48 protein-coding genes, 1 pseudogene and 1 other annotated feature (1 of these 50 running past the window's edge) are annotated in these 57,671 nt (G+C 50.1%); of the genes and pseudogenes, 13 read left to right on the plus strand and 36 right to left on the minus strand.

The window, feature by feature from the left end:
- Positions 1–468 precede the first annotated feature (468 nt).
- Positions 469–4,587, plus strand: a complete 4,119-nt coding sequence (locus A3842_RS14785; RefSeq protein ID WP_074101910.1) for a S8 family serine peptidase — start codon at positions 469–471, stop codon at positions 4,585–4,587.
- A gap of 198 nt (positions 4,588–4,785) precedes the next feature.
- On the opposite strand, the gene dnaJ is transcribed toward A3842_RS14785, so the two are convergent.
- The 6 genes from dnaJ to A3842_RS14815 all read right to left on the minus strand — a co-directional run bounded on the left by dnaJ (position 4,786) and on the right by A3842_RS14815 (position 11,302).
- Positions 4,786–5,910 carry a molecular chaperone DnaJ gene (dnaJ, locus tag A3842_RS14790; RefSeq protein ID WP_074086315.1) on the minus strand — a complete coding sequence of 375 codons (1,125 nt, stop codon included), beginning with the start codon at positions 5,908–5,910 and terminating at the stop codon, positions 4,786–4,788.
- 119 nt (positions 5,911–6,029) lie between these two features.
- A complete protein-coding gene (dnaK, locus tag A3842_RS14795; RefSeq protein ID WP_074086314.1) occupies positions 6,030–7,874 on the minus strand; it encodes a molecular chaperone DnaK in 1,845 nt (614 codons plus the stop codon).
- A gap of 102 nt (positions 7,875–7,976) precedes the next feature.
- Complete coding sequence (gene grpE, locus A3842_RS14800; RefSeq protein WP_256701702.1) at positions 7,977–8,567, minus strand: nucleotide exchange factor GrpE; 591 nt, start codon at positions 8,565–8,567, stop codon at positions 7,977–7,979.
- Positions 8,568–8,615: 48 nt separating this feature from the next.
- A complete protein-coding gene (gene hrcA, locus A3842_RS14805) occupies positions 8,616–9,647 on the minus strand; it encodes a heat-inducible transcriptional repressor HrcA (protein WP_074101911.1) in 1,032 nt (343 codons plus the stop codon).
- Between the two features lie 133 nt (positions 9,648–9,780).
- Entirely contained in the window at positions 9,781–10,599 is an 819-nt protein-coding gene (locus A3842_RS14810; protein ID WP_074101912.1) for an SDR family NAD(P)-dependent oxidoreductase, read from the minus strand.
- 103 nt (positions 10,600–10,702) lie between these two features.
- On the minus strand, positions 10,703–11,302 hold the full coding sequence (locus A3842_RS14815; protein ID WP_074101913.1) for a TetR family transcriptional regulator C-terminal domain-containing protein: 600 nt from the start codon (positions 11,300–11,302) through the stop codon (positions 10,703–10,705).
- A 147-nt stretch (positions 11,303–11,449) separates the two neighbouring features.
- On the opposite strand from A3842_RS14815, the gene A3842_RS14820 reads away from it, so the two are divergent.
- A complete protein-coding gene (locus tag A3842_RS14820) occupies positions 11,450–12,181 on the plus strand; it encodes a hypothetical protein (RefSeq protein ID WP_074101914.1) in 732 nt (243 codons plus the stop codon).
- A gap of 177 nt (positions 12,182–12,358) precedes the next feature.
- Here the strand turns inward: A3842_RS14820 and A3842_RS14825 are convergent, their stop codons facing one another.
- The 7 genes from A3842_RS14825 to gpr all read right to left on the minus strand — a co-directional run bounded on the left by A3842_RS14825 (position 12,359) and on the right by gpr (position 19,555).
- Positions 12,359–12,868 (minus strand): N-acetyltransferase, encoded by a 510-nt coding sequence (locus tag A3842_RS14825; RefSeq protein ID WP_143186285.1) that lies wholly within the window; start codon positions 12,866–12,868, stop codon positions 12,359–12,361.
- Between the two features lie 74 nt (positions 12,869–12,942).
- Positions 12,943–14,115, minus strand: coding sequence for a radical SAM family heme chaperone HemW (hemW, locus tag A3842_RS14830; RefSeq protein ID WP_074086309.1), 1,173 nt, complete (start codon positions 14,113–14,115; stop codon positions 12,943–12,945).
- An 84-nt stretch (positions 14,116–14,199) separates the two neighbouring features.
- Complete coding sequence (locus A3842_RS32550) at positions 14,200–14,361, minus strand: hypothetical protein (protein ID WP_178382358.1); 162 nt, start codon at positions 14,359–14,361, stop codon at positions 14,200–14,202.
- 90 nt (positions 14,362–14,451) lie between these two features.
- A complete protein-coding gene (lepA, locus tag A3842_RS14840; RefSeq protein ID WP_074086308.1) occupies positions 14,452–16,266 on the minus strand; it encodes a translation elongation factor 4 in 1,815 nt (604 codons plus the stop codon).
- 204 nt (positions 16,267–16,470) lie between these two features.
- Positions 16,471–16,962 carry a hypothetical protein gene (locus A3842_RS14845; RefSeq protein WP_074086307.1) on the minus strand — a complete coding sequence of 164 codons (492 nt, stop codon included), beginning with the start codon at positions 16,960–16,962 and terminating at the stop codon, positions 16,471–16,473.
- 27 nt (positions 16,963–16,989) lie between these two features.
- The gene (locus tag A3842_RS14850; protein WP_074101915.1) at positions 16,990–18,339 is read right to left on the minus strand and encodes a stage II sporulation protein P; all 1,350 of its coding nucleotides are present in this window, start codon (positions 18,337–18,339) and stop codon (positions 16,990–16,992) included.
- A gap of 205 nt (positions 18,340–18,544) precedes the next feature.
- Positions 18,545–19,555: a GPR endopeptidase gene (gene gpr, locus A3842_RS14855; protein ID WP_074086305.1), complete on the minus strand. Its 1,011-nt coding sequence runs from the start codon at positions 19,553–19,555 to the stop codon at positions 18,545–18,547.
- 179 nt (positions 19,556–19,734) lie between these two features.
- On the opposite strand from gpr, the gene rpsT reads away from it, so the two are divergent.
- Entirely contained in the window at positions 19,735–20,007 is a 273-nt protein-coding gene (gene rpsT / locus A3842_RS14860) for a 30S ribosomal protein S20 (RefSeq protein ID WP_074086304.1), read from the plus strand.
- A 174-nt stretch (positions 20,008–20,181) separates the two neighbouring features.
- Here rpsT and holA read toward each other — a convergent pair whose 3' ends face one another.
- The 5 genes from holA to A3842_RS14880 form a co-directional block, all read right to left on the minus strand.
- Entirely contained in the window at positions 20,182–21,201 is a 1,020-nt protein-coding gene (holA, locus tag A3842_RS14865) for a DNA polymerase III subunit delta (RefSeq protein WP_074101916.1), read from the minus strand.
- A 54-nt stretch (positions 21,202–21,255) separates the two neighbouring features.
- A complete protein-coding gene (locus tag A3842_RS32555) occupies positions 21,256–21,417 on the minus strand; it encodes a hypothetical protein (protein WP_167374627.1) in 162 nt (53 codons plus the stop codon).
- Positions 21,418–21,484: 67 nt separating this feature from the next.
- Positions 21,485–22,726: an anti-sigma factor gene (locus A3842_RS14870; RefSeq protein WP_074101917.1), complete on the minus strand. Its 1,242-nt coding sequence runs from the start codon at positions 22,724–22,726 to the stop codon at positions 21,485–21,487.
- Complete coding sequence (locus A3842_RS14875) at positions 22,723–23,271, minus strand: RNA polymerase sigma factor (RefSeq protein ID WP_074086301.1); 549 nt, start codon at positions 23,269–23,271, stop codon at positions 22,723–22,725. Before A3842_RS14875 ends, A3842_RS14870 begins: the two co-directional genes overlap by 4 nt.
- A 258-nt stretch (positions 23,272–23,529) precedes the next feature.
- On the minus strand, positions 23,530–24,171 hold the full coding sequence (locus A3842_RS14880) for a bifunctional 2-keto-4-hydroxyglutarate aldolase/2-keto-3-deoxy-6-phosphogluconate aldolase (protein ID WP_074101918.1): 642 nt from the start codon (positions 24,169–24,171) through the stop codon (positions 23,530–23,532).
- Positions 24,172–24,511: 340 nt separating this feature from the next.
- On the opposite strand from A3842_RS14880, the gene A3842_RS14885 reads away from it, so the two are divergent.
- Complete coding sequence (locus A3842_RS14885; RefSeq protein ID WP_074101919.1) at positions 24,512–25,465, plus strand: sugar kinase; 954 nt, start codon at positions 24,512–24,514, stop codon at positions 25,463–25,465.
- 144 nt (positions 25,466–25,609) lie between these two features.
- Here A3842_RS14885 and A3842_RS14890 read toward each other — a convergent pair whose 3' ends face one another.
- The 6 genes from A3842_RS14890 to A3842_RS14915 all read right to left on the minus strand — a co-directional run bounded on the left by A3842_RS14890 (position 25,610) and on the right by A3842_RS14915 (position 32,807).
- On the minus strand, positions 25,610–26,635 hold the full coding sequence (locus A3842_RS14890) for a LacI family DNA-binding transcriptional regulator (protein WP_074101920.1): 1,026 nt from the start codon (positions 26,633–26,635) through the stop codon (positions 25,610–25,612).
- Between the two features lie 157 nt (positions 26,636–26,792).
- On the minus strand, positions 26,793–27,959 hold the full coding sequence (locus tag A3842_RS14895) for a hypothetical protein (protein ID WP_074101921.1): 1,167 nt from the start codon (positions 27,957–27,959) through the stop codon (positions 26,793–26,795).
- On the minus strand, positions 27,956–28,492 hold the full coding sequence (locus A3842_RS14900) for an RNA polymerase sigma factor (protein WP_074101922.1): 537 nt from the start codon (positions 28,490–28,492) through the stop codon (positions 27,956–27,958). Before A3842_RS14900 ends, A3842_RS14895 begins: the two co-directional genes overlap by 4 nt.
- 114 nt (positions 28,493–28,606) lie before the next feature.
- Positions 28,607–31,288 carry a ComEC/Rec2 family competence protein gene (locus tag A3842_RS14905; protein ID WP_074101923.1) on the minus strand — a complete coding sequence of 894 codons (2,682 nt, stop codon included), beginning with the start codon at positions 31,286–31,288 and terminating at the stop codon, positions 28,607–28,609.
- 167 nt (positions 31,289–31,455) lie between these two features.
- A complete protein-coding gene (locus tag A3842_RS14910; protein ID WP_074086294.1) occupies positions 31,456–31,974 on the minus strand; it encodes a deoxycytidylate deaminase in 519 nt (172 codons plus the stop codon).
- A 158-nt stretch (positions 31,975–32,132) separates the two neighbouring features.
- Complete coding sequence (locus A3842_RS14915; RefSeq protein ID WP_074101924.1) at positions 32,133–32,807, minus strand: ComEA family DNA-binding protein; 675 nt, start codon at positions 32,805–32,807, stop codon at positions 32,133–32,135.
- A 163-nt stretch (positions 32,808–32,970) separates the two neighbouring features.
- On the opposite strand from A3842_RS14915, the gene comER reads away from it, so the two are divergent.
- Positions 32,971–33,819, plus strand: a complete 849-nt coding sequence (gene comER, locus A3842_RS14920; RefSeq protein ID WP_074101925.1) for a late competence protein ComER — start codon at positions 32,971–32,973, stop codon at positions 33,817–33,819.
- Positions 33,820–33,918: 99 nt separating this feature from the next.
- Here the strand turns inward: comER and leuS are convergent, their stop codons facing one another.
- From leuS to A3842_RS14945, 5 genes are all read right to left on the minus strand, one after another.
- The gene (gene leuS / locus A3842_RS14925; protein WP_074101926.1) at positions 33,919–36,372 is read right to left on the minus strand and encodes a leucine--tRNA ligase; all 2,454 of its coding nucleotides are present in this window, start codon (positions 36,370–36,372) and stop codon (positions 33,919–33,921) included.
- Between the two features lie 379 nt (positions 36,373–36,751).
- Positions 36,752–37,017 (minus strand) — a binding site (T-box leader).
- Between the two features lie 128 nt (positions 37,018–37,145).
- A complete protein-coding gene (locus tag A3842_RS14930; protein WP_074101927.1) occupies positions 37,146–38,213 on the minus strand; it encodes an AI-2E family transporter in 1,068 nt (355 codons plus the stop codon).
- A gap of 221 nt (positions 38,214–38,434) precedes the next feature.
- Positions 38,435–38,644, minus strand: a complete 210-nt coding sequence (locus tag A3842_RS14935; RefSeq protein ID WP_042179559.1) for a hypothetical protein — start codon at positions 38,642–38,644, stop codon at positions 38,435–38,437.
- Positions 38,645–38,658: 14 nt separating this feature from the next.
- Positions 38,659–39,180 carry a PRC-barrel domain-containing protein gene (locus A3842_RS14940; RefSeq protein ID WP_074086289.1) on the minus strand — a complete coding sequence of 174 codons (522 nt, stop codon included), beginning with the start codon at positions 39,178–39,180 and terminating at the stop codon, positions 38,659–38,661.
- 96 nt (positions 39,181–39,276) lie between these two features.
- Positions 39,277–40,428, minus strand: a complete 1,152-nt coding sequence (locus A3842_RS14945; RefSeq protein WP_074101928.1) for a cysteine desulfurase family protein — start codon at positions 40,426–40,428, stop codon at positions 39,277–39,279.
- Positions 40,429–40,656: 228 nt separating this feature from the next.
- Here A3842_RS14945 and A3842_RS14950 point away from each other — a divergent pair, with 228 nt between their 5' ends.
- Entirely contained in the window at positions 40,657–41,520 is an 864-nt protein-coding gene (locus A3842_RS14950; RefSeq protein WP_074101929.1) for a hypothetical protein, read from the plus strand.
- 154 nt (positions 41,521–41,674) lie between these two features.
- Here A3842_RS14950 and A3842_RS14955 read toward each other — a convergent pair whose 3' ends face one another.
- Positions 41,675–42,148: a 2-thiouracil desulfurase family protein gene (locus tag A3842_RS14955; RefSeq protein WP_074101930.1), complete on the minus strand. Its 474-nt coding sequence runs from the start codon at positions 42,146–42,148 to the stop codon at positions 41,675–41,677.
- 137 nt (positions 42,149–42,285) lie between these two features.
- On the opposite strand from A3842_RS14955, the gene A3842_RS14960 reads away from it, so the two are divergent.
- From A3842_RS14960 to A3842_RS14970, 3 genes and pseudogenes are all read left to right on the plus strand, one after another.
- The gene (locus A3842_RS14960; RefSeq protein ID WP_256701704.1) at positions 42,286–42,603 is read left to right on the plus strand and encodes an SOS response-associated peptidase; all 318 of its coding nucleotides are present in this window, start codon (positions 42,286–42,288) and stop codon (positions 42,601–42,603) included.
- Between the two features lie 120 nt (positions 42,604–42,723).
- Positions 42,724–43,392, plus strand: a complete 669-nt coding sequence (locus A3842_RS14965) for an SOS response-associated peptidase (protein WP_074101931.1) — start codon at positions 42,724–42,726, stop codon at positions 43,390–43,392.
- Positions 43,393–43,641: 249 nt separating this feature from the next.
- A pseudogene (locus A3842_RS14970) lies at positions 43,642–44,617 on the plus strand (IS1595 family transposase).
- 41 nt (positions 44,618–44,658) lie between these two features.
- On the opposite strand, the gene A3842_RS14975 reads toward A3842_RS14970, so the two are convergent.
- A complete protein-coding gene (locus A3842_RS14975) occupies positions 44,659–45,216 on the minus strand; it encodes a class I SAM-dependent methyltransferase (RefSeq protein WP_074101932.1) in 558 nt (185 codons plus the stop codon).
- A gap of 325 nt (positions 45,217–45,541) precedes the next feature.
- Between A3842_RS14975 and A3842_RS32045 the strand changes: the two genes are divergently transcribed.
- The gene (locus A3842_RS32045) at positions 45,542–45,841 is read left to right on the plus strand and encodes a hypothetical protein (protein WP_143186287.1); all 300 of its coding nucleotides are present in this window, start codon (positions 45,542–45,544) and stop codon (positions 45,839–45,841) included.
- A 4-nt stretch (positions 45,842–45,845) separates the two neighbouring features.
- On the plus strand, positions 45,846–46,277 hold the full coding sequence (locus A3842_RS14985; protein ID WP_143186288.1) for a hypothetical protein: 432 nt from the start codon (positions 45,846–45,848) through the stop codon (positions 46,275–46,277).
- Positions 46,278–46,555: 278 nt separating this feature from the next.
- Here A3842_RS14985 and cymR read toward each other — a convergent pair whose 3' ends face one another.
- The gene (gene cymR / locus A3842_RS14990; protein ID WP_074086280.1) at positions 46,556–46,975 is read right to left on the minus strand and encodes a cysteine metabolism transcriptional regulator CymR; all 420 of its coding nucleotides are present in this window, start codon (positions 46,973–46,975) and stop codon (positions 46,556–46,558) included.
- 313 nt (positions 46,976–47,288) lie between these two features.
- On the opposite strand from cymR, the gene mnmA reads away from it, so the two are divergent.
- Positions 47,289–48,410: a tRNA 2-thiouridine(34) synthase MnmA gene (gene mnmA / locus A3842_RS14995; protein WP_074086279.1), complete on the plus strand. Its 1,122-nt coding sequence runs from the start codon at positions 47,289–47,291 to the stop codon at positions 48,408–48,410.
- A 134-nt stretch (positions 48,411–48,544) separates the two neighbouring features.
- Here the strand turns inward: mnmA and A3842_RS15000 are convergent, their stop codons facing one another.
- The 4 genes from A3842_RS15000 to A3842_RS15015 form a co-directional block, all read right to left on the minus strand.
- Positions 48,545–51,526: a glycoside hydrolase family 48 protein gene (locus A3842_RS15000; protein WP_074101935.1), complete on the minus strand. Its 2,982-nt coding sequence runs from the start codon at positions 51,524–51,526 to the stop codon at positions 48,545–48,547.
- A gap of 27 nt (positions 51,527–51,553) precedes the next feature.
- Complete coding sequence (locus tag A3842_RS15005) at positions 51,554–54,241, minus strand: glycoside hydrolase family 9 protein (protein ID WP_256701705.1); 2,688 nt, start codon at positions 54,239–54,241, stop codon at positions 51,554–51,556.
- Between the two features lie 428 nt (positions 54,242–54,669).
- A complete protein-coding gene (locus tag A3842_RS15010; RefSeq protein WP_074101936.1) occupies positions 54,670–55,974 on the minus strand; it encodes a replication-associated recombination protein A in 1,305 nt (434 codons plus the stop codon).
- A 240-nt stretch (positions 55,975–56,214) separates the two neighbouring features.
- Positions 56,215–56,496: a CD3324 family protein gene (locus tag A3842_RS15015; RefSeq protein WP_074101937.1), complete on the minus strand. Its 282-nt coding sequence runs from the start codon at positions 56,494–56,496 to the stop codon at positions 56,215–56,217.
- Positions 56,497–56,931: 435 nt separating this feature from the next.
- Here A3842_RS15015 and A3842_RS15020 point away from each other — a divergent pair, with 435 nt between their 5' ends.
- Positions 56,932–57,671, plus strand: the 5' end (the start) of a protein-coding gene (locus A3842_RS15020; RefSeq protein WP_074101938.1) for a helix-turn-helix domain-containing protein. The gene runs 841 nt beyond the window's last position; 740 of the gene's 1,581 nt are visible here — the first part of the coding sequence; it begins with the start codon at positions 56,932–56,934; its stop codon lies off the right edge, out of view.

A 57,671-nucleotide genomic window follows, 5' to 3' on the forward strand; every position in this document is an offset into this window, starting at 1 on the left:
GTATATAACAACCCCCTGCTTAACTGTAAAATAAACTTAATTTTATACATTCTGATGCCTTACTTTACCGAAAAGAAACAAACTGCCAAAGGGAGATGATAAATCACTAGAATTTAGGTTTACACATTGATGGAATTACCTTCTTACAGTAATTTACATGTTATGTTCTCTAACGCAATCAAGGCTTGTATATTTTCCCTGGAGATATATCCAAGTTTTTCTGATTAAATATTTCCATTATAAGGATACCCACGTCACATTTCACATCATCAAAAACGGTTTCATCTCAAGACTTCATAAATTTTATGTGGATTTTACATTTTACCGGTGGTAAAATCTTCTTAATATTTTTCCTACTAATCTAGACGGAAATAAAAGGGATCAATAGAAAAGGAGAATCCGCACTGACTGTCTGAAGCAGGAGAGATGTGAGCCAGAATTAACAACATAACTTGGAGGGGATTACATTTGGAGTGGACAAAACTACCTCGTAAGCTGTCTGTACTAGCCTTATCACTGGGCGTGACAGCCGGTATGATTCCGGGTGCGGCTTTCGCCGCCAGCAGCTTGCAGACGTCATCACTTAGCAATCATCTAACATCTTTGATTCAACCAAATCCGACTATTATTTCTCCACAGATCAACACCAAATCCTCAAATAATGTCCGGGTCATTGTTCAATTAAGCGGCCAGCCTGCTGCTGTCGGCAAATACGCGGCGAAGCAGGGAATCTCAGCTCTAGCCAAAACCGCTACGGAAGCTGCGGTAAAGAGCCAGCAGACCAGTGTGCTTGACCAGGCTAAAGCCAAAGGCATTGGCCTTACCGTCAACTACAAGTATGACACCATATTGAACGGCTTTGAAGTTAGCGTTCCGGCGAACAAGATTCCGGAGCTGGCAAAGATTTCTGGCGTTACTTCCATTTATCCGAACAGCACCTGGTACACTCTTCCTGATCAGACAGTAACCGATACTACTTACAGAAACGACAATGCTCCTCTCGAGCAGATTCGTGCCACATGGGCTGCGGATCACGGAATTAATGGTGCAGGCTTGAAAGTCGGCGTCATCGATACTGGTGTAGACTATAAGCACCCGGACATCGCAGCAGCCTACAAAGGCGGCTATGACTCCTTCTATCAGGACAATGATCCTTATGAAGAAGTTCCGCTGACCCCCGATAAAGATCCCTATGGCGTAGGCTATGAAGGTACTTCTCACGGTACGCATGTATCAGGCACCATCATCGGGCAATACACCGCAAAAAGTGATGTTGCTCAAAAAGGGGTAGCTCCCGGAGCGGATTTGTATGTCTACAAAGTACTGGGACGGAATCTTGAAGATCCGAGCAGAGCTTCCGGTTCATCCGCTCAAGTTATTGACGGTATTGAGCACGCGGTAAAGGATGGCATGGATGTTATCAACTTGTCCCTGGGTTCAGATTCCGAAAAAGATGTGAACTCCCCGGATTCGATTGCGATTAATAACGCCGTTTTGTCAGGCGTTGTGGCAGTTATCGCGAACGGCAACAATGGGAAAGCCGGATATTTTTCACTCGGTTCCCCTGCTACATCCCAGCTGGCGATCTCTGTTGGGGCCGTAAACAGTCCTATTAAAGCTTTCTCAGGCAAGTTCAAGACAGAAGCTGCTGACTCTGTTACTTCGGTTACTTATGACACCTATTATCCATTCAACGTTATGGCATACGAGCTGGGAAAATCTGATTTCTCTACAGTCATTGGCACTAAGCCTGTCAAGGTCGAATATGCTAATCTGGGAGCAAACGAAGATTATCCGGCGGGAGATCTCAGTGATACAATTGTTTTGGTATCTCGTGGTGATCTGACCTTTGACGTCAAGATTGCTAATGCCAAAGCCCATAAGGTTAAAGCGCTCATCATCTTTAATGGTAATTTTAAAACCGAAAATGGTAAGAAGGTAGCCATTCTGGATGAGAGCTATACAGATCGATCCGATTTCATAGGCCTTAACTTCGGTGATGGATACCAAAATGTACCAACATTTGACCTTGAAGGAGATAAGGGGCGTCAATTAGCAAGAACTATTCTTGCAAATAAGAACAAACCTACTTACTTCACTTTTAGCGCTGACTACGAGATGGAAATGACCCCAGGTGATGAAATGACAGATTTCTCCTCCTGGGGTCCAAATGTCGATGGCAATCTGAGCATCAAACCGGACATTGTTGCTCCAGGTGACGGAGTGCTGTCCACTTACCCTGCTTATGGTGGCGATTATTCCAAAGCGTATAAACGCAATAGCGGTACCAGCATGGCTACTCCGCATGTCGCAGGCCTGTCACTGCTGATCAAGCAGGCGCATCCGGAATATACACCATTTGATATTCGTGCCGCTCTGGCGAACACTGCAGATCCGATCCTCCACAATGGAGATCCGGAAGACCTGTACCTTCAAGGTCCTGGACGGGCCAATGTTGAAAATGCGATTTTGACTCCGGCACTGCTCGAAGCCGTAGAACCTATCTCTATTCTTGACAAGAACTATCTATCTCAAAGAATCACCAACTACAATCCTTCAACAAGTTTTGGAGTGCTGGTGCCAGGCTCTACGGCCAGCAAAGCACTGCAGTTGAAGAACATCAGCAAGAGCAGCGTTGCATACACTGCTTCTGTTGAATGGAACTATGGTGATCCGAATAAGGTTTCTGCCACATTGGACACAACCACTGTAACAGCATCCGCATACGGTACAACCGGATTTAATTTGAATGTTGCCGTTTCAGCTGATGCTGATCCGAAACTGGATTACCAAGGTAAAGTTGTTCTGACAGCTCCAGGACAACCGACCCTGCATCTTCCATTTACTGTCCATGTCAATGATAAGGCTGAACAGCCTGATTGGGGCACAGGCGTACAGGAAGCGGTGATCAGCTCGCCAATCGTGTACACCAGTTCACCCGCTGTTCTTTCGTACAAACTGAAAGCTAAAGACATCAACTATTATGAAGTCAATCTGGTGGGTATGGACGATGCCAAGAAAGGCTCTTTCCAGGTATCCACTACGGGCGCACCGGATAAATTCTTTGCACCTGGCAGCTACAGCACAGTTATCGGGGCCACTTACCAGCCCTATGACAGCAACGGTGACCCTATAGTTGATGCCAAAGGCAACCCTGCCGTAGCAACGATTACTGATGGGATCTATAAGCTTGAGATTCTGGCTATCACTGCAGAAGACAATACTAAAGGACCTATCAAGATTGATTTGAACCAAGAAGGCACATATTACAGCACTTATACCTCATTCCGGTTTGTTACTGGTTCTGCTCCGTCAACTGGCGGCGGTGGTGGTGGTGGTGGTGGTGGTGTAGTTGCACCGACAACACCAGTGATCCCTGGTACAGCTAAATCCCTTGTGGAAGAAGGGGCAACACAGGTAACTGTAACCCCAGTAACCGCATCGAAGGATGGTGTCACTACGGTAACCGTTAACGACAGTGATCTGAAGACAGCTTTGGCCAAAGCCGCTGCCTCCAAGTCAGCCGTTGTGATCTCTGTAGGCACCATCTCTGACAAATCTGCAGTACTAAGCTTGACTGCTGATCAAGTGAAGCTACTGGCTGGCATCCATTCGGATAGCTCAATCATTGTTAGTATTGGCGGTTCCGCTGTATCCTTGCCGGTATCCCTGCTCTCAGCTTCTCCTGCTGGCCAAAGCTTAAAGCTTGACATTAAGCAACAGCCTGATGCTGCAAGCAAGCTATCTGCAAGTACCCCTGGTTCGACGGTAATCGGAACCCCGATTTCCTATGAAGCTTCCTGGACTACAGCTACAAGCAGCACTTACTTGAACGTTCCAAATAATGTTTTCATCAAGAGATCCTTTACAGTACCTGGTGCAATCCAGCCAAAAACTGCAGGCGTGCTCTTTGAAGAGAACGGACTGGTAACCCCGGTTGCTTCTGTATTCGCGCCTCAGACGGATGGAACGACAATCGTTACGGTTAGCCGCCCTGGCTTCTCGGTGTATGCCGCAGTAAGCAAACCGGCTGCTGCCTTCAAGGATATCGCTTCTTCCAAATCGGCTGCTGCGATTCAGACCTTGGCCGACAAGCTGATTATCCAAGGCACTACGGCAACAACTTTCTCGCCGCTGAGCAATCTGACACGCGCTGAGTTCACCGCACTGTTGACCCGTGCACTTGGTTTGCGCACCGATGCCAGCGTTACCTTCTCCGATGTGAAATCATCGGACTGGTATGCTAAAGATGTTGCCGCTGCTTCCAAAGCAGGCCTGATTCTGGGCATTGGCAAAGGCAAATTTGCTCCAACTCAAAAGGTAACCCGTCAAGAGCTTGCTGTTATTCTCGACAGAGCACTTAAGCTGACAGGAACCGAATTGAAGTCCGCTAATCCTTCGTTCACTGCGTATACCGACAGTGCCAAAGTAGCACCTTATGCGAAGGACAGCCTGCAATCCCTGTCCAAAGCCGGCATCATCGGCAGTGAAACTGGAACGACCTTCAATCCTACTGCTCCAGCAACCCGTGAGACAGCTGCTGCTGCTCTCTACGAGCTCCTTAGCAAGATTGGTTTGATCGAGTAGTTCAGATGGAGAATACCAAGCTACTGTAACAAAAAGATCGTGTATGGCTCAGCCATACACGATCTTTTTTTGTGTTCATCCAGAAATAAATAGATCAACTTTACCCGGCAAAAGACGTCTGCCCGTCCTCTAAGAGAACGGGCAGACGTCTTTGTGTAAATCGGTATTTTATCGCTGTAACTTCAGAACCTTCAACAATCAGTCGCCGCGAAATGCACGCTTCACACGGTCAAAGAAGGATTGCTCCTGCTCATGTGTGTTTTCTCCATTGTAAGAAGCAAACTGGCGGAGCAGGTCTTTCTGCTCATCACTGAGCTTGCTAGGAGTCACGACGATTACACGTACATGCTGATCCCCTGTTCCTGAGCCGCGCAGATGTGGAACCCCTTTGCCTTTCAGCCGGAAGAAGGTTCCGGTCTGTGTACCTGCCGGAATCTTGAGCTTCACTTTTTCCGTCAGGGTTGGAATTTCAATCTCGTCGCCAAGCGCTGCCTGTGCAAATGTTAATGGAACCTCACACATAATATCATCGTTCTCGCGTACGAAGAAATCATGCGTCTTCACACGGATAACAATGTACAAATCGCCTGCCGGACCGCCGCGTGTACCGCCTTCGCCTTCGCCGGTCATGCGCAGCTGTGCACCGTCATCAACGCCGCCCGGAATACGGACATGAATCTTACGCTGCTTCTTGACTTTGCCTTGGCCAGCGCATGTTGTACATTTTTCCTTAATGATTTTACCAGTGCCTGAGCAATTAGAGCAAGGACGGCGGTTTCGCATTTGTCCAAGCGGTGTGTTCTGAACGAACTCCTGTTGGCCGCTGCCATGGCATACGGAGCAGGTTTCCGGTTTGGTTCCGGGTTTGGCACCGGAGCCGAAGCAGGTATCGCAGGTTTCCGTGCGTGGAATGGTGATGTCGGTTTCTTTGCCGAATACCGCTTCCTTGAACTCAATGGTCATGGTGTACTGCAAGTCTCCGCCGCGCTGCGGAGCGTTCGGATCACGACGGCCACCGCCGCCGAAGAACATATCGAAAATATCGCCAAGCCCTCCGAAATCACCGCCACCGCCGCCAAAGCCGCCGCCCATTCCCTGATTGGGATCCATATGACCATACTGGTCATACCGTGCACGCTGCTGGCCGTCACTAAGCACATCGTAGGCTTCCTTCACTTCTTTGAATTTAGCCTCTGCATCGCTGGCTTTATTGACGTCCGGGTGGTACTGGCGCGCCAGCTTGCGGTACGCCTTCTTCACTTCATCGTCTGATGCATCTCTTCCGAGGCCCAGAATCTCATAATAATCGCGTTTATCTGCCACTGCTTTCACCTCCGTACATCAATACTCAAACTCCCTGTAACATGTTAAAAGGAAAGTCAAAACACGGGATGCCCCGGTCTTGACCTTCCCTTCGTTCAAAATAAACTTATCGTCTAAGGTTACCCTTGATTCTTCTCGTCGTCAACAACCTCGTAGTCAGCATCTACAACATTGTCTTTCTTCGCGCCTTCAGAAGCTCCCTGGCCGCCTTCTGCGCCTTGTTCAGCCTGTGCCGCCTGTTCATACAGCTTCACGGACAATTGCTGTACAATCTCGGTCAACGCTTCTGTAGCCGCGTTGATTTCTTCCAGGTTGTCAGTTTCCAGAGCAGCTTTCAGCTTATCCTTAGCAGCGTTCGCTTTATCTACTTCAGAAGCGTCCACTTTATCGCCCAGGTCTTTGATTACCTTATCTGTAGAATACACGAGTTGGTCAGCGGAGTTCTTCGCTTCTACCAATTCTTTGCGCTTGCGGTCTTCCTCAGCGTGCAGCTCGGCATCCTTCATCATTTGTTCTACTTCTGCGTCGCTCAGGCCGCTGGAAGAAGTGATGGTGATCTTCTGGCTCTTGTTAGTGCCCTTATCCGTTGCCGATACGTTTACGATACCGTTGGCGTCAATATCGAAGGTAACTTCGATTTGCGGTACGCCGCGTGGTGCCGGTGGAATCTCGTTCAGCATGAAGCGTCCCAGGGTCTTGTTGCCGTTCGCCATCTGCCGTTCACCCTGCAGTACGTGAATTTCCACGCTTGGCTGGTTGTCGGCAAAGGTCGAGAAGACCTGCGATTTGCTTGTAGGGATCGTAGTATTGCGTTCGATCATCTTCGTGAACACGCCACCCGCAGTTTCAATACCCAGGGACAGTGGAGTTACGTCAAGCAATACCACGTCTTTTACGTCACCAGTCAATACACCCGCTTGAACGGCTGCACCAAGGGCTACCACTTCATCCGGATTAACGCCTTTGTGAGGCTCTTTACCGGTAAGCTTCTTGATCGCATCTTGTACGGCAGGAATACGTGTGGAACCGCCCACGAGTACGATTCTGTTCAGATCAGCAGGAGTCATGCCTGCATCGCTCAAAGCTTGGCGGGTAGGTCCCAGTGTACGTTCAACCAGACCTGCAGTCAGCTCGTCGAATTTCGCACGGGTCAGGTTGATTTCAAGGTGCTGAGGCACGCCGTCAACAACCGTGATGAACGGAAGGGATACCGTAGTAGTCAGTACGCCGGACAGTTCTTTTTTCGCTTTTTCCGCGGCATCCTTCAGACGTTGTACTGCTGCTTTATCTTTGCTCAGGTCAATGCCCTGCTCTTTTTTGAATTCAGCTACGAGGAAGTCCATAACCACTTGGTCAAAGTCGTCGCCGCCAAGACGGTTGTCACCGCTTGTAGCTTTTACTTCGAAGAAGCCGTCGCCCAGTTCAAGAATGGATACGTCGAATGTACCACCACCAAGGTCATAGACGAGGATGGTTTGGTCTTCAGATTTCTCCAGACCGTATGCAAGAGCCGCTGCTGTTGGTTCGTTCACGATACGCAGAACTTCCAGACCGGCAATTTTGCCTGCATCCTTGGTTGCCTGACGCTGGCTATCATTGAAGTAGGCTGGAACGGTGATAACCGCTTGAGTAACAGTTTGGCCCAGATAAGCTTCAGCATCGGATTTCAGCTTTTGCAGAATCATGGCCGAGATCTCTTGTGGAGAGTAGTCTTTGCCGTCAATGCTTTCTTTGTGGTTCGTGCCCATGTGACGTTTGATGGAAGCGATGGTGCGGTCCGGATTCGTAATGGCCTGGCGTTTAGCTGTTTCGCCGACGATACGCTCGCCGTCTTTCTTGAAGCCTACAACCGATGGGGTTGTACGCGCACCTTCCGGATTTGGAATAACGACGGCTTCGCCGCCTTCCATAACCGCCACGCAAGAGTTGGTGGTTCCTAAGTCAATACCGATAACTTTACTCACAGTAATGTGCCTCCTCAAAATGATATGGAGCCTTGGCTCCAGTTAGATTTTCTATTAAGTAATGGATTGGAACTCATTTACAACCGGCATATATAGACAGGACTACATGCTGACTTTGACCATGGCTGGACGAAGAACCTTATCCTTCAGGAGATAGCCCTTTTGGACCTCTTCCGTCACGATGCCCTCCTCGTGCTCCTCGCTCTCCACCTGCATGATGGCCTGATGGTATTCAGGGTTGAAAGGCTGTCCTACCGATTCCATGGCTGTAAGGCCTTCAGACTTCAGAATCCCTTCCAGCTGCTGGAAAATCATATTCACACCTTTGTTAAAGGCCTCAAATTCCGGACTGGCCGGAACTGTGGCAATTGCGCGTTCGAAGTTATCGAGTACCGGAATCAGTTCACCTACAAGCTTGGCTGTGGCATACTGTGCCAGTTCCTCTTTTTCCTTCTGGGTACGGCGGCGGAAGTTGTCAAAATCGGCCTGCACACGCAGCGCACGTCCTTGATATTCTTCGGCCAGCTCCTGCAGGCGTCTTGCTGCTTCTCCAGTTCCCGAAGCCTCCTCGAAGGCCTCTTCCGAAGCTGCTGCACCATTCTCAGGGGCTGTTTCAGCCTCATCGGCAGCCTGATTCTCATGTATTGCCTGATCCTTAATTTCATTAGTATCCTGAATCTTTTCCTCTTTCAAGTTGTCTTCACCTCCTTAAAATCATTCACGAAATCAATTACGCTCTGTTCACTTATACCAGTGTGCCAGCATCGCTGTCAAATCCCGGGACAGAATCCCCAGTATGCCCATTACGCGCGCATATTCCATCCGGGTCGGACCTAGGATACCAATGCTCCCAAGCGCTTTCCCGTCCAGCGAGTACGTGGCAGTAATCAGACTACAGTTGGCAAAAGCCTCATGCTTGTTCTCCATGCCGATACGCACCTGCATTCCGGTCCCCCCGGATGCGGGAGTAAGCATTTTGAGGAGTGTAGGCGTTTCTTCCAGCAGGTCGAGAATATTCTTCACCTTATCGACGTCCTTGAACTCCGGCTGGGTAAGCATATTAGTCGCTCCACTGAGATAGATACGCTGTTCATGGTCACTTTCGAGTGCCGTGTCCAGTACCTTCATTAATTCCTCATAGTGGGAGATGTGACGCTGCATTTCCTCCCCAAGCTCGGAATACAGCTGGCTCTTCAGCTTATAGAGCGGAACATTCACCAGCTTGCTGTTGAGTAGGTTAACCACTTTCTCCATCTCGGACAGAGAAATTCCCGGTGGAATACTTACGGTCTTATTCTCTACCTGGCCGGTGCTTGTAACAATGATCGCCACAGCGGTATTGTCATCCAGCGGCAGCAGCTGAAAATGGCGCAATGAAGTATGAAAAACCTCCGGCCCCAAAAGGATGGAAGTGTAATTCGTCATATTAGATAGAATCATTGCCGCATGCTGGATAACCTGCTCCGTGGCATTAAGCTTCTCGGCAAAAAATTCACGGATCGTGCCCATTTCCGCCGATTCAGCCGAATTCCATGGAACCAGATGGTCCACATAATAGCGGTAGCCCTTATGGGAAGGAATCCGGCCTGCAGAAGTATGAGGCTGTTCCAGATAGCCCAGATCCTCCAAGTCGGCCATTTCGTTACGGATGGTTGCAGGACTATAGCCTACATCTCCCCGTTTGGAAATGCTTCGCGAACCAACCGGCTCGGCAGAAGTAATGTAATCATCTACGATGGCATTCAATATCATTCTCTGGCGTTCGGTTAACATGCAAATCCCCTCCTGTCGGCTGCGGCTCCCGATTCGTTAGCACTCTAGTCAGATGAGTGCTAACCACTAATACAAAAATACCAAACTGACCTTGGCATTGTCAAGTCAGTTCAATATCTTCGCTCCGCCCATTTCAGCCGAGCCGGGCTTCCCGCGCTGTACGGCAGACCAGTTGCATTACCTTGCGGTGCAGAAAAGGAAAAAGCGTAAACATAATATCCATCGTCCGGCGCAGCGGCATCGGGTTCACCAGCGCTTCATTTCTCTCCAAGCCTTTACACGCAAGAGCGGCAAAATACTCGGGTGTCATAAGCTTTTGCTTTTTCACCTGGGTCAATACTTTCTTCTTATCCATATGTACTGCCTCACCGCTTTCAAAAATCAGCGTGTCGACAAATGCCGGACACAAGCAGCTTACCTTGACACCGTATGCCTCTGCCTCATAATGCAGAGAAGTCGTCAGCCCCACCACCGCATGCTTGGTCGCGGAATAAGCACCACTTCCAGGAGCAGGTCCGAGACCGGCTGCAGAAGCCGTATTGGCTATGTACCCGAAACCTTGCTTCATCATTAAAGGATAGGCTGCCTGCACCCCATGAATGACTCCCCACAGATTTACATCCACGATCCTTTGCCAGTTCTGCTGTGTCATATCCCCAATCTCCCCGTACATCGCAATTCCCGCATTGTTGAACATATAATTCAAACGCCCAAAATCCCGGTAAATGCCATCTACCATTGCTTTTACCGCAGTTCCATCAGTGACATCCACCTGAATGAAGCGGCACTCCCCGCCCATCTGCTCAAGTTCAGCCGCCGTCCTAAGCCCTTCCTCCGCGTTCAGATCAGCGATAACAATGTACACCCCTCTTGTTAAAAGCTCTTTGCACAAGGCCTTGCCAATACCTGAAGCACCTCCGGTAACGATCCCTACCCGTGTAATCTTTACCATTTCTCATCTCTCCTTACCTATGTATGAGTGTATCAATTCACCACATCGGAACAAAATAGTACGTTCGTTCTAATCTAACTAAGCAGAAGGCACTTACTGCCTTTTACCCTTTACTTCGAATCCCATCCACAAAAACAGTCACACTGCGCTGGAAAAGTCCCTCTAACGCTATAGACTCCATCGTAAACAAATATTGACACAGCCCGCCGAGCAATGTTCCGAACAAGAAACCCGTAGACGTAAGCTCCGCTTCAGTGAGATCGAATTCTCCGTTCTCCAATCCCAGCTTGAATATTTCATAATAAGCATGCATAGGCGTTGAAGCGAGCCCTCTCAGTTGTGCTACTGTCTCCGGTGAAGTCGCGGGGTTGCTGCCTAATTCCTGTCCAGCCTGCAAAAGCGGCGTTTTAAAGTTGTTCTGGACGAAATGAGCCATCGCGTAGAGCTTCTCTACAGCCGTACCATAATTTACGGAAACCTCCTCCCACCGTTCTTTCCAGGAACGCATCGTTTCCAGAGCGAGATAGACAAAGAGCTTCTCTTTATTTTCAAAATGATAATAAATATGCCCCTTGCTGCAGCCGGACTCTCTGGAAATATCAGCGATTGAAGTTCCGGAAAAACCTTTTTGCGCAAAGAGCCGCGCCGCCTTGTCTGCAATAAGTGACCGGGTCTCCTCACTGTCATAATGCCTTTTATTCATAATACTACCTTCCTTGATGAAATTGAACGAACGTCCTAATTAAAAGGATAAACCAGAGTTACATTTTATTCAAGATAAATCCATATTTCAGGATGTATTCCGCAACCAATTTCCCACTCCTTAGTCTATTATTTATGGGGGTGTGAAATGAAGTCACTAAAACGATGGTTATTCGCTGCATTCAGCATGATGATGGCCACTCTTATACTGTCAGGCTGCATGCCGGGTGGGATGGTGGAGAAATTCGGGCCATACAAATGTTATTATGGTGAGCTGGAGTATGCTTCAGTCTTCCAGTGGAATAACATTACCTATATGAATAATAGTGACACGGATATCAGCGGGTTGAAAACAGGAGACCGTGTCGGTAAAATCAACTACCGCAAAGCCGATCATCAGTGTCCGCGCAATCCCATGCAGAATGGAGACGCCACAGTGCTGGAAGTGGGAACACCACTCTACGCAGTAAAAGGGTATAAAACCTCGGCCCGGTTAATGGCAGGTGAAAGGCTGTATGAGGCTACCGATAATCCGTCTGCCCAAACGATGAACGACCTGCTTGATATTGAAGGCAAAATCAAGACCGTCCGTTTTACCAGCGGCATGGACGGGAGTCCTCTGAAAGATTTCACACCTGAGGCTAACGCCGTATTTATCCGGGAGTATCCGAAGCTCAAATACATCCCGTTTGACCAGTTGTCGAAAGAGACCAAGCAATGGGTAGGAGATAAATACTGGCTTGAAATTGAAATGACCGACGGCTCCAGCAGAAGAATTACATATAACACGATGTTCGAAGCCTTCCATCCTTCCTGTTATGCTACACCTGAACTCGCCAGGCTGGTGGAAGAGCAGCGTAAGCTGATCTATGTGAAATAACCCGTCTGCTATACGCATAGCTTCACATTCGTTGCCGCCAAATTCTTCTTTGGCCTCATGCACTCCATGGTTATCAGATGTAATCAAAAAAAACACTCTTCCGCAAACGGCTTCGGCCTGCAGAAAAGTGGTTTTGTATTATATAAGGTAAACCCGAAGGCTAATGCCTCTCGGTTATTAATCCAGCTTCTTCAGCACGGCGATTTCATCGCAGGCATGCTGCTTCTTGCAGTTCACGCAATCGGTCCAGACCTTCTCCGGGAAAATCTCTTTCTCCACGACGGTAAAGCCGTTTCTGAGAAAAAAATCCACTGCATAGGTCAGCGCCATAATCTTGGGAATCTTCTGGCGTTTGGCTTCTTCCGTCAGCTTCTCCAGGATCATCGAACCCACGCCTTTGCCTTTACCCTCATCACGCAATCCGATCGAACGGACCTCTACGAGATCAGCGCCCAGTCTGAACAGCGATCCGCAGCCGATGAATTTGCCGTCTAATTCGGCAATCACGAACTGGTCAATCTGGCGGGTCAGTGCTTGCCTGGAACGGGGAAGCATAATTCCGCTCTGAGCGTATTCTTCTATCATTAAATACAGCGGCTCTACATCCTCCACCGTAGCATTTCTGCATATCACCTTGTGGTCTCCCGCAGGAGCCGACTGGCGGACCTTCTCCGTTTTGACAAGCACTTTGACTCACCCCTTGTTGTTAATATGAATAAATATACAACAGAGTGAATTACAATTCAAGAGGTATTTTAAAATTAAACCTCTGTCAAAGCCCCGACAAATTCACCGAAAACATCGTTCCCGAACAGAATACCCTGCTTGCTTAGACGATAGATGTCTCCATCCTGCTCGAGCAAGCCGGCGGCAAGCATTTTATTCAGCGATCCTCCAAAAATATCCTGCAGCGACTTCCCGAACTGTGCCTGGAACGCTTGATCCGACACACCCTCACGCATGCGTAGGCCAACCATCATGAAGTCCTCCATCGCCTCCTGCTCGGAGACCCTGAAGCTGTCCAGACGCGGCAGTCCCTTAAGTGAAGCTTCAATGTACGGATTGACACCCTTGATATTCATATGCCGCTGCCGTTTCACATATCCATGCGCCCCGGCCCCTAGGCCATAGTAATCCTCATTACGCCAATACGTAATATTGTGGCGGCTCTCCATTCCCGGCTTGGCAAAGTTGCTGATCTCATATTGCCCGTAACCTGCAGCTTCCATAGTAGACATCAGCAGGAGGTACATCTCCAGTTCATCCTCTTCGCTGGGCAGCGGAAGCTTGTTCTTGTTGAAGAGGGTATGGAACAGTGTATTCTCCTCGACCTTGAGGCTATAAATTGAATAATGCGGCAAATTCAGCTCCAGTGCCTTGGTTATACTCTCCCTCAGCATATCGACGGTCTGGTTCGGCAGTCCGAACATGAGATCTACCGACAGATTATGCAGACCCACACTGCGCGCGTTCTCCAGACTGCGGTAGACATCATCCACGTTATGAATGCGCCCAATGCCGCTTAGCAGCTCATTCTGAAAAGCCTGTACGCCAAAGCTGACCCGGTTGACGCCGCCTTCCTTCATGACTGCAAGCTTATCTTGATCTGTGGTACCAGGGTTAGCTTCCATAGAGAACTCTATATTCTCATCCCACTGGGGGAAGTGTGTGCGGACCGATTTTAGAAAATAGGCCATTTCATCCGGCTTCAGCACCGTAGGTGTTCCCCCGCCGACAAAAATCGTCTTGATCACACCAGGCGGAGTATTCTTCACCGTAAGTTCCATTTCCCGGTCCAGCGCTTGCAGGTAATCCATGACCGGCTGATCCTTCAGGACGTAGGAATTGAAATCGCAGTAAAAACATTTATTGGTGCAGAAAGGGATATGAATGTATACGGCCTCCGGGGGACGGCCATTATTCAGGTTTGTCATAGCTGTCTCCTTTGTTCAAAATTATTAAAATATATATCTATATAGATTGAACTTGTGATTGTTCTACTTCGGGAATGGTCGTGACTACTGAGAATGTTTGGACTTCCGGCCGCTGTTGTCTGCAGATTTCTTGATTTGTACCGCTGTTCGCGGTGGAAATCCGCAGACAAAGGCGGACGCATTCGCTCCTACAGTTCCAAACTTCTCTTCCGCCACTTTTCCCTGGTTGTATATTTCAAAGTTCAAGCTATTTAGCCAGAAAAGGGAAGCCATCAGGCTTCCCGTCAGAACACACTAGCGATTGTTACTCAGTACGAGCCGGAGCTCGCCTTACAGCTACTCGTCAATCTTAAGCACCGCCATGAACGCTTCCTGCGGCACTTCAACGCTGCCGACCTGCTTCATGCGCTTCTTGCCTTCCTTCTGCTTCTCCAGCAGCTTCCGCTTACGCGAAATGTCACCGCCGTAGCATTTGGCCAGCACGTTCTTGCGCATCGCCTTAACGGTCTCGCGGGCCACGACTTTTGTTCCGACAGAAGCCTGAATCGGCACCTCGAACATTTGCCGCGGAATGATCCCGCGCAGCTTCTCACAAATGATGCGGCCGCGGTTATAAGCGCGGTCACGGTGGACGATGAATGACAAGGCATCCACCTGCTCATTATTTAGCAGAATGTCCATCTTAACCAGGTTCGACTGGCGGTAGCCCGATACTTCATAATCGTAGGAAGCATAGCCTTTCGTTCCTGATTTCAGCTGGTCAAAGAAGTCATAGACAATCTCGGACAATGGAATCTCATATGTGATGGTGACGCGGCTTGTGTCCAGATACTCCATATTGACGAATTCACCGCGTTTGTTCTGGCACAGCTCCATGACCGTACCTACGTAATCATTCGGCACAATGATTCCGGCTTTGACATACGGCTCTTCAATATAGTCGATCGTGCCAATCTCCGGATAATGCGACGGGTTGTCGATCTGAATGATCTCACCGTTGGTCAGCTTAATGCGGTAAATTACGCTTGGTGCCGTGGTGATCAGCGGCAGATTGAATTCACGCTCAATCCGCTCCTGAATAATCTCCATGTGCAAGAGTCCAAGGAAGCCGCAGCGGAAGCCAAAGCCCAGCGCGCTTGAGCTTTCCGGCTCAAAGCTGAGTGAAGCATCGTTGAGCTGCAATTTCTCCAGTGCTTCGCGCAAGTCATTGTAATCCGAGGTTTCGATCGGATAGAGACCACAATAGACCATCGGGTTGATCTTGCGGTAACCCGGCAGCGGCTCCGGTGTCGGATTCTTGGCATCTGTTACGGTATCACCCACGCGGGTATCGCCGACATGCTTGATTCCGGCTACGATGAAACCAACATCACCGATGTTAAGTTCGGATACGATGCTCATACGCGGCATGAACGCACCGACCTCAATAACCTCAAAGGTCTTGTCCGTTGCCATCATCTTAATCTTCGAACCGGCGCGGATACTGCCATCAATAACACGCACATAGACGATAACACCTTTGTACGGATCATAGTGAGAGTCAAAAATCAGCGCCTTCAGCGGTTCTTCGGAATTTCCGGTGGGTGCAGGAACCTGCTTCACTACCTGTTCCAGGATTTCCTTGATGCCGATACCGGCTTTGGCGGAAGCAAGTACTGCTTCGCTGGTATCCAGTCCGATGACATCCTCAATTTCCTGCTTCACCCGGTCAGGATCAGCATTCGGCAGGTCAATCTTGTTGATAACCGGCAGAATTTCCAGGTTGTTGTCCAGCGCCAGATATACGTTGGCCAGGGTCTGGGCTTCAATTCCCTGTGCAGCGTCTACCACCAGAAGTGCGCCTTCACAGGCCGCAAGACTGCGGGAAACTTCATACGTGAAATCGACATGCCCCGGTGTGTCAATCAGGTTGAGATAATAATCCTGTCCATCATCGGCACGATAGGTCAAGCGCACAGCCTGCAGCTTGATGGTGATGCCGCGTTCGCGCTCCAGATCCATCTGGTCCAGCACCTGCTCCTGCATTTCGCGCGAAGTAAGCGCGCCTGTGTATTCCAAAATGCGGTCGGCCAGTGTCGATTTACCATGGTCTATATGTGCAATAATCGAGAAATTGCGGATTTGTTGTTGTCTTTTCTGAACGTCAGTCATTCCTTACCCCCACAGACAGCCTAATGTTAATCCACTTATTATAACAGTACGCGCTTCACCCATCAATCCCGCCTGCCCCGAACGCTCCAAGAAAAGGTCTGCGGCAGAGAAAAAAGCGGATTCACCATCCCCTGAGGGAGGTGAATCCGCTTTTTTGAACGAATCAAGAATTCACATGAGCCGCATTGCGGGGTCCGAGTCAGTCTATTTCTCCGCGGAATCGAACAGCGAGACCACCCAGCGGATGCTCTTTTGTGACGCTTCTTGCAGCAGCCCCGCTGTTTTGTCGGCAAGCTTGTCCACTGTGGGCTTCTGCTCTTCAGGGATAAGAATCTGTTCCGGACTCATACTGCTGTAGTCCTGAACCTCCTGCTGCGGCAGATTGCCGGCTGCGCTCTGGCCCGCAGGGGTTTGCGGCTGCACCGGGACAACCGAGTACGCGCCAGTAACCGGGTCTACAACCACAGGAACATACATATAGGCTTGCCCGCCTTGCGTCAAACCTGCCACTGGGACAGAATGCGCCTTAGTCTTCTGGCCAGCAGGGGCAGTTTGAGCTGTCCCGGTTGCACCATTCCAGCCAGGCAGTACTGTAGAAGCATTTGTACCCAAGCTGCTGCTGAACTGCATGCCTGCCAATATGCCGATCCCCAACGATATGCCGACTACGACCAGTTTTTTACCAAACCGCGACATCTCATGCACTCCTTTCTACTTGACGAATCAGTCACTCTGCTTCCCGGTGTCTGCTCCGGCATCAGGTGCCGCCGCTTTCTCCGCATCATGGCTGCTCCAGTACACATCGGCGATAGCATCCGCCAAAATATCCGCCGTCCGCTTCAGTTCATCTGCAGAATTGTCGATACCGCCCACCTCAATTAATACACTGTTAGGAGAAAGAGTCTGATTATACTCACCATTATTGCCATTCCCGGAGGACTTGCCCCAGATGCCACGGGAAACACCCGGATAGTTTTTTTCGAGCAGCTGATGAATTTTGTTGGCGAACGCCTCATTCCTCTTCCAATCTTTATTCGCATGACCGAGGATAAAATACACCTGAGCGTAACTTTTTCCCTCTATGACGGCTGTGGTTTTGCCATGCCGCTGCGAATCACGATGGATATCAATCATTTCGTTCATTTCCTGGTTGGCACTTAGCACAGCCTTGACAGTCATTCTTGAATATTTATAGGAAAAGTTCCAATTATAATCCGGTACCTTTGTGGCGTAATCTTCTTGTTTATGAACAGTACCAATTCCGCGCTGCTCCAGTCTTTTGGTAATATATGAGCCTACCAGCATTACATTTTTGGAAGGTATAGCGGAGCTTGGATTGTCACTCTCTACCCCCAGCAGCGGATTATAGGCCTCGCGGGGATGGGAATGATAGATTAAGATCCGTTTGATCGAAGTATCCTGGCTGTTGCCGGGTGAGACCTGACTGTCGTTGCCGCCTGATGAATCCGGTGCGATGGAAGGCTCAGGCTGCGGCGCGGCCGTTTCACCGCCATCCGGCGCGGCCGATCCGTCACTCGCAGGTTCTGTTCCGCCTGCCCCCGCTTCTGTTCCTGTCTCATCCCCTTTACCATTCCCACCGGTATCTCCAGCTGCCAGCTCATCCGTTCCCGGATGGTAGTCCGCGGGAGCATCCTTAGCCCCGCCAGAGCCCAGACGCAGCAGAAACGGATCATCCGCAGCCAGGCCCGGAACCTCACGGGAGAGCAGGCTTTTCGGGTCGCCGGGGTCCACACTGGTCAGCATCCGAAAGACGAAGGAGGTTACGTTTTTACCTGAAAATGCAGACGGCTCTTCACCTTTCGGCAGGTGGGGAACCTCCATACCGAGCAGTTCCATAAAAAACCCGCTGGATAAGGAAGCCGCCAACCCTTTCATTGAGGGAATGGGTGAAGAGTTCAGCTTTTGACCGGCCAATCCACCGGCTCCAAGCAGCATAAAAAACACAAGCGAACCTCCGGCCAGCAGCAGCATTGTTCTCCCCAGCGATAGAATATCCAACAGCTTCCCCCGCAGCCGGCCGATATTCCATAGCTGAAACCATTTTCTGTTCATTATTGTTATGTCCTCCTCCAGCCCTCTGTAATCTCTTATACTCCCAATCTATGAGCGGAAGAGGAATGGTAGAACCTGAAATGAGAGAAAAGGAAGACCTGTTTAACCAGTCCCTCTTAATAAAGTATTGTTCATCCATCAAAAAAAAAGCCCAACCGCAGCCGGCAGGCAGACTGGTCAGGCATAGTATACCGAAGGACAGTTCTCAGTGGGTATACGCCCCCACGTTGCCCGGATCCACAGCTTCATGCAACGCAGCATTCAGTCCGCTGGCTACGATGTTGGCGATTTCTTCGATAAATTCATCAATTTCCTTCGGCGTAACAATCAGATCATGTCCGAGCGGTTCCAGCACTTCTTTGACGAGCGACAGCCGTTCCTGTTCAGAGATGTCGTCCAGCATGCCCATAATTTCTTTGGTGTGGGCGGCTCCGGCTCCAACCTGCCCGAAATGCCTGCTCATCATCTCCAGCACATTATTCACGATGGTTGAAGCATAGCAGACGGTAGGAACGCCGATCGCAATACAGGGAATCCCGAGAATTTCCTTGGTTAGCCCCCGGCGTTTATTGCCAATTCCGGAACCGGGATGGATGCCGATATCGGCGATTTGAATGGTCGTATTAATTCGTTCCAGTGAACGGGATGCCAGTGCATCTATCGCGATAATCACGTCGGGCTTCGTACGGTCCACGATTCCCTGGACCACTTCACTGGATTCAATACCGGTCAGCCCCAGCACACCTGGTGCAATTGCGCTCACCTTGCGGTAACCCGGAGAGACTTGATCTGGAACCAGCTCGTAGAACTGGCGTGTAACCAGCGAATTCTCCACAACGAGCGGTCCCAGTGAATCCGGAGTCACATTCCAGTTGCCAAGGCCGACAATCAGCACCGACGAGTCGCGGTCAATACCGATTCTGTCCATGAACTGTTCAAATTCTCTGGCAAAAACCACGGATACCTTCTGCGAAAGACCAGTGTCGCCGCCGCGAAGTGCCGGAACCTCCAGCGTCACGTAGTTTCCTATGGCGCGTCCAATGGCCTGTGAGCCTGCATTATTCGCTACAGCAAGACGGGTGACCTTAATGCCATCCGCTTCCTCTACCTCTTCGTTTACACCGGGAATAGGCGTTTTTTGCGGTCCCTGAGCCATCTCTTTGGCTTCAAGCGCCAAATCTGTGCGTACCGAATATAGCTGAAGATCCAGTTCCATTATTAGTTCAGCCTCCTTATCCATATTGATGATAGTGTGCGAGTGAAAGCCTTGCTTTATTCAAGCCGAAAGGGGTTAAATTAAAAGCATTAGTCTTGCATTTTGTGTGCGGTCATGCTAAACTATTTTAAGTTGTGAATCATTTGATGATTTCGAATGTCTTTCAGGAGGTGAATGCAATGCCAAATATCAAATCCGCGGTAAAACGCGTCAAGACGGCCGAAAAACGCCGTGCACTGAACGCTTCCCAGAAATCCGCGCTTCGTACAGCTGTGAAAACTGCTGATGTAGCTCTGACTGGTACTGAAGTGGAAACTGCTCAAGCTGCTTTCCAAGCTGCTTCCAAAAAGCTGGACAAGGCTGTAACTAAAGGCCTGGTTCATAAAAATGCGGCTGCCCGCAAAAAATCCCGCTTGGCGAAGAAATTGAACGCTCTTAAGGCTCAAGCCTAAGCCAAGGGCGACATTAATAATGAGCACTATAAGAACCTGACCGCTATGCTGCATACGGTTAGGTTTTTTTGTTTTTCAGCAGAAATAGCCAACAAAAGCCTGCCCGTTAGCGTCCATACGCTGCGGAGCAGGCTTTTGTTGGTATTACAATCTTGAGAAATCACCGGTTCACCTTTAGGCTCCCAGCCGTAACATGAACATCTCCAAACCTAGCACCTTGTCGATAGCCCCTGTCTTCATCTGGTAGTCCAGGTCAGCCAGAAAGCTGAGAATCTGCCGCAGCCGCTGGCTCTCGAACTTATGCGCCTGTTCACCGGCAAGCTTGACGGCATACGGATGCAGCCCCAGTTGGGAAGCGATCTGGCCTTGCGAGTAGCTCTGGGCAGACAAATCCTTCACCTGCAAAATCATCCGAAACTGCCTCGCAATCAGCGCCGCAATCTTAATAGGCTCTTCACGCTGCTTCAGTAGCTCATAGAGTGTATTCAGCGCCTTGTCCAGGCGCAGATTGGCGATATCCTCTACCAGCGTGAACACGTTCTGTTCGGTCCCGCGGTGTACAAGGCTCTCAATTGCTGCGGCATCCACGGTCCCGCCCTTGCCAGCGAACAGGCTCAGCTTGTCCATTTCCGCCGACAATCCCTGCAGTCCTGTTCCGGCATTGGCCACAAGAGCCGCAGCGGCACCCGGTGCCGACACGCAGCCCCGGTCCCGCAATCCCTTCTCGACCCAGCGCAGCAGTTCCTCTGCGCCTAACGGGTTGAAGGCAAGCACAATCCCTGCAGTCTTGGCCGTCTTAACGATTTTTTTTCGTTCATCCAGCTTGTCATTATTGACCATGAAGACGATCACACTGAACTCTGCCGGATGCTGCATATATTCACTGAGAACTTCTATGCGATGTTCGATTTTGGCATTATCTTTTCCTGCAGTGAACAGGGAGGCGTCACGCACCAGCAACAGCTTCCGCTCCACCATAAACGGCACAGTCTCCGCTTCTTCCACAACCGCCTGCACCGGCGTCTCGGAAAGATCAAAGGGAATGACAGCAAAATCCCGGTCCTCTTTGGCAATCAGATGATCCTCCAGAAAAGCCGCAAATTCATTCATCCGGAACTTCTCGCTGCCGTACAGTACGTAGAGTGGCGAAACATTTCCTTGTTTGATGTCTTTGGCCGCCGTTTTGGCATCCATTCCGCCACTTCCTTTTCCATTTCAGTCTTTGAATATTGTAACAAAAAAGCATCTTTAAACATAGACATCTAGTGGAGACGGCAGATATCTGCGCAAAAACGGAGCAACTCCGGCAGCATTGCCAAAGTTGCTCCGTTTCCGCGGCGCATCTATATAAACGACGGTAGGAAAAGCTCTAGAAACTTTCCAGCCGACGGTCATACCGATGGTTCTCACGACCCTGTAGCTCCTGTCCTCTTACTATAGTATATTCCTATACCGAGTAAAAAGTTCCACTCTGCGATTATTTTGTAGACGTTGCCGCGTCCGGAGTAGCCGCAGGTGCTGTAGAAGAAGCTGATGGTGAACCGGATGGTGCCGCAGATACTACCGAATCCGGGACGGTATAGCTCTTGGTCATTTGATTGCCGTTCTTCAGGGTCACATAAGTGAACACACGGCTATCTTCCGACCATTGGCCGGACACCCATTCCCCCTCCAGGGGAAGTGATGTCAGCACCGTCCAATCGTCTCTCGCAGCGCCTTCCGGTATGGCATAGAGTACAAGCTGCTGTCCTGCGAGCTCAGCGCCAAAACGACCGTCAGGCGATGTCAAAGGCGAGGGTGCGACCAGTGCCGAGCGCAAGCCCATCACCCCTGCTTCTTCCGATGAAGGAAACTGCTGCGACTCGCTGATGGAATTATTCGCTCCGGCTTCGCTTTTTGGCGGGCTGTCCTGAGAATCCTTAGCTCCGCTGGTATCCGGACCAGAAGTGCTAATCTTCATATCCTCTACCGCAGGTGTGGCAGGGTCCTTGTCAGGCTCCGCTATGATCTGCCGCTTGAAGGATGCCGGCTGTTTGGTTGGGTCAGGTGTAACCGCCGGGGAATCCGGAGTTGGTGCCGTAGATGAAGTCACCATCTCATCAGCACCGCCGGAAGTACTGTTCCCGGTAGCCGAAAACGTATTATTTTTCTGTTCTGTAATCCCTGCCGCCCTATCTGCGCCATTTACGCTATCCCCGCTGCCGTCCTGTACTGCACCCGGTTCAGATCCTGCCGCCTCTTCAGTCTTTTGCATAGTCTGTCCAGAGTTTGTATCTGCAGTCTGATTGAGTGCCACATCCACATCTGCTGCCGGCATACTGTCAGGCATGTTAAAAATAGCTATAAGCAGTATCACAGCCGCCGCCACTGCGCCGATGCCTGTCCGTGTTGCCAGGGATGAGCCCTTGGAGAATTTGCCACGGGTGCTTTTACGGGTGAACGGAACAACCTTCGATTCTTCTGTACTCGTCATGACCGGTTCCTGGTCGGCACTACGATCCAGCTCGTCAAGCCGAGGCAAAATCGAATCAACCAGACTGAAAGGTGGCTTCACGTCCGGAAGCTGCTCAAGTTGCTGGGAAAGCACATTCAGACGGTCAAAAACATCCGCGCACGAGGGACAATTGTCGATATGACGGAACATTTCTATGATTTCTTCTTGGCTTAAGTCATGATCCAGATAGCGGTGCATCCATTCCATCACCTCCGCGCATTTCATCCTGATACACCACCTTTCTGATACTCCTGAAGTCTATTCTGCAGTTGCTGCCTAGCCCTGAACAGGTACGATTTCACTGTATTCAAGGGCAGGTCCAGCGAATCCGCAATCTCGTTGTAAGAAAAATCCTGCAAATACCTCAGTACGATTACCGTGCGGTGATGTTCCGGAAGCTGATCAATCGCCTCCCGTATATCCTCTGCCAGATAACCGGACAACACTTCACGTTCCACATTATGTGTATCCGGAAACACCATCTCATGTTCATCAATGGAAACCGTTGGTTTCGTTCTTCTGAACTTATCAATACATATGTTGGTCACGATCCGCTGTACCCATGTTTTGAACTGGGCTTTTTCCTCGTAAGAACCTATTTTGGTATACACGCGGATAAGCGCCTCCTGTGAAGCATCCAAAGCATCCTGTTCATTATGCAGAATGTAGAAGGCCGTCTTATATACATGCCCTTCAATTTCTCGCAATAGGGTGATTAGAGCGTCGCGATCGCCCGCTTGAGCGGCTCTGATGAGTCCCTGCTCCACCACGAAGGTTCCCCCTCTCTATGCAATCTTACTGACGCGCAAGACTGCGAATTTGTTGCAAGCCTGTAATCAATTTTTTCGGTATCCATAATCCTTACTAAGCATACAGGGGAAGCTTCAATCATTCAAATACTCTTTTATAGAAAGATTGTAACAAAAGTGAAATCAAAAAGATGCAAAACAGCCGGCCTGTACCCTTTTAAGGTGCAAACCGGCTGCTGTGTAAATGAATCTTTGTAGAGTTGTTAATGAGTGCGGGATTTAAGCGCCCTTAATTTCCTTGAACTTCGCCACATACTTGGCGGCAAGCTCAGTGATCTGGTCGTAGCGGCCTTCCTTGGCTGGAGCGGTCAGGTTGCCACCGATGCCTACAGCGATGCAGCCGTTTGAAATCCATTTTTCCATGTTGTTCAGATCCACGCCACCGGTAGGCATAATGTTGACATGCGGCATGGGTCCTTTAACGGCTTTGACATAATCCGGTCCGAAGGCGCTGCCCGGGAACAGCTTCAATACATCCACACCCAGCTTCAGTGCTTCTTTCATTTCATTGAGTGTCATGCAGCCCGGCATATACGGGATACCGTAGAGATTACACATTTTGGCGGTTTCTTCTTCAAAAGAAGGACTGACCACAAATTCCGAACCTGCCAGAATAGCGATTCTTGCCGTAAGAGGATCAAGTACTGTACCTGCACCGATCACTGCTTGGCTTCCGTATTCGGCTACCAGCCGTTTGATTGCTACGTCGGCATCCGGAGTGGTAAAGGTTACTTCAATGTTATTCAGTCCACCTTCGATGCAGGCTGCGGACATTTTGAAAGCATCGTCTGCATTGTCGGCACGAATAACAGCTACCACGCCAACGGATGTGATGTTCTGCAATACTTTTATTTTCTTCATTATAAATCTCCCTTTCGTTAAATCCTTGATATTTAGAATATTAATTTAGGTAAATAATTTTATCTAATTTACTAACCAAAAGCCAAAACCTTATAAGAAAATAGTAATAACAATGTCTTCTTACGTCAATATGTTTTTATGTGAACAGAACGTAAAATTCTCTCAACAACCACAAAAACCCTTTTATAATAAGGGATTATCCAACCTATCCAATGTGATCATATTAAAAAAATTCATTTGAGTGAGGGGTGTCTTATTGTAGAAAACCGATTTATATGATAATTTCAAATTACAAATCATTTATACAGGGGTTGTAAGCTACCCCGAGGAGGAAATATTCATGAGCAAACAGCTGGATGCAGTTACATTCGGAGAGCCGATGGCTATGTTTTATGCCAATGAGGTGGGCCCGCTGCACGAGGTTACTTCTTTTTCCAAAGCGCTGGCCGGTGCAGAGAGCAATGTGGCTACCGGATTATCACGTCTTGAGCACAAAACCGGGTATGTAACGAAACTTGGCGAGGACAACTTCGGCCAATTTATAGTTGGTGCGCTGAATAAAGAGCAGATTGATACCGGCAGCATCACGTACACCAAAGAATTTCCAACCGGCATGCTGATCAAATCCAAGGTGTTGACAGGTGATCCCAAGGTTGAGTATTTCCGCAAAAGTTCCGCGGCCTCCAAGCTGAGTCTGGCCGATTTCGATGAGGCGTATTTCGCTTCCGCAGGGCATTTGCACGTTACAAGCATCTCTTCGGCATTATCGAAGACCTGCCATGAATTCTCGCTGCATGCCATGGAATTTATGAAGAAGAGCGGAAAAACCGTCTCCCTTGATCCGAATCTGCGCCCAACCCTCTGGCCGGACAAAGAAACCATGGTGAACACCATTAACGATCTGGCCACACGCTGCGACTGGTTCCTGCCAGGGCTCGGTGAAGGCAAAATCCTTACAGGCCTTGAGACTCCTGAAGAAATTGCCGGCTATTACCTGGAGCGTGGTGTATCGCTGGTGGTTATCAAGCTTGGTCCTGAAGGCGCATATTACAAAACGGCTGCTGGTGAAGAAGGTTATGTCGACGGCTTCAAGGTAGAAACCGTTGTTGATACTGTAGGCGCCGGAGACGGCTTTGCAGTCGGTGTAATCAGCGCGATGCTGGAAAAGCTGACCGTAGCCGAGGCCGTGAAACGCGGTAATGCTATTGGCGCACTCGCCGTGATGTCTCCCGGAGACATGGATGGACTGCCTACCCGCGACGGGCTGAAAAAGTTTATGAAGACAGGCGTGTAAGCAGGCTGCTTCCAAACAAGTGCTGCACTCTATATGCACACCCATCCCTAGAAACAGCTCATACTATAAAAGCCCTACACAGTCTTTGACAGACCGTGTAGGGCTTTTTCCTATGATAACGCCGGGACTTATGAACAAATTGTTTTACTTGGTTGGCGTTGGAGTCTGTACGGATTGCCCCAGCTGCAGCGCTGGAGGGAACCTGTACGTGATCGGCATGGCGTCCCCCTGATCCTCAATCAGAGAAAGCATAATTTTGGCGGCTTGCATTCCCATCTCATAGGCAGGCTGCCGGATGGTTGTGATAGCCGGATTGTAGATCCGGGCAAATTCGGCGTCATCAATCCCAATCACCGACCATTGGCCGGGGATTGCAATGGAATGGCGGTTCGCATATTTCAGGATCTCCCCCAGCACCAGATCGTTGGCTGCGAGCAGCGCCGTCGGCGGCTGCGGCAGGCTTAACAGCTCATCCAGCGCAGAAGCAATAGCCTCTCTTGGCACACTGCGCACGTACTCATCATTCATCCTGAGCCCTGCTTCCTCCATGGCCTTTTTGTAGCCGCTCATCCGCTCCTTACGGGGGGTGATCGCATGTTCGCCAAGCGGGAGCGACAAGATGGCGATATTCTCATGGCCCTTCCCGGTCAGCTCTTTGATGGCTGTTTTGACGGCCATTTCGTTGTCGAGCAGCAGACTCTGGGTCGTGATCCCTTCTACCAGCCGGTCCATGAATACAAGCGGATATTCCGCTTCGATCAGCCGGGTATAGGGAGACGGATGGTCTCCGGTCGGAAAAATAATCAACCCGTCCACCTGGCGGGCCACAAGCGCCTCTACATGTGTATTTTCTTTATCCGCATTCTCATCGCTATTACAGATGATCACCTGGATGCCATGGCGCTGCAGCTCATTCTCGATCGCCCGGATGCACTGGATCGACAGTGAATAATCAAGATTCGCCACAATAATACCAACCATATGCGTGCGGTTCTGCTTTAGACTGCGGGCTAGCCCGTTAGGCTGATAATTCAGCTCCTCGATTACGTCAGCAATGCGGTTTTTGGTCGCTTCGCTCATATATTTGAACCGTTTATTCAGAAATTGCGAGACCGTGCTTTTGGATACTCCCGCCTTTTGGGCGACATCTTCAATCGTCAGCTTCTTCATCTTTTCCGCTCCACTCTATATAGAAAATACCGGCTTTCCCAAACCGCTCGGCCAGAGCGAATTCACGCAGAAAAGCCATACTTTCCGAACTCACTCAGAAAGTATAGCTTTTTTTTAGTAAATTATCTAGTAATCATTATTGAGATTAGTGGATAAGCTATTTACTAGGTGTTGCAGACGGCTCGATCTTCTGGCCGTATTCTTTATACCACCAATCGTAAAACCACTGCTGGCCGCTCCGTATATTGATCGCTACCGTACGCTCCTCCCCCTTTACTTCATAATGGGCCACGAAATAATCCTCATGGGTATCCATAGCAATTGCGCTATTATGAATCTTAGCAGGCCGTTCTTTCTTCTCCATGGTGATGGTCCCTGTGAGCACCTGTGACTTCCCGGTTGCAATGTCCAGAAGCTTACTATGCTGCGTATATCCATCTTTTCCATCCTCAGTATAATTGACCAGCAGTACTTCCTCTCTGTCCGGATCAATAGCCATGAAGGAATAGTATAAAGATAAAGTAAAAGATGAATCAAATGCCAGGAGTTCTCTGGGAACTATCAACTCTCCGGCCTCAGCCTTTCTGATATCTATTATGGAAAACTTGCCTGTGTTAGGTACCCGCTCTGCCCCCAGCGTATAAGTGCTGTGGGAAAACAGAAGGTAATCTCCGGCGCCATAGATGTATCCTAAATCAAAATAGGTCTGTGCCCCGCCTGCATACAGCGGAAAAGTATATATTCTTTTGGCTGTAGCGGCTGACAGCTCCGAATGACCTTTGGGGGTCAAATACAGGGTGTATGGTTCTGTGTTATGTGTATATTTCGGCTTCATGTAATCTACCATTGGCGGTGGAGGTGACCATACAATCCCTGCAGATGTCTCAACAGCAAAAGCCCGCGACTTATTTCGATCAAGCGGCATGGGCATATAGTACTTCAATCCGCCGATTTCAAACTCTGCGGAGCTCATGTTCAACCCTAATCCCTGTGAGGCTGCTGAAGGGGAGGGTGTGGGCTGAACCGCCGCGCCCGTGGTCTTCTCCCAGAGCGAGGACAGCTGCCCGGCAACATTTCCTTTGCCACCCAGCGGCCAGATCAGAACACCGAGCACCATGAGAGCGGCCAGGCAGGTGAGGCCGAGGTTTTTGCCGGAACGGAATTTAGACTTCGCTTCCCCCTTACTGCCTGCAGCTGCTTCTATCCGTGCCATCAGCTCCGGGGTAAAGCCATCCTCTGCAAAAGGGCTGCGTCCGGCCTTGGTATACCAGTCTTTTGCTCCGGTCATTACCACATTGTCTTTCTCTTCATCTCCTGATCTCATAAGTCCTCCTCCTTCATCGCCGCTCTAACTTTGTCCCTGGCCCGCGCCAGCCTGGATTTGACTGTCCCCTGAGCTACTCCGAGCAGAGCTGACATCTCCGCCACAGACAAGTCCTGCTGGATATCCAGCACCAGCACCTCCCGGTGCTTATCCGGCAGCGCCAGGATGATCTCCCAGATCCGGCTGACCACATGGTTGCCTAGTGCTTCTTTTTCTGCGGAAGATGCCTGCCCGGGGCCTTGCCGGTCTCCAAGCGGACTGAATCTGTGCCAGAAGCTGTTCCGTCTGAAGCTGAACGCCGTATTGCGTGTAATTGTCAGCAACCAGGTTTTTATCGTAGATTGACCGCGGTACTTGCCGATCCCCTTGTACGCCTTCAGAAATACCTCCTGGCTGATATCATTTGCCTGCTCCCGGCTGCGGGTCAGAAAAAAAGCATAATGCCATACATCGGACCCGTAAGTCTCCATCATTTCCCGCAGCGTTATGGTTGGCGTATAGGCTACCGCATAAGGCAAATCTTTGCTCTGCATCTCTCTCACCCCTCGCCTAATAAGACTCTTCAGGCTGCAAATGGTTCCCTCCGGTTTCAGGAAAAATTATAAAATCGTGGGCCAAGCACGTATTTCCCAATAAAAAAGCTAAGATCAAGGAGCCTGCGGTTCCAGCTTATGTCGCACGGTGATCCCCTCCGGCTGGACCTCCATCTGGATCTCACCCTGCAGATCGGTCCGGTACACAGCGGTGCTGCTGTCAGCCAGACGCTTCAACACATCGCCATTCGGATGTCCATAGAGATTATTAACTCCTGCGGAAATTACGGCTGCACCGGGTTTCCAGAAGTTCAGCCAGGCAGCGCCCGTTGCTGTTTTGCTGCCATGATGGGCTACCTTCAGCACCTCAATCGGGCCGCTGCTTCTGATCCCGGCCTCTGTACCGCCATGCAGAATTGCATCCTCCGCCGCCTTATCCATATCTCCTGTAAAAAGAAAACTCCGGCCGTTCATCTGCAGCCGGAAGGCGACGGATTCGTGATTCTGTTCCTCCACCTCCGGAAGCACGGCCTCCCCTGCCTTATGCGGGTCCGGCCAGAGGAACATCAGCTCCGTCTTGTCATCCGGAGCGAGTACCTGCCCCTGCTGCACCGGATACAGCCGGACGCCTGCCGTAAGGGCTGTATTCATTAGCTTGCTGTAATGCTCCCCCTTGGCCAATGTTCCATTGAACAGCAGCGCCGAGACGGGTATTCCTTCAAGTACCGCCTGGAGTCCACCGGCATGGTCCTGATCGCCATGAGTCAGAATGATGGCGTCCAGCCTGTGAATGCCCCTCTGCTTCAAAAGCGGCAGCAGGGTTTTGGCTCCGACCTCGAACGGGCTTCGGCGGACGCGCCATGCTTCCTTTTTGCCAAAGCTGACAGTGCCTCCACCATCCACGAGAATATGGGCTCCACCTGGGGTGGTGATCAAAATACTGTCGCCCTGTCCAACATCCAGATAACTCACCCGTCCGGCACCGCCCAGGTGCTCCGAGTGATAGCCCCGATACAACAGCAGAACCATTGCAGCTATACCGATTAGGATAGCCCTTCCGCTCCAGCGCAAGGAGTCCGGCATCTGAAAGTGCAGTTGCTCCGCATTACTCCCGGCTCCGCTCCATATCCCTGCACGCCTTATTCCTCTGCCATCCGCCGGTTGATCCAGCGCCGCCAGCGGCTTCGTTTCATCCTCCATGGCCTGTGGAGCCAGCCGCGCTTCTGTACGCCGCTGCATGGTGTAGAGCACACCATAGAGGAGGCCATAATACAACCCCATCCACAGCAAAGTAGGAGAGCTCCAGATCGTTACACCCCCGGACCATCCATTTGTCCACTCCACAGCGCGAAAAGTGGCATCATTCAGCAGTTCAGCAACATGAGCGGTTACACCAGCAGCCGTATCCCAGAGCCGGCTAAGCAGCAGCGCAAGTGTCCCCACCGGCAGCACCAGGAACGTAATAAAAGGGACAAATACCAAATTAGCAGCGAAGGAGAGCAATGAAAACTGATTAAAATAGAAGATGGTCAGCGGAAAAGACACCAGCTGTGCAATCAAAGTAACGGACACGGCACCGCCCAGCCAGCGGGGCAGTCTGCGCAGCAGCGGGTTCACCAGAGGAACATAGATCATGAGTCCTGCCGTCACGAGAAAAGAGAGCTGAAAGCTTACGCTAAGCAGCAGATACGGATTCCAGATCAGCATAATCAGCGCCGCGGCTGCAAGGATATTCATCCCGTCCTTCAGCATGCCGAACCGGGCAGCCAGCAGGGCAATCATACTCATGATGCCTGCCCGCACAATGGATGGCCCGGCACCGGACAGCAGCACATATACAGGCACTAGTAGTAGAGTGACAGTGAGGGCTGTCTCTCTGGTAAGGCGGCAGCGTCTAAGGATGAACAAGATCACGCCGACATACACCGCGACATGCATTCCTGAGATCGCCAGAATATGCGTCAGACCCAGCTGCGAGAACTGCTTGAATGTTTCCTCATCCAAATCGTCCTGTATGCCCAGGACCAGGCCTTTCATATATCCTGCATGCGGCTCCCGGAACAAGTGGTCCATCTCCGCCCCAAGGGCAGCCCGCACCGTATCGTTCCAGCGCAGAATGCTGGCAGGGCGCCAGGAGGCAGGAGGCGAAGCCTGTACGCTTGCCGTACCTTCCCCCTTGAGCAGCCAGTGAATTCTCTGCGTCAGCAAATAGGAGCGGTAATCATAACCGCCGAAATTCCGCGCCTCCCCCGGCTGCTCCAGCTCTCCCTGAATGACTACCCGATCTCCTCTCTTCCATCCGGCAGCCACAGCAATCTCCGGTTCAGCCTGAAGCTTGATTTGTACAGCGATCCGTTCGCCTGCCGCATCTGCTCCCGGGTCCCGGTCCTCCCGCTGATTCTGCGCAAAAACTTTTTCGCCGGTTCCGCTTAGCCCCATCCGTGACAGCTTCACCGTAAAGCTCACACGGTCTCCATCCCGCTCCACAGGGGAGACGATTACTCCATCCGCGCTTACATAAGACTCATTCAGCTCCGTCTCCGATTGTTCCCATGCACCCGGAAGCAGACTGACATTTCTTCCTTCGTTCCATTCCCAGTACAGGGCAGCCGCAACCATTGACAGTCCTAACACTACAGCGATTTTCCACCCGCTTCTCCCGCTGGCAACACCGATTGCAAGCAGCAGCAGACCACCCGCTATGTACATTAAAAGCTCATGCCCCGAAAACAAGCAGCCCGCTACACTGCCCGCGACCCAGCACACTGCAAAGCTTAACAGCGGCCTTTTTTTCATCCATATTCCTCCTCGTATTTGAATATTGTAGTCCTCATAGCCGTAAGCGAACTGTGACTCTTACATGCGGATGCAGCCAAAAAATAACCCCTGCATACGCAACAATCGCGTGTACAGAGGTTCTTCCCCTGATGCTTATCTTTATTTCAGTTAATGCCGTCCTCCTGTTATTCCGAGACAGTGATCATCGTTTCCTTGGGCGGCTCATAATTCTCCAATTGCCGGAAGATGATGCCTTTGGAGCCCAGCATGGCCTCCACCTTCTCCATATCTTTGCGGTAAGGGCGCAGATAGACGATCTCTACAATTCCGCTGTTGGCCAGCATATTGGCACAGGTCCAGCAAGGTTCGTCCGTGACATAGACAGTGCTGCCCTCCCGGTCGCTCCGGTCTGTGAACAGCAGCAGATTCTGCTCGGCGTGAATGGTGCGGATGCAGCGCTGCTTCATCACCATCGTCTCCACACCATTAACCACTTCACGTTCATATTGCTCCGAGACCATGCAGCCTGCTTCTGAGCAATCCGGCACACCCATTGGGGCGCCATTATAGGCTGTGCCCAGCAGCTTCTTGCCCTGTACCAGAACCGCACCGACATGGCGGCGGGAGCAACGCGAACGTGTGGAGACCATGCAGGCAATATCCATGAAGTAAGTATCCCAATTTTTGCGGTAGGCTACAGTCATTAGTTATCTCCACTTTCTCTTTGATAGTTGTTCATTATTGTAGCATATTGCGGCGGTGTTTCACTAGGACATCGGATACGGAAAAACCTGTCCCTTCCGCTTTAATTAGCACAGTCTGCTTAATGAATATCAGACCTGCAATAGCTGCTTCGCCTAGCTTAAAAAGCTACCAGCGGTTTCAGCTTTTCCAGCATCTTCGGCCCGATTCCCTTCACCCCACCCAAATCCGCTAAGCTGCGAAAAGCCCCCTTGCTGCTGCGGTAGTCTATAATCGCCTGCGCCTTCTTCTCCCCAATGCCAGGCAGATTCATCAGGGCAGCAGCATCTGCTGTGTTAACATTTATTTTGCCTTCTGCGGAAGCCTGCCCTGAAGGTACTGTGCTCCCCGAAGCATCTGCTTCGCTTGCAACTGCTGTGGCTGCTGCGCCGTTCCCTGCTGCTGCTGTTCCGCTGGACCCTGCGGTTCCCGCGTTGCTTTCAATAGATGCTCCCGTAGCTCCAACCCCTGCGGTTCCAGTTGATTCGGCCGCATTGTCCCCTGCCGCTGGCCTACCTCCTGTCACCGTACCTCCAGCCACATCGCCTGTTACCACGGCATCTGCTCTTTCACCCTTATTCTGTTCATCTGTTTGATCCCCAATGCCCTTCTCATTTTTCCCACCAGCGGCTACTGCTGTACCCGGCTCGTCCGCTGTGCCCAGCGCCTGGGCCATACTGATGTTCAGCGTCTCCCAACCGCCGATGCCCTTATTCTCTTCCCGGTCCGCCGCCCATACCAATCCACCACTAAGCAGGGCAGCAGCGAATACCGAAGCTATTCCTTTTATATTCATATCCTTGTCCTCCTCTAAAAAATAATTTATGGTAAACAACTATCCACCCGTATATTTTCAAAAATACAGTTGAAACCTGTCATTTGTCCAAGACTCCTGCGCATACATTTAACGAAGAGTATTCCTGCAAGGCCATAGCCATACCGAAAGGAGGGTACCCTAGATGAAGGTGGGATTTATCGGAACGGGCAGCATGGGCAGTCTGCTTATAGACGCCTTCCTGTCTTCGGGTGCGCTTGAGCCATGTGATGTGCTGGCCAGCAACCGCAGCCCGAACAGGCTTCTGCAGCTTCAAAAACGCCATCCGGACATCACCATCGGCAGCAACAGGGAAACTGCGGACGGAAGCGATATCGTCTTCCTCTGTGTTAAACCGTTGGAATTCAAATCCCTGACTGATGAAATCTCTTCTTGCCTGCGGAGCGAACAGATAGTTGTATCGATCACCAGCCCAGTGATGCTATACCATCTGGAATCCGCGCTGCCGTCCAAAATAGCCAAAATCATTCCCAGCATCACCCACTGTGCCAAAAGCGGAACTTCACTTTGCATATTCGGCAGCAGGCTCACTAAACAAGATCGGCTCCTGCTGCTGAAGCTGCTGTCTTTCATAGGGGTTCCACTGGAAATTCAGGAAAGGCATACCCGGATTGCCTCTGATTTCTCCAGCTGCGGTCCCGCGTTCATCAGTTTTTTTCTTGAGCGGTGGATTGAAGCCGCTGTTGAGGCTACAGGCATAGATGAAGTCCTGCTTGGCCGGCTCGCAGGTGAAATGCTGCTAGGCACAGGTAAACTGCTGACCGAAGGTAATTTCACTCCACAGGAACTGCAGGAACGGGTAGCCGTACGCGGTGGCATTACAGCGGAAGCACTGAGCCACTTGCGGACCAGTCTGGAAGGGGTTTTTGAGCAGCTGATCCTCACCACACACGATAAATTCGATGAAGATGTCGAAAAGCTGGACACCTTATTCGGTCTGGGTGGCATCGTTCAGGGGCCGCTCGACCGTTAGAATCCCTCCACCGGCATGGAACCGGCACCCTGCTGCCAAAACCAAGAAAGCCCGCAGCACGGATTACTCCGTTGCTGCGGGCAGAATTGCGTTCTTCGCTTAACCCACTACTATATTGACCAGCTTGCCTGGAACCGCGATGATCTTGCGTACGGTTTTGCCCTCGACGGCTGCCTTCACATTCGGAAGCGACAGCGCATGGTTCTGCATATCATCTTGACCCATGTCCTGCGGGATCAGTGCACGCTGTACGATTTTACCATTTACCTGAACAACGATTTCCACTTCAGCATCTACAGTCAACGCTTCATCATAAGCCGGCCAAGCCACATAGCTGATGCTGCCTTCATGACCGAGCAGCTGCCACAGCTCCTCCGCGATATGTGGTGCGAGTGGCGACAGCATCTGTACGAAATGCTCTGCAGCTTCAGCGGACAAGGTCTCCTGCTTGTAAGCATCGTTGATGAAGATCATCAGCTGGCTGATCGCTGTATTGAAGCGCAGGTGCTCGAAGTCCTCCGTGACCTTCTTGAGTGTCTTGTGCCAGGTCCGTTTGAACTCGTCGGTACCGCCATCCGGGGTAATTTTCGCACTGATGCTGCCGTCCTCATTCACGAACAGGCGCCATACGCGGGAGAGGAAGCGGTGAATGCCTTCCACACCTTTTTCATTCCATGGCTTCGTCGCTTCCAGCGGGCCCATGAACATCTCATAGACACGCAGCGTATCCGCGCCATATGCCTCCACAATTTCATCCGGGTTAATGACATTGCCGCGCGACTTGCTCATCTTCTCATTGTTATTCCCCAGGATCATGCCTTGATTCACCAGCTTATGGAACGGTTCCTTGGTATCCACTACACCGATGTCATAGAGAACCTTATGCCAAAAGCGTGCGTACAGCAGATGCAGTACTGCATGCTCGGCTCCGCCGATGTACAGGTCAACGGGCAGCCATTCCTTCTGCTTCTCCGGTGAACACAGCTCCTTGTCATTACGCGGATCGATATAACGCAGGTAGTACCAGCAGCTGCCGGCCCATTGCGGCATGGTGTTCGTCTCACGGCGTGCCTTCATGCCGGTCTCCGGATCTATCGTTTCGACCCACTCCGTCACATTAGCCAGCGGGGATTCTCCTGTGCCTGAAGGGCGGATCGAATCCACTTCCGGCAGCAGCAACGGCAGCTGATCTACAGGGACCGTCTTCATCGTGCCGTCTTCCAGGTGCAGAATCGGAATCGGCTCGCCCCAATAGCGTTGGCGGCTGAACAGCCAGTCGCGCAGGCGGTAGGTTACTTTGCCTTTGCCACTGCCCTTTTCCTCAAGCCAGGTGATCATCTTCGCAATCGCTTCTTTATTATCCAGACCATTCAGGAAGTCGGAATTCACATGAGGTCCGTCGCCGCTGTAAGCCTCTTCTCCGACATTTCCGCCCTGTACCACTTCAACGATCTTCAGACCAAACTGCTTGGCGAATTCCCAGTCGCGTGTGTCATGTCCCGGCACCGCCATGATGGCTCCCGTTCCATATCCGGCAAGCACATAATCGGCGATCCAGATCGGCACCTGTGCACCATTCACCGGATTGACGGCGTAGGCACCCGTGAAGACACCGGATTTCTCTTTAGCCAGATCCGTACGTTCAAGGTCGCTCTTGCGTGAAGCCTTGTCGCGGTATTCCGATACTGCCGCCTTCTGCTCATCTGTTGTAATAAGATCAACCAGCTTATGCTCCGGTGCCAGTACACAGTAGCTTGCTCCGAACAAAGTATCCGGGCGGGTCGTGAATACCTCCAGACTGGCATCATGACCTTCAATGGCAAAAATCACTTCGGCACCCGTCGACTTGCCAATCCAGTTGCGCTGCATATCCTTGATGCTTTCTTCCCAATCCAGCTCTTCCAGATCCTCAAGCAGGCGTTCAGCGTACTCCGTAATTTTCAGAATCCACTGGCGCATCGGTCTGCGGACCACAGGATGGCCGCCGCGCTCGCTTTTTCCGTCGATAACCTCTTCGTTTGCCAGAACCGTTCCCAGTGCTTCACACCAGTTGACCGACACCTCTGCCACATAGGCCAAGCCACGGTTGTACAGCTGGATAAAAATCCACTGTGTCCATTTGTAATACTCCGGATCGGTTGTGCTGATCTCGCGGTCCCAGTCATAGGAGAAGCCCAGCGATTTGATCTGCCGGCGGAAATTATCAATGTTCTTCACTGTAATCTCGCGTGGATGCTGTCCGGTATCCATAGCATACTGCTCTGCCGGAAGTCCGAAGGCATCCCAGCCCATCGGGTGCAGCACATTGTAGCCGCGCATCCGTTTGTAGCGGGAGACAATGTCTGTCGCCGTGTAGCCTTCCGGGTGGCCTACGTGCAGCCCTGCGCCTGAAGGATACGGGAACATATCCAGTGCGTAGAATTTTGGCTTGTTAACCTCTTCACCTGTCTTGAACGTCTTGTTCTCATCCCAGAACTTCTGCCATTTCGGCTCAATCACCTGGGCACGGTAGCCTGTGGGGGCTGTTGTGCTTGCTGCTTTGTTGTCGCTCATCTTATGCTCCTCCTTGGAGTGTTGCTTACTTAGTTAAAACTGCTGCGCTTAAAAGAACGCCAGGGAATGAACTCTACTGCAAAAAAGTTTTGGGCTTCCGATCGCTGTTATTCTCTGATTTCTTGATTTGAACCGCTCTATGCGGTAGAAATCCGAGAATAGCACATGCTTCCGATGTGAGCTTTCCTTGGGAAAGCTTTCAGGCGAACACTTTGTTTCTACAGCTCCAAAATTTTTTTCCGTTCCGTTTCCCTGTTACTTTTTAAATCCACCCGTTTTGCCTGACGGGCAGCCAAGTCCAAGATCAGCTCAGGATTCGCTGTTCCGCTGGACTTGGCCCCAATACCGCAAAAAAACCTCCCATCCCTAGCGTATTATCGCTAGGGACGAGAGGTTTGAATTCCCGTGGTACCACCCTAGTTAGCGGCTGGATATACTTTACCCTGCCACTCACTTTGACACCCGGTAACGGGGGTGAATCGACGACGGTTCAGGCGCGGTCTTCAAGCCTCTGCTTGCGGACCCTGCGGCTTAACGCCGTTACTCCGAGGTGAGTTCATTCTTCTCCGTTAACCGGCTCGCACCCTGTGCCGGCTCTCTGCAATAACGGTCTCACGAATTAATACTCCTCTTCATCGCACTGCTATGCTTACTGATTATTCATCAGTAATGTTCCCCACATTATATACAAAAGAAGCAGTTAGAGTCAATGATTTCCGCTAGCGGCTGCAGTGAATCAGCAATCTATGAGCGATACGCCCTCATAAATCGGCTTACACCGGCTTCCGACGTATATAATACGCGAGAAAATGCTGAATCACTACTTTGCCGGCCGCGAAAACCGGTACAGCCAGGATCAGACCGATCATTCCGGCCACTTCTCCACCCACCAGCAGCGCAAAAATAATCAGCAGCGGGTGCAGATGCAGCCGTCGTCCCACCACCTGCGGCGAAATGACGTTGCTCTCCAGCATCTGGCACAGGGTGTTAACCACAGCAACGAGCAGCACGAGGCGAAGCGAGAGGGTCGAAGCCATTACAATCGCAGGTGCTGCACCCAGAAACGGCCCCATATACGGAACAATGTTGAATACCGCCACCACACAAGCAAACAGCAGCGCGTAAGGCATGCCGATAATCGCATAGCCGATGTAGGCCAGTACCCCGATAATCAGACAGACCAAAAACTGGCCACGGATGTAGTTGCCAAGCGCGTCATCAATATCCTTAAGTAGCTTGACCATAGACTTGCGGCGCGAGCGTGGCAGACAAGCGACAACGGTCCGTTCGAATACATCGAAATCCTTGAGAATGTAGAACACCAGAAAAGGCACGATAAACGCATTGAACAGCAGACCAATGGTCGAACCAATGTTATCGAGAAAATGGGAGATTCCTGCAGCCAATCGGTTTTCCAGCTGAAAAAACCAGTTATTCATGCCCATCTCGACACCAGGCGGAATCAATCTGTTATTCATGTTACGCATGAGTCCCTGTGCATGCAGTGTCATCTCCGGCAAATGCTCGTTCAATTCTTCAAGCTGCTCGATGAACATCGGAATCAGATTGATGGCAATAACTGCGAGCGAGGTCAGAAATACGGCATAGATGAGCAACACGGCAACACTGCGCGGCATTTTTCTCCCGGCGAGCATACTCACTACGGGATTCAGCACATACGAGATAATCATAGCTGCCAGGAACGGCGCAAGGATGGCTTTGAGAAAGACGAAAACTCCCATTAACATCGGACGGAGGAGCCAAACGAAATATAATATGATCAGGGCAAGCAGTACTCCGATCATCCGGCGGAACCATTTACTTTGGGACCATTGCTCCATGAATGTACACTCCCTAGCGGTAATTCTGGACTGGCTTCCTAGATAAGTATATGTATACCCGCAGCAAAATAACCGCCGTTTTCTCGTTCTTGCGGCAGCTTCCTTTAGAGATTCTGTGATCTTCGCAAAAAACGCCCAAATCCCCTGCCGCATGTTGCTGCAAGGAGTTTTGGGCGCATTAGGCAATATGTAATTCTGCTCCTGAACCAGTTGTCACTGATTTAAGAAGACGCATGAATCTGCGGGAAATCCTGGGCAATCTCTTCCCCGGAGAACAAATCGTCAAGCGAGCTGAGTGTGCCGTCTTCTTCAACCTGATACACGGACATTTTCTCGCCGTTGACCGTCAGTTCGATGAAGCAGCCCCAGCAATAGAACTGGTGGGAACCGATCTTGCCGATATCCTTGGAGTTGCAGTTTGGACACTTCATATAAAACATTCCACCTATCCGTTAACAATATTAATGGCTTTTTGAAGCCGTTCTTCGCTCATCGCGGGAACCAGTACGGAATTCTCCCCAATGGACATTCCATCAGAACAAGGCAGCCATTTGCGGCCTTCGATCAAATCAGTTACTAACCCGTCACTGATTTCCAGCGCTACTATTGTGTTTCCCAACTTTTGGTCAAAATAAACATCAGATACGCGTCCGAGGATTGTTCCGGATGCCGTAAGCACCTGAAGATCCTTTAATTTATTTTTTCCCAAAAGAAATGTATAGGGTATATGGTCAGTGTCGGCCTTCACAATCGACTCTTTACTGCGGATCATGACAGCATCCTCGCCATAAGCGACGATATCTTCCCATGCCACAACTTTCACATGACTGGAGAAAAAAGTTTTACTTTCCAGTTCAATACCCGTTATATTCCAGTTTGAATCCAGTAAAACGTCGACAATCTTGCCAATTTCGTTACCTTCTTCAACCTCGTATACAGCCAAGCCGATCATTTCTTGAAGTTTCATGGCTGTTTATGTCCCCTTTTACTTTGAGTGTACTTACGGGTTCCCTTAGGTTGAAGAGCACTCAAACACTGTAACGGCAACGAGGCTACATTTAGCCTAATCCTTTTTACGCAGCCGGTTCAGGATGGTTTCAACTTTTTGGGCCACGTACTCCATTTCTTCATTAGTATTACCCAAACCTGTGCTAAATCGAATCGCAGAGTTCAAAAGATCCTCCGGAAGCTTCATCGCCTGCAGCACATGCGAGATTTCCAAAGAACCTGAGGTGCAGGCTGAACCGCTCGCGGCAGCAATCCCCTCCATATCAAGGTTCATCAGCAGCACATCGGTTCTTGCTCCGGGAAAGCTCAAATTCAGTATCCCGGGCAAAAATTCCTGCCTGTCACCGTTAATCACGTAGCCCTTCCGCCCGATCCGGCGGTCCAGCTCCTCCAGCAATGCTGTTCGCAGCATAAGTGCCTTATCCCTGCGCTGGTCCAGCCCGGTTACTGCAAGCTCCACTGCCTTGGCAAACCCGGCTGAGTTCGCCAGACTTTCGGTTCCAGCCCGTCTGCCGCGTTCCTGGAGTCCGCCGTGCTGTCTCGGATGCAACGGGGCACCGCGCCGGACATACAACCCGCCGATCCCTTGGGGACCGCCTATTTTGTGGGCACTGAAGCTCATATAATCCACAGGCAGCTCACGTAGAGTAATAGGCAGCATCCCCAGTGCCTGTACAGCATCGACATGGAACAGAATCCCGTGCGCAGCAGCTACTCTGCCAATCTCTTGTATAGGTTCTACAGTTCCTACTTCATTATTCGCGTACATTACGCTGATCAGCACCGTATCTTCGCGCAATGCGGCTTCTACCTCAAGAGCAGATACCCGCCCTTCAGCATCTACCGGCAGATAAGTGACGGTGAAACCCTGCTTCTCCAGCGCTTCGCAGGTATGCAGCACCGCGTGATGCTCAACAGCTGTCGTAATGATATGTTTCCCTTGTTGGGCAGAGGCCGCAGCCGCTCCGAACAGGGCAAGATTATCGCTCTCCGTGCCGCCGCTGGTGAACACCCATTCATCTGGCGCACAGCCCAAAAAGCCCGCGATGGTATCGCGCGCGCCATTGATAATCTTTTTGGCGGAACGTCCGTACGTGTGCACACTGGACGCATTGCCATATTGCTCAAGCAGCATATTATACATGACCTTGGCCACCTCCGGATGAACCGGGGTTGATGCAGCGTGGTCCAAATAGATCGGTTTCATAACGATGATCTCCGCTTCTGGTTATTCAGGATTTTCATACAGGACTACTCGATTATACTGCTGAACCTGGTCTTTTACCACCTGTCAATAAACACAATATTGTAACATTTTAGGAGGGCCAGAACCATTACTTTCAGCTGGGCTTCAGCTTTTTTTCAGCTTTCTTTCCGATATAGTAATGTGGGCTTTTAGGAAAATAGAGGAACATCTACTGAGAGGGGACAGCAAATGTCACTATCCATTAACAACTATTACAATAAGAAGTATTACGACAACTACGGTCTCACCAGTGGCAACACAACCGCTGCCCGGACACGTTCCTCCTCCATCGGAGAAGTAAAAGGCACAGGCCGTACAGATCCTGCAGATTTCAATGAAATGGCCAAACTGCTCTTCAATTTGGATGGAACGGATGAAACTGGAGGGGAAGACTTCACGAATAACTATTCCCCAGCCTCGCTGGGCTCCATACAGGGCTCCTTGTACGGCGGCGGGGATATGAGAGCCCAGTTAGCACAAATTCAAATGGGCTTAGGCTCTACTGGTATGGATTCAACCGCTTTGGCAGCTACTGATGAATCCGGCAGCAGTATGAGCTCATTGCAGAATCTGCTCGGCAGCAATGGTCTCTCCTATTTAAGCGGAGACGCGCTTTCTTCACTCCTTCAATCCGTTTCATCTGATTCTTCTGTGGCCGGTTATAACGGTGTCAATACTTTGAATAGAGCCAATGCATCTACCGGAATTCCTGCAATGCTGCAAGCCATGGGCGGATTCACCCCTGCTTTTGCCTGGGGTCCGAATAGCTTGGACAACTCAGACAGCTCTAATCATGCAGATAATATGGCCCGTACAAACGGGCTAAGCGGGTTAACATCACTGGAGGCGGGTCTGACTTCCGAGGATATGAAGTCCGTACTGGCCCATCTGAAGAGCAGTCTTGAATCGGCTGCAAGCAACAGAAGCACATCTGCGGGCAAATCCAATCCACTGGCCACAGTCCAAACGATGTTGTCCTCGGTGAACTTCTCCAAGGTGACAAACAGTGAACTGTCTAACCTGTTCGGCAAGGTCCTGGGGACGTTGGCTTAAGCAGGATCGGAACAGTTTGCAGAGGGAAAGTGAAGAGTAAAAGAATTTATTAATGATTTCCTCCAGTTGATCAGGAGCCCACTTCCAAAAAAGGCCGTTGCACAGGTTCGAAGCCTCTGCAGCAGCCTTTTTGTGCAGAACCCGCAGCTTATTTCTATAGAGAGTCCAATTCCTTCAATCTTGAAGCAAGCTGTTCCTCGGAAATGACCTCAATGCCACTGCGTCTAAGCAGCGCAGAGGTCACACCCTGGCCGGGAATCTTCAGGCCGGTGAAAGTCCCGTTGTAAATCATGGAGCTTCCGCAGGAAGGGCTGTTCTCCTTAAGAACTACGATTGTCGCCTCGACCCTCCGTGCTTGCTCAAGTGCCTCATAGGCACCTTGAATATACATTCCAGTGACGTCATTTCCGAGCCGGTCTATGACCTTAGCCATTCCGTCAAGCACCGCATCCCCGTCTCCGCCGACCATCTCTGCCGGTTCTCTCGGAGTGGAGAACCCGCCAAGGAGCTCAGGGCAGACGGCAACCGCCTGATTGTTGTCCAGCAGCTTCTGAATGGTCTCATCCAGGCAAGCCGTGCCGTTGTATCTTACTTTCATGCCTGCCAGGCAGGAGCTTACTATAATCATAGGATGCACTCCTTCGCTATCATCCGCATCTTCCTTTATAATGGATGCTGAGAAATACAAAGAGCATAGCATGAGGGCTTCAACACTGTAAACAAGCCGCTGCCATAACTTCATTAATCCGGGGAGGCCACTGCAAGATGTGCGGAAGATATACCATTATGGTAAGCATGGAAGAATTGATGCTCCATTATTTTATCGAGGAAACCACCATTGTCCATTATGCACCGAAATACAATGCAGCCCCCATGCAGAATCTCCCGGCAGTCATTCATGACGGTAAGCAGAACAGACTCGGACAGCTGCGCTGGGGGCTGGTGCCCTCCTGGTCAAAAGATGACAAGCAAGGCAGCAAAATGATTAATGCGCGCCAGGAGTCGCTTCAGGACAAACCCTCCTTCAGGAACCTGATCAGCTCGCGCCGCTGCATCATTCCGGCAGACGGCTTCTTTTATTAAATGTCAATGATAAAGTCCTCCGTACATAAGAAGCTTGATATTAAGTAAAATGTCTAACATTTTATGCTTAAGGCATTAAATGACGTCAGAAGTCGAGAATTAAGGGAGGAGGATCTCGAAATGTGCGGGAGATATACTTTAACTGTTACCTTAGAAGAATTAATTTCACGCTATATTCCAGAATCAGTGGGTCTATCGTATCATGAACCTCGCTATAATATCAGTCCTTCCCAAATGGTTACAACGGTTATAAACGATGGACAAGCGAATCGTATGGGGATGCTTAAGTGGGGGCTTATTCCCTCTTGGGCGAAAGAACCTACTAAAGGTACAATAAATGCTCGTGCGGAAACTCTTCTTGAGAAACCATCATTTACGATTCCCTTTTTAAGGAAGAGGTGTTTGATTCCCGCGGACAGCTTTTTTGAATGGGAAACAACACCCACTGGAAAACAACCCATGCGATTTCTGTTGAAATCCGAAGCCATCTTTAGCTTTGCCGGCATCTATGATACCTGGACGGCGCCTGATGGAAAAAAAATAAGCAGTTTTGCCATCATTACATCAGAACCAAACTCGCTTGTTAAAAAAATTCATAATCGAATGCCGGTAATTTTAAAACCTGAAGATGAAGCCACCTGGCTGGATCGAACTCTACAGGATCCAACAACGTTAATGTCGCTCCTTCAACCATATCCGGCCGAAGTTATGATGGCGTACCCCGTTTCAGCTGAAGTTGGGAATGTAAAGAATGATTCTCCGAACTGTATAAAAGAGCTTAAAGAATAAACAAATGCTTCCCTCTATCGGGGAAGCATTTGTTTTTTAAGATCATTATCATGTGTTCTGGATCCCCTCTCATCCTTTTCAGGTATCTCAGCGTTTTTAGGCAAACCATTCCACCTATTGTTTGAATTCTTCCAACCACTCCTCCTGCCCATCCAGTTTATAAACAAGGCTGTTTTCGCATAAATTGTTGCTTTCATGACCACTCTATTACAGCTTGATATAATTCAGAGTGGGGGAGGTGTATAACAAATGTGGACCAAGGTGTATGAAAACGCAAATGAACTCTCAGTTCAAGACCAATTGGAGCTGTTTAATGCTCTTAAAAAGGATTTGTTCCCCGATCAACCAGAGAAGATAACAAAGTTGTTAAATCGTATTCGCGAAAGCCGTTTCAATGGCGGTAAAAAGAAACGGAAAATACAAGACACGCCAACGCTATCTTTGCAAGGATTGCAATAAAACATTTAATGATATGACTAACACCCCATTTTCAGGATCAAGGTATCCAGAGAAATGGGTCAAATTTATGGAAATGATGGTTGAAGGATATACATTACCTAAAATCGCTAAAAGGCTGGGTATCCATATTTCAACAGCCTTTTATTGGAGGCATAAGGTTCTGTATGCTTTACGCTCTTTAGACTTTAATCAACTTCAAGGCATTGTAGAGAGTGATGAAACTTTCTTCTGTGAGTCTATGAAGGGAAGAAAAGTAACACATCGGAATGCAAAAAAAAGAGCTACTAAGGATGAGAAAAGGGGCATTTCTGACCTTAAGATTGCCGTTGTTGTTGCCCAAGATCGAAACCACAATATGATTGCTTTGAAGGCTGGCACGGGGCGTGTAAAAGCTGAAGAAATCGATTCTGTAATTGGTAAATACATCGATTCAAAATCGTTACTTTGTACTGACACAGCTACAAACTATAAGAAATTTGCGAAGTTAAAAGGGCTACAACACGAAACTATCAATGACAGCAAGAAACAGCGGGTCAAGAAAGGCATCTATCATATTCAAAATGTTAATAACTTTCATAGCCGATTAAAAACTTGGTTGAGACGCTTTCAGGGGGTTGCTACCAAGTATTTAGATAACTATCTATACTGGTTCAGGTGATTAGAAATAGACAAGCACTTGTCCTTTGAAAAGCAGGTGGAGCAAATGCTTATTTCAGCCTGCCGAAAATCTAATAAAACAACAGTGGAGTTTTTAAGGGCAGTTTAAAAGGACCACCGCGTGGTGACCTTTATAACTAACGTGCAATCTTAAGTATTACTTTTTATTAGCAACGGCTTTTTTGCATCAATAATAATGGATACCATTCCTAATTGATTAATGGAATTCCTTGTATCAAACCGAAATGATCTTCCTATCTTCCCGTCCATTTCGTTCCAGTATGTATAATGAAAATCTCCGTTCTCATAGCAATATTCCAACAACGTTACTTCAAACCCTGCCATTTCAAATACTGATACAAAAGTTTTTGCATCATAAACTATTTTATGAGATGCCGCAGGATGATTCGTTGGTCCAGGACCTCCGACTTGAACCATCTGTTGATACCAATCGTTACGGAAATTTTTATCGGGAACTGCACAACGAATGTACCCACCAGGTTTTAAAAAATGATAACAATGCTTCGCCGCCGTAATCCCTTCCTCGTAAGTTAGATGTTCCCACACATGTTCTGCCAAAAGTGCATCAATACTCTCTGGTTCAGATAATTTGATCCAACTTTCCAAAGACAGTAAATTCAATTCATCTTCTTGGGTATTAAGCCAACCATCATACTTTGTCTGCCCTGCTCCAATGACCACTTTCATATAAATACCACCATCCAATCTTGATTGAATAATACAACTTGCATTATATGTTATTCAACAAATAAATTAATCGCATTTTGCATAAAACAACAAACTTTACGGAAACAGCGATAAACAAACAGCGATTGCGATTACCCACAGAAATGAAGATCAAACGTATATATGGTGTTCGAGTAATCCTAACGGATATGCTCAGTGGTTCAGTGAAAAAAATAAACCTGCGTTCGAGCGAGTAAAATCCGCCCAACAACGCAGTATCTTCGAAAATAATCAGGATATTTATGTACGCATTGAAGACGTTCCTGATGCCCTCATTAAGACCCCATTGCAACGAGCTATCCAAATTCTTAAACGGCATCGTGATGTTCGATTTATCAACCACGAGTTTCCTTGGCCCATCTCCATGATAATAACCACCCTTGCTGCTCAGTTTTATAACGGCGATGGCGATGTCTATGCTGCGCTTTCAAATATTGTAGACCAATTAGATACGCTTGGCGGATTGCTACAGCCTGGTTACAAGCAAAACGCTACTCTTTTGCAACAAGACTTAATTCGACGAAACGATGATGGATCCTGGTCGATCTTAAATCTAGTGAGTCCAGAAGAAAATTTTGCAGATTGATGGCATGAAAATGATCACCGTAAAGCAAAGATCTTCTTCCAGTTATGGCATACCAGGATCAGACTCGGTAGCTGCGACGAATGAGCTTTCTACGCAATCAAGTAGCAATAACGTCAAATGGGATGAAATAAATGATCCACTTGTTAATAAGGCCATGAAAGACAAGCTCAAAGCATCTGTTGATGCCATTGTACAAAAGGATGTAGATGCTTTTCATAAGACACTTAGTCCCGATATCGGTTCCGAGCATGATTATCTCTTAGACAATCCAGTCAAATTCACTGCACTAGGGAAGGCGGTTGAAGAAAATGGACGCATCTTAGTTCCTGTTAAGGGCGAAAATCAGAGGACTGACAGCAATGGAGCGGAGATGACCTATACATTCTATTTCGAAAAAGACAAAAGTGGTGAATGGCAGATCGTTGTTATAGACTAGCATAAAGACATTAAAGGGGCCGATCCATATGCCATAGATTGACTCATTGGGGTGGCCCACTATCATATGTATCAATTATTGTATCAAGAAGTAAATACCAAAAGAGCAGCGATCCCTCCATTTTGGAGTTCAAGCTTGTCCCCTAAAAGTTACAGTCCTGATTCGAAGCCGTTGCAAAGGACTCGCAGATAAATACTAGCAACACCTCATTTTCTCAGACACAAAAGGAGCGTTGAACCCTTGAATTTCAAAGGTTCAGCGCTCCTCTTTACTTGATATTAAATGTAAAACATGTAATTATCCGCTTGACTTTCTTCTTTAAAGTTGATCAGGTCGGACAAGGTTGTCGAATCCAGCACATCAGCGATGCTGTCGCGGATGCGCAGCCAGAGGTCGCGCTTCGCCGGGTCGTCTTCTTCAGTGAAATCCACAGGTGAAATAGGTCCTTCCAGCACGCGGATGATATCTCCAGCGGTGATTGTGCCGGATTCACGGGATAAAATATATCCGCCGTAGGCTCCGCGGATACTCTTCACCAGTCCCGCGTTGCGCAGCGGTGCGATCAGCTGCTCCAGGTAATGCTCGGATAGTCCATTTTTCTCGGCAATGCTCTTAAGGGATGTGGGACCTTCGCCAAATTTCAGGGCAAGCTCCATCATAATGGTTAATCCATAGCGTCCTTTTGTCGATATTTTCAAAGGTGCACCTCTTTCGGTTTAGTTGCTGGCGTTAGTTAATCTAATCGTTGCATCACATGAGAAATGTCATATCAACGTATTCCGATGTTTGCTCTCAGCTTATGTTATCATATCCTTGGACACATTTGGAGCGGAAACCGTAATTTTTCGCAAGAATGTTCGCCAGTGGTGGACAAATTGTCAAATATTCCGTTAGATCTGCTACAATTTGCAGTTGGCTAATGCAGTCTGGGGTAGACAGGTATGTTATAATACACATTGAACCGGGTTCTGCAACCTACCGGTATTTTTTGCATAGAAAATGGTGATTTCGATGACAAAGGCAAATCAGGATACACGTGTCGTTGTCGGCATGTCGGGAGGCGTCGATTCCTCCGTTACGGCACTTCTGCTCAAGCAGCAGGGCTATGACGTCATCGGCATCTTCATGAAGAATTGGGACGATACTGATGAGTTCGGCGTATGCACAGCCGAGACCGACGCCGAGGATGTCCGCCGCGTATGCGAGCAGATTGATATTCCTTACTATACCGTTAATTTCGAGAAGGAATACTTTGATAAAGTCTTTTCCTATTTCCTCGATGAATATAAGGCTGGGCGGACACCCAATCCGGATGTCATGTGCAACCGCGAGATCAAGTTTGGGGAATTCCTCAACAAAGCGCTTCAGCTTGGTGCGGATTATGTTGCCACAGGCCACTACGCACGGGTCATTGAAGAAGACGGCGTCTTCAAGCTGCTGCGCGGCGTGGACAACAACAAGGACCAGACCTATTTCCTGAATGCGCTGAATCAATATCAGCTCTCTAAGGCCATGTTCCCGATCGGACATCTGCCGAAGCCTGAGGTGCGCCGGATTGCCGAGGAAGCCGGTCTCTACACCGCGAAGAAAAAAGACAGCACCGGCGTCTGCTTCATCGGCGAACGCAACTTCCGCGAATTCCTCAGCCAGTACCTGCCGGCTCAATCCGGTGACATGGTGGATATCGCCACCGGCGAAGTCAAAGGCCGGCATGATGGACTCATGTACTATACGCTGGGCCAGCGCCAGGGTCTTGGCATCGGAGGCTCCGGTACAGGAGAACCCTGGTTCGTTGCCGAGAAGGATCTGGAACGCAACGTTCTGTATGTGGTTCAAGGAGACAAGCACCACAGTCTGTACTCGACAAGTCTGATAGCTTCCGGTGTGAACTGGATCGAAGCAGGCACACTCGGAACTGCCCCGGTGAAGTGTACCGCGAAGTTCCGCTACCGCCAGCCTGATCAGGGTGTAACCCTGACCGCGCGTGAAGACGGTACGGTACATGTAGCTTTTGATGTGCCGCAGAAGGCGATCACACCGGGACAGGCTGTCGTGTTCTACCTTGGCGAGCAATGCCTGGGCGGTGGGATTATCGAGACTGCCGAGAAAGTCGTGCCGCAGCCGCAAGTGTAATTTTGCCGCATTGATGATATAGCCGTATGCAAAAGAACCTTCAAGACCACAGAACTGTGGGTTGAAGGTTCTTTTGCATGATTTTACATAAAAATGTACTGACTCTTCATATCTCTATCGGGATTCCAATTCAATTATGGCTGGAGCCCCCATACCAATACGCCATTCAAATACAGCGGCACCCGGTTCCAGTCGGTATAGGCTGTTTTGGTTGGATCGTAAGAATAATCTCCTGTCTCATTGTAATTGCTCCAGTCCGTTTTGTTGATCCGCAGCTGAATCTCCCCGGTGTTCGCACCAGGTGCCAGGCTGCCGGCTGCCGAACTGAATGAAATCTCAACGTAATAATCCGCTCCGGCTACAGCAGGAACAAGCTTCACGAAGCTGCCCTGCACATTGCCGTTGCCTACCGTAGCATAATCCACATTGAACTGCTGGGCCTTTTCCCCGTCAATGGTGTAATAATAACGAAGCTTGAGTTTGCTGAGATCAACCGCTGTAGTTCCGTTATTGATGATCCGCAGTTGTGGACGGAACTGTGAGTCGCCGGCATTCGTATCCGTTGTGCGGTACTGTACCACCAAATCTCCCACTGTCGGTACAGGCACAGCTGTAGGTTTGGCAGAGACTTCCGGAGAATCCGGGCTGGTCCCCACTTCGTTAGTGGCGCTCACTACATAATAATAGGTTGTATCATTATGCACATTAATATCGCTATAGGTGGCCTGAGTGACAACACTAAGTGTAGTGTAAGGTCCGCCGCTCGTGGTTGACCGCTTAACCGTATAGCTATCTGCACCTGTCACCTTGTTCCAGCTAAGCGCAACCTTTTTGTCGCCGGCTGCTGCCGCTGGTTTGGATGGGGCTTTGGGTATAGTGGGTTCCACATTGCCATTGTTGATCAGACGGTCATATTCGGCATAGGCGGTGGCCATATCCACCTGTGACCAGAACCGGTGATAGGTGAATTCAGGGGCTCCATTCTCCCATGTCTTGGTTACTGGATTGTAGGAGCTGTTATATTTCGATTGCAGATAACTCCACTTCGGATCATTTTTGATGTCCGGAAGTACATCCGTATAGCTTGCATATACTCCATTTCCGCCTTTAGCCGGATCAGAGGCTACGGTAGAACTGCCCGGTATGGTGTTTCCCTGTCCAAAAGTACCCGTCCAGCCCGCAGGGAAATACACTTCTTTGGTGAAGTAGCGGGAATAATCCGCCCGCTTCTCTACTGTAGTGATACCAACCCCGTCATTATAGCTCCATGCTGTATCCAGCAGTGATTTGGCCAGCTGTGAAGCCGTTCCGCCAAGCGCAGTATTGCTGCCATGCTCTGCTTTATTTCCAGCAGCAAAGAACGTGAGTGCTTTGATATAGCTGCCCAGCACGCCTGTATCCTGGCCCGGATTCTTGGTGACGGCCTTCAAATTGCTGTTGCCGCTGAAATTACTGAAGCCGTTCCAGGTATTCGGCTGTCCCTGCCACTCCACATTGCCCGGAATCCAGAACTCACCGGGTGCGGATACAGTAGCCACTTGCGGGTTAGCACCGCCCATAATCCGTTGTCCTTGTTTGTTCAGATAATACCCCTCGGAATCTGTCACCGGACGGCTGCCGACAAAAGCATAGTCAGTAGACCAGTCGATCCAGTTCTCTACGACGCGTTTGGCCATTTGGAAATTAGCCGAAGTGGTATCTCCGCTGGAAGCCAGAATATAATACAGTTCAGCTACCCGCTCTACACTCCATGCCTGCATTCCGAACCAATTATTGGACGGAGGATCATGGTAGACGGGCGCTTCATCATAGGCCATGCCATAAAATGTGCTTGTACCCGCTGGATAAGCGCTGTATGAGCCCTTATAGCTGTTAGTGGCTCCACCCGCTATTGCCCCTTCGGATGACTGCAGCCAATTGTAGAATTCCAGTTGGCGGGTCAGCGATTTGCTCCAATCCTGTCCCGCCGTTGCTGAAGCCGGAACGAGGCCCCCGGCCGGATCAGAAAGGGCATACGCAGCAACTACGTTCTGGTAGCCCTGATGAGTATGACTGGCGCCAATTCTCCACGCCCAGTTCCCGTTTGCGCCAAGGCCGCCGCCCCATGCGGTATACCAAGCCATCAGATAATGGCTGGCATCCTTGCCGGTTCCGGCTTCCGGCGTACCGTCTGCCGCACTGCCGATCTTTTGAAAATACTTGTCGTACATGCCGTAGCGCAGATAGTCGCCCATTTTTTTGGCTTTGTTCAAATAAACCGGATTGTTATAGCCAAGCTCTTTAGCCCAGTACATAGCCTGTACTGCTCGTGCGTCAGCGTCCGTCGCATCGGTGTACCGCCACTGTGCCGAAGGGACATTGCTTTCTTTGGTGAACAGGCTCATGAAGCCTTCATTGGTTTTGCCGAATGATTTGTCATCCTGAGATGGATGCGGGACCGCCTCCCACACGGATTCCTGCTCGCCCCGCTGAAAAGTATTCACATAAGCGGCTGTATGCGAAGGATTCAGTAAATTGCCGAACCCGTACCAGTTGTCCACGTCTACAAGCCAGTGCATCAGATAGGTCTGATTGTTGCCATAGGTAGACTTTAGTTCGGTATCCAGCGGATCTTTACCCGCAGTGTACTTGCCGTTCAGGGGGCTCGGATATTGATCCGGCTGACCGAACTCGGAGGCGTAAGTCGCCGGACTGTTCGGGTTGTAGTTGCTCATTGTCGGCTGTTCCTGCACACCATCGCCTTCATTAACAGGTATGATGTATTTCTCCATGTTGTCCCAGGCAGCCTCCAGCTTGCTCCAGTCCCCGGTATGATAGCCATACAACACCTCAAGCCACATCCAGTAGCTGTAGGCCTCCGAGGTAGTCATATGCCCATAATTGGGCGCTTCGCTGAGCAAGGTCTCTACCGAATGATACGGGACGCCTTCAGCCGAGAAATAGCCGCTTGCCGGGTTTTTCAGTTGGGCGTAAAGTTGCAGGAACCGCGTCTGTTCCACCGAAGCAGCTTTTGCTGTTGCGGGTCTGAAATTAAAGGTACCGGTCATAAGGGTGAGAATCAGGACTGCAGCCATGGCCAAGGAAATAGGTTTCTTGATTGAACTTAGCTTTATCATTTTGGCATGCTCCCTCTCTGGATCAATTTATGGTTCCAATCCCCAAACCAATTTCCCTTCATGGTGAAGCGTGACTTTATCCCAATCTGCGAAGGTCTGCTGGGTTCCGCCATAGGAATAATCGTTGTTTTCATTGTAGGCTGTCCAATCTGCTTTGTTGAAGCGCACCTGGATTTCACCGGTATCCGCGCCTGGAGCAAGATTCCCGGCACCTGCAGCAAAAGAAATCTCCACATAAGAATCTGCCGTCGCGCCAGGAGCAGCCAGCTTCGCAAAGCTGCCGCTTAGATTCCCGCTGCCCACGACAGCGTAGTCACAGTGAAATTCCTGCGGCTTGTCTCCGTCAACCGTGTAATAGTAGCGGAGCTTCAGTCCGCTAAGTGCTACCGCCTGGGTTCCTGTATTCACGATCCGGAACTGGCTGCGGATCTGCGAATCCCCGGGACTCGTATCATTCGTGCGGTATTGCACCCGCAGATCTCCCTTGGCAGGTATCGGAGTCTCACGCGGCCGGGCAGAGGCCTGTGAGGAAGCTGTGCTCTCCCCTACTGTATTTGAAGCGGTTACAACATAATAATAATCCACTCCGTTCACCAGCCCGCTGTCACTGTAGGCTGTTCCTGTTACTGTTCCAATAACCGTATATGGTCCGCCGCTGACCAGTCCACGTTTGATGTTGTACTGTGCTGCGCCGCTAACCGCATTCCAGGTCAACGAAACACTGGCATTTCCTGCGGCTGCCTGCAGTCCAGTTGGACGGCCCGGAACCTTGGGTTCACTGGGATTTCCGCCGGACGGCAGCTCTCCGTAGACCTTAACACCTGCGTCGAACACCGGAATATACGGATTCTTCACAGGAGCGGAGGCACTTGAAGCCACGCCCTGGAAGGAGAAATCATTTGTGTTATCCCAGAAAGACGTGTTCAGTGGAGCACTAATCCGGAACTGGATCTCCTTGTGGTAGGCCGATTGCCCACCAGGATAAACCGGTGTGCCGGTGAAGTCAATTTTCGTGTAATAAATATGATTCGCTTCGTCAAAGGGCAGCAGCGGCGAAACGGTCCCGCCCTGGTTGTAGCCTCCTGCTTTGACCGTGATATCCTCCGGTCCATACCCTGCGGCCTGAGCTTCACTTAGGTCCACATAGTAATTAAATGACATCGAGCTGCTGGAACGTGCCGGCCAGCCGGAACGGTTATTGATCAGCGCCCGGATTTCCACAAAATTGCTGCCGCTCGCATTCACCGAAGTCTCGGCGAACATTTCATCCTCCCGCGTTTCCGCCGGAGGGAAGTTGCTAAGCGGCTGCTGCCCCTGCCCGTGCAAGAGCATCATTTTGGCCAAAGCGCCTGTAAAAGCTGAATTGTAATCCGTCGCAACTTCATTCGAGACATAATCGCCGATCGAATCCGTATAGCTGTCGGTCTTGGAGGGTCCACCCACCAGTGCACCATACAGAACATGGCGGTGGTTGACAGGGGTTGTCTGGCTGTCGCTCCAGGAGCCATGTGAAGTCCGGTGATGCGGATGCTGCGGTGCATTACTGCCGAAGCCGATGACATAGCTGCTGCTGCGGGGATTATCTCCCAGCATATAGGTCATCTGCCGCTCGGCAAACGTCCGGGTTGTATTCCGCTTTACCGGATCGGTTACCCAGTCTGCATAGACAAAGGCCAGAAACGCCTGATTTGCCGCATATCGCAGTGCCCCCCACTGGTCCAGATGCGCAAGCCCCCCCGGTGTATAGGCTACACGGTCGGTTGTCCCGTTCACCCCGGTTGTCCAATACTGCATATTCCGTTCAGTAGATTGAATGAACCGGGGATCGCCTGTGATACGCGCGAGCAGCAGCTGTGCACCATAATGCTTGTCATCCCAGGACTGGGTCCACTGATAGCCCCACTGACCAGATTGATTGGTGCCCCACGAGTTGCTGGCGGCTACGGCTTTGTCCAGATAAGTCTGTTCGCCAGTCGCCATATAGAGCCAAACTCCGCCCCAGCTTAATTCGTCGGCATAGCCGCTCCAGGAATTGTAATACTGCTTGGCGTCAGTGATACTATCGGAGTATACCCCACGGTACGTATCGGCAAAATTGTACAGCTGCTTCGCATGCAGCAGCAGCTTGTCCGCATATGCCGCATCCGAGTCCCTGAAAATGATTGATGCCGATGCTAAGGCTGCAGCAGTTTCTGCCGCCAGATCTGAGCCGGGATGAGCAGCATCAATCTTGTACGACGGACGCGCCATAGGCATGACCTCCGCCGGCCCCCACCAATTGTGATCCGCCGTACCGTTACCGACCTGTCCCCACAGCTCATTGGGAGCGGTATGCGCTTTCACAAAATAATCTGTTGCCCAGCGGATGTTGCCAAGAATCTCATCCAACTGGCCTGATTGCACATAACCATCCTTGTACTCATAGACTGACCATGCCAGCATGGTGGCTGTGTACGCCATAGGAAACCCGAATTTAACATGGTCTCCCGCATCATACCAGCCTCCGGTCAGATCGTGACCGACATCCGCACCGTCCTGCAGCCCGGAGTCACCTCTCCATTCCACACGGTTATTACCCGGCAGGTCCCCGGATCGCTGAGCTTCATAGAAATAGATAGATTTCTGCAGTGCCTCTGCATAATTGAATCCACTTCCCTCCGCTTTGCTGACTGACGGGTGAAATGCTGCTCCTGAGACCAACGTGCATGACAACATTACACATAAAGATAAGATTAGGCCTTGCTTCCGTTTCTTCAGGTTCATCCAAGCCCAGCTCCCTTCTTCTTCCTCATCTTACATGCCTGCTCGATCCCTTTCATCACGGACCAATACCTCCCCAGTGTCCAGACTGTAATCGTGTTCATTCGCCAGATTCATCTCCCACCTCCCACAATCATGTCAGGATATACTCATCCCATATACACATATACCATATACAGGGATTTAATTCTATATATTTACAGTAAAAAATCTCTCGAAAACAGTATTTTTTGTAAAAATATTTCCATTTCGATCATATTTTCGCGTGGATATTCGACTTCTATCCAATCTCCACAAAAAAAACCATTCTCTTACGAGAGGCCATGCTGCCCCATTTCGTAAAAGAACGGTTCTGTACAAATTTTTCCACTTCTTGATGTACGCTACTGTCCGCGCCGCAACCCTTGGTTATGGCGGATCTTCGCCTCATTACCCTGTTCGGTAGCCTGATAAAAGACCCTTCGGGCAATCGCCTTCGGCAAATATTCCTGCTTCACATAATGGCCGGGATGATCATGCGGATACTGGTATCCTTCGTGGCCAAGCACCGATGAGCCCTTATAATGCGTATCCCTTAGATGGAGCGGTACCTCGGCGGATTTCAGTTCCTCAATACTATCCAGCGCGTTCGAAATCGCCATCACGACGGCATTCGACTTCGGACTCTCCACGGCGAACAGAATGGCCTGTGCGATGTTCAGCCTGGCCTCCGGCCAGCCATTATTGCGGTAGGCCTCGAGAGCACTGACCGCCTGTACCATCGCCTGCGGATTGGCCAAGCCGATATCCTCGCTGCTGGCCGCAATCAGGCGCCGGATGAACGTCATCGGGTCCATGCCAAGCTTCTCCACGGCATAGAGGAACCAGAACAGAGCAGCATCGCTGGACCCGCGGATGCTCTTATGAAAAGCCGACAGGATGTCGTACTGCGTCGATTCATCGGCTTTGACAATCGGACGGCGGATGGATTCCTCCGCTACCGCAAGGGTAATATGAACGCTACCGTCAGCCTCCGGTGCTGTTGTCATGGCAGCCAGCTCCAGCGCATTCAGTGCGCGCCGGATGTCGCCGTTGGCCATGCCGGCAATATGCTGCAGCGCTTCTTCATCCGCCTGCAGCTGCATGAATCCCAGCCCCCGCTTCTCATCAGCCAGCGCTCTGTGCATCGCAACCAAGCTATGCTCACTTGTCAGTGATTCCAGCTGAAACAGCGTGGAGCGGCTCAAAAGGGCTCCGTTTACATAATGGAACGGGTTCTCGGTAGTCGCTCCGATAAAAATTATCGTGCCCTTCTCTACAGCAGGCAGCAGCGCATCCTGGCGGGAACTGTTAAAACGGTGCACCTCGTCCAGGAACAATATCGTCTTCGAGCCGTACAAAGATTTATTGCTCTGGGCACGCTCAATGACCTCACGCACATCCTTAACCGATGCCTCCACCGCATTAAGACGTACAAATTCCCCCTGCGTATGATGGGATATAATATGGGCCAAGGTCGTCTTGCCGCAGCCGGGCGGGCCATAGAGCAGAATGGAAGACACCTGGTCGGCTTCAATCGCACGGCGAAGCAGCTTGCCTGGTCCCACAATATGCTCCTGGCCGATATATTCATCGAGATTCTCCGGGCGCATCCGGTCTGCAAGCAGACGTCCGCCCGCGGGTTCCTCACCGAAAGAAAATAAATCCATGATTCCACTTCCTTGCTATGATCTTGTAGGCGTTGTAAAGCATTTCCGCTCTCTATCATACCACACGGCAGCAGCAAGCGAAGTGGAAACGGCTTCGTCGTCCTATAAAAGGACGATATCCGTTTCAGCGAGAAATAGAAGGATCATTTATAGCGTGAAACATATAAATGCTTATATTTAAATAAAAGAGCATGACCTCGCTCTCCTGGCGGGTGCCATGCTCTTTGTTCAAAGTTCAGGCTAGCGGTTCATCGCCAGCCGTGTTTTTGAAATAATCTTGCGAATGCTTTCTTCAGATAAGTGGTACCTCTGCTGCAGCTCGTTCACCGAGCAGCCGCTGCTGTGACTGCAGAAAATTTCCTCGTTGCGGCTGGCAATCTCTTGCCTGGAGCCGCTGTTCTCGCCCCATCTTACCCGCTCTTCCGTTTTCTTCGGGATGTAGAGCAGTTCACCCTGGATGTATCCCTGTAGCTCTTCGAGCAGACCCGGGGGGAGCACATCCTTTCCATTTACATAACTCACGTACCGTTTCCTCCTTCAACAGGTGTGTTCCCTTGTGTCCGATCACTGCGCTGTTCATCAGCTTCATGCCACCTGCCTCCTTTCTTCTCCTCAAATTTGGTAAAACCGTAATTTCATTATATAAAACCCTGTGGTTAGCGTCTACATTCAATGTAATGTACTCTTCATAAATGATAAGGAGGCCTCGCGGCCTCCTCGTATACAGGCTTCCGTACTAGACGGAAACCACCTCGTATTCTGAAAACATTCCAATCAGCCTCCTTCCAGAAGTAATCTTGCCCGGCCGGACACTTATTATTAAGCCATAGGGAAGCCCCGGTTACAAGTTCAAGAATAGTTATAATCGTTCTCCACCAGAAGAAGTAAGATGTTTCCCGTTCATGGATGAAGGTATAATAAGAGCAGACCGCACATGAAAGGAGTATTCAAGCTGAGATGAGAGCAACTGACGGGCTATACAAACTCATTGGCGCCAAGCGCGTTAATGCCAATCCATCTGAGACTGGGCTTCACAAGTCAGATCAGCATACACTCCTCATAGTGATCAAAGGCAGCGGCGAAGTTGAAGCAAAGGGCTATTTGTCTGCGCTGCGTCCTTGCGATGTGCTGCTGCTGCTCCCTGGAACATTATGGCACCTGCATGTGAAGGAGCAGCAATCCTTGGAATACTGCTCCTTCACCTTTGATGTGTATTCAGAGAATGATCAGTATACGCTTCAGCGGGGTGAGCTGGAGGCCGGTATTTATCCGCCCATACCATGGCCTGAAGCAGTACAGAGGGCCTGCACGATCTGCTCGGGCTGGCAAGAAGGTGAATGGGAGCGGATGGAATCGACTATCCGGTTTCAGGAGCTGCTGCTTCATCTATGGCGGCCAGTAAAGAACGAGATAGTGAAAGACCATGCTTCAGCCGGGGCGATCAGCCAGTCCAAGACCTATATCGATACTCATTTCGGACATTCCTTAACCCGGGAAAAGCTTGCCCGAATGACAGGAATGAGCGTGGCCCATTACTCCCGGCTGTTCAAGAAACAGGTAGGACAAAGTCCAATGGAGTACCTGAACACTGTCCGCATTCAGAATGCAGGTGATTTGCTGCTCCGTTCTGAAATCACACTCCGTGAAGCTGCGAACCGGGTGGGCTATCAGGATGAGTTCTATTTCAGCCGTAAATT

It is taken from the genome of Paenibacillus sp. P3E (assembly GCF_001909045.1).
Taxonomy (GTDB): Bacteria; Bacillota; Bacilli; order Paenibacillales; family Paenibacillaceae; genus Paenibacillus_AQ; species Paenibacillus_AQ helianthi.

What these genes read in the sequence shown, in the direction of transcription:
- holA (WP_074101916.1), bottom strand. Translation starts at nt 21,201, where the DNA reads ATGGATGCCAAAACGGCGGCCAAAGACATCAAACAAGGAAATGTTTCG.
- A3842_RS14955 (WP_074101930.1), bottom strand. Translation starts at nt 42,148, where the DNA reads ATGATTATAGTAAGCTCCTGCCTGGCAGGCATGAAAGTAAGATACAAC.
- A3842_RS14870 (WP_074101917.1), bottom strand. Translation starts at nt 22,726, where the DNA reads ATGAAATGCGCGGAGGTGATGGAATGGATGCACCGCTATCTGGATCAT.
- A3842_RS14905 (WP_074101923.1), bottom strand. Translation starts at nt 31,288, where the DNA reads ATGAAAAAAAGGCCGCTGTTAAGCTTTGCAGTGTGCTGGGTCGCGGGC.
- A3842_RS14960 (WP_256701704.1), top strand. Translation starts at nt 42,286, where the DNA reads ATGTGCGGAAGATATACCATTATGGTAAGCATGGAAGAATTGATGCTC.
- leuS (WP_074101926.1), bottom strand. Translation starts at nt 36,372, where the DNA reads ATGAGCGACAACAAAGCAGCAAGCACAACAGCCCCCACAGGCTACCGT.
- A3842_RS14815 (WP_074101913.1), bottom strand. Translation starts at nt 11,302, where the DNA reads ATGAATAAAAGGCATTATGACAGTGAGGAGACCCGGTCACTTATTGCA.
- A3842_RS14890 (WP_074101920.1), bottom strand. Translation starts at nt 26,635, where the DNA reads ATGAAGAAGCTGACGATTGAAGATGTCGCCCAAAAGGCGGGAGTATCC.
- A3842_RS14850 (WP_074101915.1), bottom strand. Translation starts at nt 18,339, where the DNA reads ATGAACAGAAAATGGTTTCAGCTATGGAATATCGGCCGGCTGCGGGGG.
- rpsT (WP_074086304.1), top strand. Translation starts at nt 19,735, where the DNA reads ATGCCAAATATCAAATCCGCGGTAAAACGCGTCAAGACGGCCGAAAAA.
- A3842_RS14810 (WP_074101912.1), bottom strand. Translation starts at nt 10,599, where the DNA reads ATGGTAAAGATTACACGGGTAGGGATCGTTACCGGAGGTGCTTCAGGT.
- A3842_RS14845 (WP_074086307.1), bottom strand. Translation starts at nt 16,962, where the DNA reads ATGTCGCGGTTTGGTAAAAAACTGGTCGTAGTCGGCATATCGTTGGGG.
- A3842_RS14880 (WP_074101918.1), bottom strand. Translation starts at nt 24,171, where the DNA reads ATGAAGAAAATAAAAGTATTGCAGAACATCACATCCGTTGGCGTGGTA.
- A3842_RS14945 (WP_074101928.1), bottom strand. Translation starts at nt 40,428, where the DNA reads ATGAAACCGATCTATTTGGACCACGCTGCATCAACCCCGGTTCATCCG.
- A3842_RS14965 (WP_074101931.1), top strand. Translation starts at nt 42,724, where the DNA reads ATGTGCGGGAGATATACTTTAACTGTTACCTTAGAAGAATTAATTTCA.
- A3842_RS14930 (WP_074101927.1), bottom strand. Translation starts at nt 38,213, where the DNA reads ATGGAGCAATGGTCCCAAAGTAAATGGTTCCGCCGGATGATCGGAGTA.
- A3842_RS14895 (WP_074101921.1), bottom strand. Translation starts at nt 27,959, where the DNA reads ATGAGATCAGGAGATGAAGAGAAAGACAATGTGGTAATGACCGGAGCA.
- A3842_RS15000 (WP_074101935.1), bottom strand. Translation starts at nt 51,526, where the DNA reads ATGATAAAGCTAAGTTCAATCAAGAAACCTATTTCCTTGGCCATGGCT.
- A3842_RS14820 (WP_074101914.1), top strand. Translation starts at nt 11,450, where the DNA reads ATGAAGTCACTAAAACGATGGTTATTCGCTGCATTCAGCATGATGATG.
- A3842_RS15005 (WP_256701705.1), bottom strand. Translation starts at nt 54,241, where the DNA reads ATGTTGTCATGCACGTTGGTCTCAGGAGCAGCATTTCACCCGTCAGTC.
- hrcA (WP_074101911.1), bottom strand. Translation starts at nt 9,647, where the DNA reads ATGTTAACCGAACGCCAGAGAATGATATTGAATGCCATCGTAGATGAT.
- A3842_RS14975 (WP_074101932.1), bottom strand. Translation starts at nt 45,216, where the DNA reads ATGAAAGTGGTCATTGGAGCAGGGCAGACAAAGTATGATGGTTGGCTT.
- A3842_RS14900 (WP_074101922.1), bottom strand. Translation starts at nt 28,492, where the DNA reads ATGCAGAGCAAAGATTTGCCTTATGCGGTAGCCTATACGCCAACCATA.
- A3842_RS14910 (WP_074086294.1), bottom strand. Translation starts at nt 31,974, where the DNA reads ATGACTGTAGCCTACCGCAAAAATTGGGATACTTACTTCATGGATATT.
- A3842_RS14940 (WP_074086289.1), bottom strand. Translation starts at nt 39,180, where the DNA reads ATGAAACTTCAAGAAATGATCGGCTTGGCTGTATACGAGGTTGAAGAA.
- A3842_RS14935 (WP_042179559.1), bottom strand. Translation starts at nt 38,644, where the DNA reads ATGAAGTGTCCAAACTGCAACTCCAAGGATATCGGCAAGATCGGTTCC.
- A3842_RS14915 (WP_074101924.1), bottom strand. Translation starts at nt 32,807, where the DNA reads ATGAATATAAAAGGAATAGCTTCGGTATTCGCTGCTGCCCTGCTTAGT.
- comER (WP_074101925.1), top strand. Translation starts at nt 32,971, where the DNA reads ATGAAGGTGGGATTTATCGGAACGGGCAGCATGGGCAGTCTGCTTATA.
- lepA (WP_074086308.1), bottom strand. Translation starts at nt 16,266, where the DNA reads ATGACTGACGTTCAGAAAAGACAACAACAAATCCGCAATTTCTCGATT.
- A3842_RS14985 (WP_143186288.1), top strand. Translation starts at nt 45,846, where the DNA reads ATGAAAATGATCACCGTAAAGCAAAGATCTTCTTCCAGTTATGGCATA.
- A3842_RS14885 (WP_074101919.1), top strand. Translation starts at nt 24,512, where the DNA reads ATGAGCAAACAGCTGGATGCAGTTACATTCGGAGAGCCGATGGCTATG.
- mnmA (WP_074086279.1), top strand. Translation starts at nt 47,289, where the DNA reads ATGACAAAGGCAAATCAGGATACACGTGTCGTTGTCGGCATGTCGGGA.
- hemW (WP_074086309.1), bottom strand. Translation starts at nt 14,115, where the DNA reads ATGACAAACCTGAATAATGGCCGTCCCCCGGAGGCCGTATACATTCAT.
- gpr (WP_074086305.1), bottom strand. Translation starts at nt 19,555, where the DNA reads ATGGAACTGGATCTTCAGCTATATTCGGTACGCACAGATTTGGCGCTT.
- A3842_RS15010 (WP_074101936.1), bottom strand. Translation starts at nt 55,974, where the DNA reads ATGGATTTATTTTCTTTCGGTGAGGAACCCGCGGGCGGACGTCTGCTT.
- A3842_RS14950 (WP_074101929.1), top strand. Translation starts at nt 40,657, where the DNA reads ATGTCACTATCCATTAACAACTATTACAATAAGAAGTATTACGACAAC.